56 protein-coding genes and 1 rRNA gene (1 of these 57 cut by a window edge) are annotated in these 55,111 nt (G+C 70.8%); 33 read left to right on the top strand and 24 right to left on the bottom strand.

Features of this window, described 5'->3' with window-relative positions; genetic code table 11:
• Nucleotides 1–688, bottom strand: partial view of a GNAT family N-acetyltransferase gene (locus ACZ7L4_RS19745; RefSeq protein ID WP_472104162.1) — the 5' portion only. 596 nt of this gene lie to the left of the window's left edge; the window shows 688 of its 1,284 coding nt (coding positions 1–688); the start codon lies at nucleotides 686–688; its stop codon lies beyond the left edge, outside the window.
• 127 nt (nucleotides 689–815) lie between these two features.
• Nucleotides 816–1,424 carry an RsiG family protein gene (locus ACZ7L4_RS19740; protein ID WP_472104160.1) on the bottom strand — a complete coding sequence of 203 codons (609 nt, stop codon included), beginning with the start codon at nucleotides 1,422–1,424 and terminating at the stop codon, nucleotides 816–818.
• A 200-nt stretch (nucleotides 1,425–1,624) separates the two neighbouring features.
• On the opposite strand from ACZ7L4_RS19740, the gene dtd reads away from it, so the two are divergent.
• Nucleotides 1,625–2,050, top strand: a complete 426-nt coding sequence (gene dtd, locus ACZ7L4_RS19735; protein WP_326019413.1) for a D-aminoacyl-tRNA deacylase — start codon at nucleotides 1,625–1,627, stop codon at nucleotides 2,048–2,050.
• A 12-nt stretch (nucleotides 2,051–2,062) separates the two neighbouring features.
• Here the strand turns inward: dtd and ygfZ are convergent, their stop codons facing one another.
• The 11 genes from ygfZ to ACZ7L4_RS19680 all read right to left on the bottom strand — a co-directional run bounded on the left by ygfZ (nucleotide 2,063) and on the right by ACZ7L4_RS19680 (nucleotide 9,126).
• Complete coding sequence (gene ygfZ / locus ACZ7L4_RS19730) at nucleotides 2,063–3,043, bottom strand: CAF17-like 4Fe-4S cluster assembly/insertion protein YgfZ (RefSeq protein ID WP_472104158.1); 981 nt, start codon at nucleotides 3,041–3,043, stop codon at nucleotides 2,063–2,065.
• A gap of 34 nt (nucleotides 3,044–3,077) precedes the next feature.
• Entirely contained in the window at nucleotides 3,078–3,515 is a 438-nt protein-coding gene (locus tag ACZ7L4_RS19725) for a Fur family transcriptional regulator (protein WP_472104156.1), read from the bottom strand.
• Between the two features lie 40 nt (nucleotides 3,516–3,555).
• Nucleotides 3,556–4,128, bottom strand: coding sequence for a heme-binding beta-barrel domain-containing protein (locus tag ACZ7L4_RS19720; protein WP_385766296.1), 573 nt, complete (start codon nucleotides 4,126–4,128; stop codon nucleotides 3,556–3,558).
• A 257-nt stretch (nucleotides 4,129–4,385) separates the two neighbouring features.
• Nucleotides 4,386–4,646 (bottom strand): DUF3099 domain-containing protein, encoded by a 261-nt coding sequence (locus ACZ7L4_RS19715; RefSeq protein WP_422408594.1) that lies wholly within the window; start codon nucleotides 4,644–4,646, stop codon nucleotides 4,386–4,388.
• Between the two features lie 111 nt (nucleotides 4,647–4,757).
• Nucleotides 4,758–5,045 (bottom strand): DUF1416 domain-containing protein, encoded by a 288-nt coding sequence (locus ACZ7L4_RS19710; RefSeq protein WP_266712503.1) that lies wholly within the window; start codon nucleotides 5,043–5,045, stop codon nucleotides 4,758–4,760.
• Nucleotides 5,046–5,077: 32 nt separating this feature from the next.
• The gene (locus tag ACZ7L4_RS19705) at nucleotides 5,078–5,923 is read right to left on the bottom strand and encodes a sulfurtransferase (protein WP_472104154.1); all 846 of its coding nucleotides are present in this window, start codon (nucleotides 5,921–5,923) and stop codon (nucleotides 5,078–5,080) included.
• A 154-nt stretch (nucleotides 5,924–6,077) separates the two neighbouring features.
• The gene (locus ACZ7L4_RS19700; protein WP_350962106.1) at nucleotides 6,078–6,158 is read right to left on the bottom strand and encodes a putative leader peptide; all 81 of its coding nucleotides are present in this window, start codon (nucleotides 6,156–6,158) and stop codon (nucleotides 6,078–6,080) included.
• A 174-nt stretch (nucleotides 6,159–6,332) separates the two neighbouring features.
• A complete protein-coding gene (locus ACZ7L4_RS19695; RefSeq protein ID WP_472104152.1) occupies nucleotides 6,333–7,073 on the bottom strand; it encodes an LmeA family phospholipid-binding protein in 741 nt (246 codons plus the stop codon).
• A gap of 31 nt (nucleotides 7,074–7,104) precedes the next feature.
• The gene (locus ACZ7L4_RS19690; RefSeq protein ID WP_472104150.1) at nucleotides 7,105–8,136 is read right to left on the bottom strand and encodes a hypothetical protein; all 1,032 of its coding nucleotides are present in this window, start codon (nucleotides 8,134–8,136) and stop codon (nucleotides 7,105–7,107) included.
• A complete protein-coding gene (locus ACZ7L4_RS19685; RefSeq protein ID WP_399234010.1) occupies nucleotides 8,072–8,326 on the bottom strand; it encodes a MoaD/ThiS family protein in 255 nt (84 codons plus the stop codon). The genes ACZ7L4_RS19690 and ACZ7L4_RS19685 overlap by 65 nt, the downstream gene beginning before the upstream one ends.
• 47 nt (nucleotides 8,327–8,373) lie before the next feature.
• Nucleotides 8,374–9,126 carry an alpha/beta hydrolase gene (locus tag ACZ7L4_RS19680; RefSeq protein WP_472104148.1) on the bottom strand — a complete coding sequence of 251 codons (753 nt, stop codon included), beginning with the start codon at nucleotides 9,124–9,126 and terminating at the stop codon, nucleotides 8,374–8,376.
• Between the two features lie 321 nt (nucleotides 9,127–9,447).
• Here ACZ7L4_RS19680 and ACZ7L4_RS19675 point away from each other — a divergent pair, with 321 nt between their 5' ends.
• The 5 genes from ACZ7L4_RS19675 to ACZ7L4_RS19655 all read left to right on the top strand — a co-directional run bounded on the left by ACZ7L4_RS19675 (nucleotide 9,448) and on the right by ACZ7L4_RS19655 (nucleotide 15,485).
• A complete protein-coding gene (locus tag ACZ7L4_RS19675) occupies nucleotides 9,448–10,287 on the top strand; it encodes a response regulator transcription factor (protein WP_472104146.1) in 840 nt (279 codons plus the stop codon).
• Nucleotides 10,288–10,340: 53 nt separating this feature from the next.
• The gene (locus ACZ7L4_RS19670) at nucleotides 10,341–11,363 is read left to right on the top strand and encodes a LacI family DNA-binding transcriptional regulator (RefSeq protein ID WP_450811300.1); all 1,023 of its coding nucleotides are present in this window, start codon (nucleotides 10,341–10,343) and stop codon (nucleotides 11,361–11,363) included.
• Nucleotides 11,364–11,462: 99 nt separating this feature from the next.
• Nucleotides 11,463–12,500: a S1C family serine protease gene (locus ACZ7L4_RS19665; RefSeq protein WP_472104144.1), complete on the top strand. Its 1,038-nt coding sequence runs from the start codon at nucleotides 11,463–11,465 to the stop codon at nucleotides 12,498–12,500.
• A gap of 835 nt (nucleotides 12,501–13,335) precedes the next feature.
• Entirely contained in the window at nucleotides 13,336–14,067 is a 732-nt protein-coding gene (locus ACZ7L4_RS19660; protein ID WP_472104142.1) for a response regulator transcription factor, read from the top strand.
• The gene (locus ACZ7L4_RS19655) at nucleotides 14,064–15,485 is read left to right on the top strand and encodes a HAMP domain-containing sensor histidine kinase (RefSeq protein WP_472104140.1); all 1,422 of its coding nucleotides are present in this window, start codon (nucleotides 14,064–14,066) and stop codon (nucleotides 15,483–15,485) included. The genes ACZ7L4_RS19660 and ACZ7L4_RS19655 overlap by 4 nt, the downstream gene beginning before the upstream one ends.
• Before the next feature lie 21 nt (nucleotides 15,486–15,506).
• Here ACZ7L4_RS19655 and ACZ7L4_RS19650 read toward each other — a convergent pair whose 3' ends face one another.
• Both ACZ7L4_RS19650 and ACZ7L4_RS19645 read right to left on the bottom strand, forming a co-directional pair.
• Complete coding sequence (locus tag ACZ7L4_RS19650; protein WP_472104138.1) at nucleotides 15,507–16,637, bottom strand: LmeA family phospholipid-binding protein; 1,131 nt, start codon at nucleotides 16,635–16,637, stop codon at nucleotides 15,507–15,509.
• 58 nt (nucleotides 16,638–16,695) lie between these two features.
• Nucleotides 16,696–18,498, bottom strand: coding sequence for a bifunctional metallophosphatase/5'-nucleotidase (locus ACZ7L4_RS19645; RefSeq protein WP_472104136.1), 1,803 nt, complete (start codon nucleotides 18,496–18,498; stop codon nucleotides 16,696–16,698).
• Nucleotides 18,499–18,697: 199 nt separating this feature from the next.
• On the opposite strand from ACZ7L4_RS19645, the gene mshD reads away from it, so the two are divergent.
• The 12 genes from mshD to pstB all read left to right on the top strand — a co-directional run bounded on the left by mshD (nucleotide 18,698) and on the right by pstB (nucleotide 32,610).
• On the top strand, nucleotides 18,698–19,633 hold the full coding sequence (gene mshD, locus ACZ7L4_RS19640; RefSeq protein ID WP_472104134.1) for a mycothiol synthase: 936 nt from the start codon (nucleotides 18,698–18,700) through the stop codon (nucleotides 19,631–19,633).
• Nucleotides 19,634–19,766: 133 nt separating this feature from the next.
• A complete protein-coding gene (locus tag ACZ7L4_RS19635; protein WP_472104132.1) occupies nucleotides 19,767–20,177 on the top strand; it encodes a GntR family transcriptional regulator in 411 nt (136 codons plus the stop codon).
• On the top strand, nucleotides 20,174–21,073 hold the full coding sequence (locus ACZ7L4_RS19630; protein ID WP_472104130.1) for an ABC transporter ATP-binding protein: 900 nt from the start codon (nucleotides 20,174–20,176) through the stop codon (nucleotides 21,071–21,073). Before ACZ7L4_RS19635 ends, ACZ7L4_RS19630 begins: the two co-directional genes overlap by 4 nt.
• On the top strand, nucleotides 21,070–22,068 hold the full coding sequence (locus ACZ7L4_RS19625; protein ID WP_472104128.1) for a hypothetical protein: 999 nt from the start codon (nucleotides 21,070–21,072) through the stop codon (nucleotides 22,066–22,068). Before ACZ7L4_RS19630 ends, ACZ7L4_RS19625 begins: the two co-directional genes overlap by 4 nt.
• Entirely contained in the window at nucleotides 22,065–23,009 is a 945-nt protein-coding gene (locus ACZ7L4_RS19620) for an ABC transporter permease (RefSeq protein WP_472104126.1), read from the top strand. Before ACZ7L4_RS19625 ends, ACZ7L4_RS19620 begins: the two co-directional genes overlap by 4 nt.
• 1,288 nt (nucleotides 23,010–24,297) lie before the next feature.
• Nucleotides 24,298–26,715 carry an RNA degradosome polyphosphate kinase gene (locus ACZ7L4_RS19615; RefSeq protein WP_472104125.1) on the top strand — a complete coding sequence of 806 codons (2,418 nt, stop codon included), beginning with the start codon at nucleotides 24,298–24,300 and terminating at the stop codon, nucleotides 26,713–26,715.
• Nucleotides 26,696–27,778 carry a CHAD domain-containing protein gene (locus ACZ7L4_RS19610; RefSeq protein WP_472104123.1) on the top strand — a complete coding sequence of 361 codons (1,083 nt, stop codon included), beginning with the start codon at nucleotides 26,696–26,698 and terminating at the stop codon, nucleotides 27,776–27,778. The genes ACZ7L4_RS19615 and ACZ7L4_RS19610 overlap by 20 nt, the downstream gene beginning before the upstream one ends.
• Nucleotides 27,775–28,224 carry an NUDIX hydrolase gene (locus tag ACZ7L4_RS19605; RefSeq protein WP_472104121.1) on the top strand — a complete coding sequence of 150 codons (450 nt, stop codon included), beginning with the start codon at nucleotides 27,775–27,777 and terminating at the stop codon, nucleotides 28,222–28,224. Before ACZ7L4_RS19610 ends, ACZ7L4_RS19605 begins: the two co-directional genes overlap by 4 nt.
• 228 nt (nucleotides 28,225–28,452) lie before the next feature.
• Complete coding sequence (gene pstS, locus ACZ7L4_RS19600; RefSeq protein WP_472104119.1) at nucleotides 28,453–29,580, top strand: phosphate ABC transporter substrate-binding protein PstS; 1,128 nt, start codon at nucleotides 28,453–28,455, stop codon at nucleotides 29,578–29,580.
• Between the two features lie 117 nt (nucleotides 29,581–29,697).
• Nucleotides 29,698–30,708, top strand: coding sequence for a phosphate ABC transporter permease subunit PstC (gene pstC / locus ACZ7L4_RS19595; RefSeq protein WP_472104117.1), 1,011 nt, complete (start codon nucleotides 29,698–29,700; stop codon nucleotides 30,706–30,708).
• Nucleotides 30,705–31,787, top strand: coding sequence for a phosphate ABC transporter permease PstA (gene pstA / locus ACZ7L4_RS19590; protein ID WP_472104115.1), 1,083 nt, complete (start codon nucleotides 30,705–30,707; stop codon nucleotides 31,785–31,787). The genes pstC and pstA overlap by 4 nt, the downstream gene beginning before the upstream one ends.
• Before the next feature lie 46 nt (nucleotides 31,788–31,833).
• Nucleotides 31,834–32,610, top strand: coding sequence for a phosphate ABC transporter ATP-binding protein PstB (pstB, locus tag ACZ7L4_RS19585; RefSeq protein ID WP_472104113.1), 777 nt, complete (start codon nucleotides 31,834–31,836; stop codon nucleotides 32,608–32,610).
• A gap of 200 nt (nucleotides 32,611–32,810) precedes the next feature.
• Here pstB and ACZ7L4_RS19580 read toward each other — a convergent pair whose 3' ends face one another.
• Nucleotides 32,811–33,809, bottom strand: a complete 999-nt coding sequence (locus tag ACZ7L4_RS19580) for an inorganic phosphate transporter (protein WP_450811282.1) — start codon at nucleotides 33,807–33,809, stop codon at nucleotides 32,811–32,813.
• 7 nt (nucleotides 33,810–33,816) lie between these two features.
• On the bottom strand, nucleotides 33,817–34,437 hold the full coding sequence (locus tag ACZ7L4_RS19575; protein ID WP_306321513.1) for a DUF47 domain-containing protein: 621 nt from the start codon (nucleotides 34,435–34,437) through the stop codon (nucleotides 33,817–33,819).
• A gap of 208 nt (nucleotides 34,438–34,645) precedes the next feature.
• Between ACZ7L4_RS19575 and ACZ7L4_RS19570 the strand changes: the two genes are divergently transcribed.
• Nucleotides 34,646–35,005, top strand: a complete 360-nt coding sequence (locus ACZ7L4_RS19570; RefSeq protein WP_450811281.1) for a metal-sensitive transcriptional regulator — start codon at nucleotides 34,646–34,648, stop codon at nucleotides 35,003–35,005.
• A gap of 89 nt (nucleotides 35,006–35,094) precedes the next feature.
• Here ACZ7L4_RS19570 and ACZ7L4_RS19565 read toward each other — a convergent pair whose 3' ends face one another.
• Nucleotides 35,095–35,283 carry a hypothetical protein gene (locus tag ACZ7L4_RS19565; RefSeq protein ID WP_422408569.1) on the bottom strand — a complete coding sequence of 63 codons (189 nt, stop codon included), beginning with the start codon at nucleotides 35,281–35,283 and terminating at the stop codon, nucleotides 35,095–35,097.
• A gap of 152 nt (nucleotides 35,284–35,435) precedes the next feature.
• Nucleotides 35,436–36,281: an SCO4651 family lipoprotein gene (locus tag ACZ7L4_RS19560; protein ID WP_472104110.1), complete on the bottom strand. Its 846-nt coding sequence runs from the start codon at nucleotides 36,279–36,281 to the stop codon at nucleotides 35,436–35,438.
• Between the two features lie 118 nt (nucleotides 36,282–36,399).
• On the opposite strand from ACZ7L4_RS19560, the gene ACZ7L4_RS19555 reads away from it, so the two are divergent.
• Both ACZ7L4_RS19555 and ACZ7L4_RS19550 read left to right on the top strand, forming a co-directional pair.
• A complete protein-coding gene (locus ACZ7L4_RS19555; protein ID WP_472104108.1) occupies nucleotides 36,400–36,561 on the top strand; it encodes a hypothetical protein in 162 nt (53 codons plus the stop codon).
• A gap of 70 nt (nucleotides 36,562–36,631) precedes the next feature.
• The gene (locus ACZ7L4_RS19550) at nucleotides 36,632–38,221 is read left to right on the top strand and encodes an FAD-binding oxidoreductase (RefSeq protein ID WP_472105585.1); all 1,590 of its coding nucleotides are present in this window, start codon (nucleotides 36,632–36,634) and stop codon (nucleotides 38,219–38,221) included.
• 106 nt (nucleotides 38,222–38,327) lie between these two features.
• Here ACZ7L4_RS19550 and ACZ7L4_RS19545 read toward each other — a convergent pair whose 3' ends face one another.
• Together ACZ7L4_RS19545 and ACZ7L4_RS19540 are read right to left on the bottom strand one after the other, a co-directional pair.
• Nucleotides 38,328–39,053 (bottom strand): phosphatase PAP2 family protein, encoded by a 726-nt coding sequence (locus ACZ7L4_RS19545; RefSeq protein WP_472104106.1) that lies wholly within the window; start codon nucleotides 39,051–39,053, stop codon nucleotides 38,328–38,330.
• A gap of 175 nt (nucleotides 39,054–39,228) precedes the next feature.
• Entirely contained in the window at nucleotides 39,229–40,245 is a 1,017-nt protein-coding gene (locus ACZ7L4_RS19540; RefSeq protein ID WP_472104104.1) for a C40 family peptidase, read from the bottom strand.
• Between the two features lie 340 nt (nucleotides 40,246–40,585).
• On the opposite strand from ACZ7L4_RS19540, the gene ACZ7L4_RS19535 reads away from it, so the two are divergent.
• The 6 genes from ACZ7L4_RS19535 (at nucleotide 40,586) to ACZ7L4_RS19510 (ending at nucleotide 47,702) form a co-directional block, all read left to right on the top strand.
• On the top strand, nucleotides 40,586–40,894 hold the full coding sequence (locus tag ACZ7L4_RS19535) for a hypothetical protein (protein ID WP_327662290.1): 309 nt from the start codon (nucleotides 40,586–40,588) through the stop codon (nucleotides 40,892–40,894).
• Between the two features lie 118 nt (nucleotides 40,895–41,012).
• Complete coding sequence (locus ACZ7L4_RS19530; RefSeq protein ID WP_472104102.1) at nucleotides 41,013–41,813, top strand: DUF8175 domain-containg protein; 801 nt, start codon at nucleotides 41,013–41,015, stop codon at nucleotides 41,811–41,813.
• A complete protein-coding gene (locus tag ACZ7L4_RS19525; protein WP_472104100.1) occupies nucleotides 41,803–43,155 on the top strand; it encodes a hypothetical protein in 1,353 nt (450 codons plus the stop codon). The genes ACZ7L4_RS19530 and ACZ7L4_RS19525 overlap by 11 nt, the downstream gene beginning before the upstream one ends.
• Nucleotides 43,152–44,711 (top strand): SCO6880 family protein, encoded by a 1,560-nt coding sequence (locus ACZ7L4_RS19520; RefSeq protein WP_472104098.1) that lies wholly within the window; start codon nucleotides 43,152–43,154, stop codon nucleotides 44,709–44,711. The genes ACZ7L4_RS19525 and ACZ7L4_RS19520 overlap by 4 nt, the downstream gene beginning before the upstream one ends.
• A gap of 60 nt (nucleotides 44,712–44,771) precedes the next feature.
• Nucleotides 44,772–46,184: an ATP-binding protein gene (locus ACZ7L4_RS19515; RefSeq protein WP_472104096.1), complete on the top strand. Its 1,413-nt coding sequence runs from the start codon at nucleotides 44,772–44,774 to the stop codon at nucleotides 46,182–46,184.
• A 57-nt stretch (nucleotides 46,185–46,241) separates the two neighbouring features.
• Nucleotides 46,242–47,702: a type IV secretory system conjugative DNA transfer family protein gene (locus ACZ7L4_RS19510; protein ID WP_472105583.1), complete on the top strand. Its 1,461-nt coding sequence runs from the start codon at nucleotides 46,242–46,244 to the stop codon at nucleotides 47,700–47,702.
• Nucleotides 47,703–47,705: 3 nt separating this feature from the next.
• Here ACZ7L4_RS19510 and ACZ7L4_RS19505 read toward each other — a convergent pair whose 3' ends face one another.
• Nucleotides 47,706–48,344: a TetR/AcrR family transcriptional regulator gene (locus ACZ7L4_RS19505; protein WP_472104095.1), complete on the bottom strand. Its 639-nt coding sequence runs from the start codon at nucleotides 48,342–48,344 to the stop codon at nucleotides 47,706–47,708.
• Nucleotides 48,345–48,437: 93 nt separating this feature from the next.
• Here ACZ7L4_RS19505 and ACZ7L4_RS19500 point away from each other — a divergent pair, with 93 nt between their 5' ends.
• Both ACZ7L4_RS19500 and ACZ7L4_RS19495 read left to right on the top strand, forming a co-directional pair.
• A complete protein-coding gene (locus tag ACZ7L4_RS19500) occupies nucleotides 48,438–50,030 on the top strand; it encodes an MFS transporter (RefSeq protein ID WP_472104093.1) in 1,593 nt (530 codons plus the stop codon).
• Nucleotides 50,031–50,057: 27 nt separating this feature from the next.
• Complete coding sequence (locus ACZ7L4_RS19495; protein ID WP_472104091.1) at nucleotides 50,058–50,654, top strand: NADPH-dependent FMN reductase; 597 nt, start codon at nucleotides 50,058–50,060, stop codon at nucleotides 50,652–50,654.
• On the opposite strand, the gene ACZ7L4_RS19490 is transcribed toward ACZ7L4_RS19495, so the two are convergent.
• Nucleotides 50,651–51,199, bottom strand: coding sequence for a GNAT family N-acetyltransferase (locus ACZ7L4_RS19490; protein ID WP_472104089.1), 549 nt, complete (start codon nucleotides 51,197–51,199; stop codon nucleotides 50,651–50,653). The two genes, ACZ7L4_RS19495 and ACZ7L4_RS19490, sit on opposite strands and share 4 nt — an antisense overlap.
• Nucleotides 51,200–51,303: 104 nt before the next feature.
• Between ACZ7L4_RS19490 and ACZ7L4_RS19485 the strand changes: the two genes are divergently transcribed.
• The 4 genes from ACZ7L4_RS19485 to ACZ7L4_RS19470 are packed head-to-tail and all read left to right on the top strand — an operon-like array spanning nucleotide 51,304 to nucleotide 54,962.
• Nucleotides 51,304–52,245 (top strand): ABC transporter ATP-binding protein, encoded by a 942-nt coding sequence (locus ACZ7L4_RS19485; RefSeq protein ID WP_472104088.1) that lies wholly within the window; start codon nucleotides 51,304–51,306, stop codon nucleotides 52,243–52,245.
• Complete coding sequence (locus tag ACZ7L4_RS19480; RefSeq protein ID WP_472104086.1) at nucleotides 52,242–53,030, top strand: ABC transporter permease; 789 nt, start codon at nucleotides 52,242–52,244, stop codon at nucleotides 53,028–53,030. The genes ACZ7L4_RS19485 and ACZ7L4_RS19480 overlap by 4 nt, the downstream gene beginning before the upstream one ends.
• 13 nt (nucleotides 53,031–53,043) lie before the next feature.
• Complete coding sequence (locus ACZ7L4_RS19475) at nucleotides 53,044–54,282, top strand: sensor histidine kinase (protein WP_472104084.1); 1,239 nt, start codon at nucleotides 53,044–53,046, stop codon at nucleotides 54,280–54,282.
• Nucleotides 54,279–54,962, top strand: a complete 684-nt coding sequence (locus ACZ7L4_RS19470) for a response regulator (protein WP_472104082.1) — start codon at nucleotides 54,279–54,281, stop codon at nucleotides 54,960–54,962. The genes ACZ7L4_RS19475 and ACZ7L4_RS19470 overlap by 4 nt, the downstream gene beginning before the upstream one ends.
• 61 nt (nucleotides 54,963–55,023) lie before the next feature.
• Here ACZ7L4_RS19470 and rrf read toward each other — a convergent pair.
• A 5S ribosomal RNA gene (rrf, locus tag ACZ7L4_RS19465) occupies nucleotides 55,024–55,111 on the bottom strand; the annotation flags it as partial.

Genomic DNA, 55,111 nt, shown 5'->3' with positions numbered 1-55,111 from the left:
GGTACACCGCGTGGAACGGCTCCGTCCACGGGTCCTCGGGGGTCGGCCACAGGCCGGTGCTGTGCTGCCACCACTGCTCGTCCCGCGACACCACGCCCGCGACCCGGGCGCGCAGCCGCTCGTGCAGCTCCGGGCCGACCTTGCGCACCTCCTCCGGGTCCGCCAGGTCCACCCGGCCGCCGTCGTCAGGGCCCGAGCGGCGCGGGTCGAGGGCGGCCCGCGGGACGTCGACCTCCCACACGGTGGCGGTGGCGGCGGGGCCGAAGCCGAACCGGCCGTAGATCGGGTACTCCGCCGCGATCAGCGTCGCCGCGACGTCGCCGCGCTCCTTCGCCTCGGCGAGATCCGCCGCCATCATGCGGCTCAGCAGGCCTCGGCGGCGGTGGCTGGGGCTGACGGTGACGTTGGTGATCGCGTCCGTGGGGACGGTCGCGCCGCCCGGGACGGTGAGCTCCTGTGCGAAGGAGCGGAACGTGGCGACCTGCCGGGGGCCGGGGGATCCGGCGGGGGTGAAGGCGGCGCGGGTGCGGGTGAGGTCGAAGTGGGCGCGGCGTTTGGCGACCGTCTGCGGGGAGGTGGTCGGGGGGCGGAGGAAACCGGTGTTGAGGGCGCGGGACCAGTCGGGCAACTCGTCTTCGGTCACCGTCCGTACGGTGGGCGCTGCGCTGGCGGCGGGGCGGTTGTCCATCCGGCCACGCTAGGCGGGCCGAGCGTATGTGTCGCCCCGATTCTTCCTACGTCACGGGGCTCCGCCCCGGACCCCGCGCCTCAATCGCCGGCGGGGCTTGAATTGCCCCCGCCGAGCTTGATCGGCTTCAGTTGCCTCCCAGCAAGTCGTCCACCTGGGCCTCGCCCGCGCGGTAGCGGCGGGCGATTTCGGCGCTGCAGTCGTCCGCCGTGGCCTGCAGTTGGTGGCGGCGGCGCGAGACCTGCTGCTCGTAGCGGACCAGGCGGCCCATCGCCGTGTGCAGCTCCGCGTCCGTGCGGGCGGCCAGGTCGGAGAGCTCGACCTCCGCGAGCATCTCCTGGGCGAGGCGCCGGGACTCCTCGCTGTGCGGGATGCCGACCGTGACGTGCCGGGCGGAGGAGCGCTGCCGCGTCGGCTGGTCCCGCAGGATCTCCGAGAGCCGGTCCACGACGGGTCCCTCGGGGTCCTTCCGGCGGTCCAGCTCGGCCCGCAGGATGTCGATCCGGCCCTGGAGCAGGCGTCGTACGTAGCTCAGGTCCGCCTCGTTCTGCTGGGAGTCGCGGCGCAGCGTGCGCAGCTCCGGCAGGCGCAGGACCGACAGATCCGGTGCGGGCACGGCCGGCAGCTCGGGGCTGTCGGTCCGCTGGGCCGGCGGGCGGGTCAGCGGGGCGACCCGCTCCCCGTGCGTCAGCGATACGGGCTGCCCGGGCAGCCCCGTACTCGTTGTGTGGCTCATGGCATGGGTATCCATGGTCTGCTTACCGTCCCCTCGACCGGACCGCGCCGCACGCCACCGACGCACCGCGTGTCAGCATGGTGCCACTCCCAGTGGCCGCTTCGGGCCCGAGTGCCCCATATCCGCCCCGGATGGGGGGTTGGGGAGCATACTCAAACCCCTTGTGGGGCACGAAAATCGGCGCACGGCATGATGGCCGTATGCGAGCAGTGGTGCAGCGGGTGGACGGCGCGAGCGTCGTCGTGGAGGACGAGGTCGTCGGCGAGATCAAGGGCGAGGGGCTGTGCGTCCTCGTCGGGGTCACGCACGAGGACACCAAGGAGAAGGCGGCCCAACTGGCCCGCAAGCTCTGGTCGGTGCGGATGCTCGCCGACGAGAAGTCGTGCAGCGACATCGACGCGCCGCTCCTCGTGATCAGCCAGTTCACGCTCTACGGGGACGCCCGCAAGGGTCGCCGCCCCACCTGGAACGCCGCCGCGCCAGGACCGGTCGCCGAGCCGCTGGTCGACGAGGTCGTGGCGCAGCTGCGGGCGCTCGGCGCGACCGTGGCGACGGGCCGGTTCGGGGCGAAGATGCGGGTGTCCCTGACGAACGACGGCCCGTTCACGGTGCTGCTGGAGATGTAGCCACAGGCGTGACTACGGCGCGACCACGATCTCCTGCGCCGCCGCCGTCGTCTCCGCGAGGAGCTCCGCGTCGGCCGGCACGTTCCGCTTGATGACCGCGAGCGCGATCGGGCCGAGCTCGTGGTGGCGCACGGACGTCGTCACGAAGCCGATCTTCCGGCCCTCGGGCCCGTCCGCGGCGAGCCGCACCTCGGCGCCGTGCGGCGGCAGGTGCACCTCGCTGCCGTCCAGGTGCAGGAAGACCAGGCGGCGCGGCGGCTTGCCCAGGTTCTGCACGCGGGCGACGGTCTCCTGCCCCCGGTAGCAGCCCTTCTGCAGGTGGACGGCCGAGCCGATCCAGCCCAGCTCGTGCGGGATCGTGCGATGGTCCGTCTCGAAGCCGAAGCGCGGCCGGTGCTGCTCGACGCGGAGCGCCTCGTAGGCGAGGAGCCCGACCGCCGGCCCGTTCTCCCCCACGTACGACTCCAGGTCGGCGCGCGGCAGGAACAGATCGCGGCCGTGCGGCGTCTCGCGCACCGCCACCCCGTCCGGCACCGGCGCGATCGAACCGGCCGGCAGATGCACGACGGCGAACTCGTCCGTCCGGTCGGCGGTCTCGACCCGGTAGAAGAACTTCATCGACTCCAGGTACGCGAGGAGGGCCTCCTGCGTGCCCGGCTCGACGTGCGCCCACGTCGTCGTGCCGTCGTCGACGAGGTACAGGGCGTGCTCGATGTGCCCGTTGGCGGAGAGGATCAGGGCCTCGGTGGCCCGGTCCGGCTCCAGCTGCTCCATGTGCTGGGTGAGCAGCAGGTGCAGCCAGCTCAGCCGGTCGTCACCGGTGACCGTGATCACGCCACGGTGCGAGAGGTCGACGACGCCCGTCCCGTCGGCCAGGGAGCGCTGCTCGCGGAACAGGTCGCCGTAGTGCGCGGCGACGCCTTCGTCCACGCCCTCGCCGGGGACGGCGCCGGGCAGGGTCAGCAGAGGGCTGCTCGTTGAATGTCGCTGCATGGTCACACACACTACGACGAGTGGACGGACGCGCTTATTCCTGCGCTCGCCCCTTGTTTCCCGCGCAGTTCTCGCAGCGCCCGAAGATCGCGAAGTGCTTGAGGTCGGTGTCGAAGCCGAACTTCTCGCGCAGCTTGGCGGTGAACTCCGCCGCGACGTCCACGTCCGCCTCGATCACGTTCGTACAGTCCCGGCACACCATGTGGATGTGGTGGTGCCGGTCGGCGAGGTGGTACGTGGGCGCGCCGTGCCCGAGATGGGCGTGCGAGACCAGCCCGAGCTCCTCCAGGAGCTCCAGGGTCCGGTAGACCGTCGAAATGTTGACCCCCGACGCCGTCTTGCGCACTTCGCACAGGATGTCGTCGGGGGTCGCATGCTCGAGGGCGTCCACGGCTTCCAGGACAAGCTGACGCTGCGGCGTCAGCCGGTAGCCGCGCTGCCTCAGATCGCTCTTCCAGTCGGTGCTCACCACACCGACGAGTCTAGAACCACTTGAAGGAAGCGGTTCCGGCCTACTTGAAGAACGCGATGCCGTCGTCCGGCATGTCCGGCAGGTTGCGCGCCATGTCGGCGACCTCCTCCGGCGAGACGACCTTCTTGAGCTGGGCCGACATGTAGGGGCGCAGCGGGACCTCGGGGGTCTGCTTCTCGCCGACCCACATCAGGTCGCTCTTCACGTAGCCGTAGAGGCGCTTGCCGCCGCTGTACGGGCCGGAGGCCGCCGTGCGGGCCACCGCGTCCGTGGCGATGTCGATCTGCGGCTTCTGGTCGGCGAGCTCGCCGTACCAGACCTCGACGACACCGTCGTCGCGGACCATGACGACCTCGACCTTGCGGTCGTCGTCGATCCGCCAGAAGCCGGACTCCGATTCCAGGGGGCGGACCTTCTCGCCCTTCTCGTCGAGCACCCAGGTGTGCGACTGGTACTCGAGGAAGTCCCGGCCGTCGTGGGTGAAGGAGACCTCCTGGCCGAAGTTGCACTTCTCGGAGCCGGGGAAGTCGTGGACGCCCGCGCCCTCCCAGGTGCCCAGCAGGAAGGCAAGGGGGACGAGCTTGGGGTTCAGGTCGGACGGGATCTGGATCATGAGCGGTTCAGACGTCTCTCAGTGGGGGGTCAGCGCTGGCCCTGGTACAGCTTCTTCACGGTCAGACCCGCGAAGGCGACGACGCCGACGCAGACCAGGACGAGAAGGGTGGAGAAGAAGGCCTCAAGCACGGGATTGCTCCTCGGTGAGCGGAACGTATGCGGATAACAGAGCCGGACCCCACTGTAGTCGTCCGGGCACCGGCGCTCTCGGCGAGGTCGGTCACAGCGGGTGTCAGGGCGGATGCCGGGCGGGTGTCAGGGGCGACGCTTCTTGCCGTCCAGTTCGTCCCACCACTCGTCGGACTTCGGATCGCCGGAGGGGTCGTCCCACCAGCGGTCCTCGGGGCCCCGCCGGTTGGCGACGATGGCGGCGACGGGCGGGATCACCATGGCGACGACGCACATGGCGACGGCGGCCGGCACGGACCAGAGCCGCACGACGCCCCAGGCCAGCACGAACAGGCCGATGCAGACGCCCATCATGGCGAAGTAGACGTGCTTTCGCCGCGCGTACATACCTTCAGCGTAAGCCCGCCCGGGTCCCCGAAACATGCCGAAGGACCGCACCCGTACCAGTGGCGTCCAACCCAGGCGGGGTGCGGCCCTTCAGCCGTCGTGTGTGACCGCTCAGACGGCGATCGCGACCTCGGCGAGCCCGCCGGTCTGGGCGACGACCGTGCGGTCGGCCTGGCCGCCGGGGACCAGGGCGCGCAGGGTCCACGTGCCCTCGGCCGCGTAGAAGCGGAACTGGCCCGTGGCCGAGGTGGGGACCTCGGCGGTGAACTCGCCGGTCGAGTCCAGGAGGCGCACGTAACCGGTGACGGGCTCGCCGTCCTTGGTCACCTGGCCCTGGATGGTGGTCTCACCGGGCTTGATCGTCGAGGCGTCGGGGCCGCCGGCCTTCGCTCCGCACATGTTGCTCTCCTAGGAAGTGAAAGGTCGCTGGATTACTTGTTGGCGCCGAGCTCGATCGGCACGCCGACGAGGGAGCCGTACTCGGTCCACGAGCCGTCGTAGTTCTTGACGTTCTCCTGGCCGAGCAGCTCGTGCAGCACGAACCAGGTGAGCGCGGAGCGCTCACCGATACGGCAGTAGGCGATGGAGTCCTTCGCCAGGTCGACCTGCTCGTCGGCGTAGAGCGCCTTGAGCTCGTCGTCCGACTTGAACGTGCCGTCGTCGTTGGCGTTCTTCGACCACGGGATGTTGCGGGCGGACGGGACGTGGCCCGGACGCTGCGACTGCTCCTGCGGGAGGTGGGCCGGGGCGAGCAGCTTGCCGGAGAACTCGTCGGGCGACCGCACGTCGACGAGGTTCTGGGTGCCGATCGCGTTCACGACGTCGTCGCGGAAGGCGCGGATCGACGTGTCCTGCGGCTTGGCCTTGTACTGCGTGGCCGGGCGGTTCGGGACCTGCGCGCCGTCGACCAGGTCGCGGGAGTCGAGCTCCCACTTCTTGCGGCCGCCGTCGAGGAGCTTGACGTCCTGGTGGCCGTAGAGCTTGAAGTACCAGTACGCGTAGGAGGCGAACCAGTTGTTGTTGCCGCCGTAGAGGACGACGGTCGTGTCGTTGCCGATGCCCTTCTTCGACAGCAGCTCCTCGAAGCCGGCCTGGTCGATGAAGTCACGGCGGACCGGGTCCTGGAGGTCCTTGGTCCAGTCGATCCGGATCGCGTTCTTGATGTGGTTCTTGTCGTACGCGGACGTGTCCTCGTCGACCTCGACGATCGCCACGCTGTCGTTGTCGAGGTTGGCCTCGACCCAGTCGGCGTCTACCAGGACGTCGCTGCGGCTCATGCTGATTCCTCCGGGGCAGTTGCGGGGGTATGCGAAACGGATGTGCGTCAGTGCACGGGGACCCCGAGTCGTAGGCCTCAAGGGGTCCGGGAAAAGCGGGAGTTGTTCCGCCCCCAAGCTCTCGAATTCGCTCGAGCAGGGGGTGCCCCCGCGCTCAGACGGCGCGACAGAGCATGGCGGCGACGCGGCACAGGTCTACTGCCCGCCGCTTCGTGAGATCCGCCTGTCGCTTCATGCACCCGATCGTAAGGACGTACCGGCGGCCGTGTCACCGGTGTGTCGGATGATGAGACGAGATCGTCCGGAATGTGGGAACGATCGCGCCTCCGGGTGGCACGGGCCCCGCCGCCGCACCGCCGGGCGCCCGTCGGCATCTGCTCTGCGGACGCCGTCGTCTCGCAGTTCGGACCTACTGCCCGACAAGGTCGAGATTCGAACCCTTCACGCTGATCTCGATGCCCTGATCGACGGCCTGCACACGGTCGAGCTTGATGCCCGCCGGCAGATCGTCGAGCGCCTGCTTGAAGTCGATGACATCCCGGATCGGGCCCTCCGCCGGCTTGAGCGCGCCGATGTCCGGCAGGCTGTCGGCGTGCGCGGAGACCTGGCCGCCGCTGACGTCGACCGTGCTGCGCACCGTGGGCCGCACCGTGCCGAGCGGGGTCTTCACCGCGACGGTGACCTTGACCTTGTGGTCGCCGCCGTACGCGAGCCCGTCGATCCACGCGGTGACGCCGGGGGCGACCTGGGCCGGGCCCTGCTTCTTCACGGCCTTGAGCAGCTCGGCGTAGTCGATACGGGCGGTGCCGGTGGCCGAGTCGGCGGTGGCGGAGCTGTAGCTGCTGTCGAACTTCACGCCGCGCATCTCGGCCTTGAGGTCGGCGATGCGGATGGCCTCGCCGTCGCTCTTGCCGCTCTTCGCCTCGAAGTCCTGGATGCCGAGCTCGACGTCGTCCAGGGTGCCGTCCGCGACCTGGGTCAGGAACGGGAAGCCGTTGATCGACACGTCGGGGGTCTGCCCGAGCCCCTCGCTCGTGCGGATCTTGTCGGCGGCCTTGCTCTCGGCGAAGTGGACCGCGATGCGGTCGGCCGCCACGAAGAGGCCGCCGACCACGACGACAAATATGAGCAGTATTCGCAGTGCGCGCATGGCCCGGAGGGTACGCGACCGCCGGCCCGGCCTAGCCGAGCGCGCGGCCCAGCAGCCACACGGCGGGGGCGGCAGCAGCCAGCGGCAGCGCCACGCCCGCCGTCATGTGCACGAACCGGGACGGGAAGTCGTACGACGCGACGCGGTGGCCGATGACGGCGCAGGCGCCCGCACCGAGCCCGAGGAACGCGCCACCGGTACCGAAGTCCGTGATGCCGCCCGCCGCGATGCCCGCCCCCGTCGCCGCGAGCAGCGCGACGATCACGGACGCGACCGTCGGCAGCGGCAGCGCCCGGGCCAGGATCGCGACCGCCACGGCCACCCCGCCGACCGTCACCGCGTCGGGCTCGGCCGCCAGGTGACCGGCCGCGACGATCGCGAGCGCCGCGGAGGCGACCGTCGCCATCAGGCCGTACATCCGCTCGTCCGGATCGGCGTGCGAACGCAGTTGGAGAACGAGGGTGAGCAGCACCCAGACGCCGAGCGTGCCGAGGATCGCGGCGGGGCCGTTGTCGCGGCCCGCCACGAGCAGCGCGATGTCCGCGACGACGCCGCCCATGAACGCGAGCGCGATGCCCTGGCGGGCGGGCCACATCCCGTTCAGCCGGAACCAGCCGGCGGCCGTGACGGCCTGCAGCAGCACGAGCGGCACGAGCAGCGCGTACGACCCGAGGGCGGCGCCCCCGGCGAGCAAAAGCCCGAGCACGGCGGTGAGCGCGGCGGGCTGGAGCCCGGGCTCGATGATCGGAGATCGACGTTGAGCACGGGTGGGCATTTCAAGGCCCTGAGGCGCTTGAGCACGAGTGGGCACATCAAGCCCCGCACTGGGACGAGAGCCGGCGGGGTCCGGGGCAGAGCCCCGTGAGCTCCACTCCTCCGACGCCGAGGGCGCGGACTCGTACGACCACTGCTGCTGCGGCACCGGCGGAGCCGATTGCTGCGGCTGCGCATACGCGTCGTACTGGTACGGGTACTGCTGGTTGTTGCTCATCGGGGTGTCATCCTCCTGCGAACGGCGGGAGCACCTCGACCGTGCCGCCCTCGGCAAGCCGTACCGTCTCATGACCGCGGGTCCCGACCGGATCCCCGTCGACCAGGAACGAGGAGCGCTGGAGCACCCGGACGAGATCGCCGGGGTGCCGCGTGCGCACCGCTTCCAGCGCCGCGGCCAGCGTCTCCGCCTCGTACGGCTCCTCCGCGACGCCGGCGGCGGCCTTGGCCGCGGCCCAGAAGCGGATCGTGCCCTGCGCCATTCCCGACTCCTCTCTCGGTCCCGCTGTGTGCGGCTGTCTGCGGCGTCCTATTGTGCGGCAAGCGTCGCCGCGACCCACGCCCCGATCCGTTCGATCAGCTCGTCGCTCGCCGCGTGCTCGGCGTGGCCCATCCCCGGCTCCAGCCACAGCTCCGCCGCCCCGTCGGAGGCCGCCACCAGCATCCGGGGGTGGTCGACGGGAAAGTACGGGTCGCTGTCGCCGTGCACCACGAGCAGCGGGGTCGGCGCGAGCAGCGGCACCGACTCGACCGGGGAGAGCGGGACCGGGTCCCAGTCGTACGGGTGGATCCGCGTGCGCAGCCCGAAGCGGCTGACGAGGCGCCCGGCGGGCCGGGTCACCGCCCAGTGCACCCGCCGCATCGGGGCCGTGCCGCGGTAGAACCACCGGGCGGGGGCGCTCACCGCGACGACCCCGTCAACGTGCGCTTCCGTGCGCCCCCTGTGCAGCGCGGCCTGCCGCAGCACCACGGACCCGCCCATGGAGAAGCCGACCGTCACCACGCGCGCGTGGCCGAGCGAGCGCGCCCATGCGACGGCCGCCGCGAGATCGAGCACTTCCCTGTCGCCGACCGTGGACCGCCCGCCGGAGCGCCCGTGCCCCCGGAACGAGAACGTGACCACGGCCGCACGCTGGGCGAACACCGCCGCGGCGCGCCGCACGTGGGGCCGCTCCAGATCGCCGGTGAAGCCGTGCGCGAGCACGATCGCCGGGCTGTCGGTGCCGCCGGGACCGGGCTCGTACGCGGCCTCGATGGCGACTCCGTCGCGTGCTCGGAGCATCACGCGCCGTCTCCGTTCGGTGATCGGCCACACAGAAGATCCACGCTCGTCACCTGCCGGACCCCATGTCATGTGGGCTATTCTGCTGGGAAGAGGACTCGGGCAATGCAGCCCCCGGGTCCTTTTGTGCTTTCTGGGGCGTTGTATACGACGACCCGAAAACACGCACAGAACACCAGGTCAGGACCCCGGGGCGCGGGGTTCTGGCCCCGTACGAAGCAGTGCCGCAAACGTCCTCGCAGGGACCGAGGAGGAACCAGACGTTATGGGCGAGCGAACCGTGCACGAACGTATGACGACCCCCAGGGCAGGTGGGGACCGATGAGCTCTCTTCTGCTCCTCACCAATGCCCTCCAGCCGTCGACGGAGGTGCTTCCCGCTCTCGGCCTGCTCCTGCACAACGTGCGAGTGGCTCCCGCGGAGGGACCCGCACTCGTCGACACCCCCGGCGCCGATGTCATCCTCATCGACGGCCGCCGCGACCTCCCGCAGGTCCGCAGCCTCTGTCAGCTGCTCCGCTCGACGGGGCCCGGCTGTCCGCTGGTGCTCGTCGTGACGGAGGGCGGCCTCGCGGCCGTCACCGCCGACTGGGGCATCGACGACGTACTCCTCGACACGGCGGGCCCCGCCGAGGTCGAGGCCCGTCTCCGGCTCGCCATGGGCCGGCAGCAGATCGTCACCGACGACTCCCCGATGGAGATCCGCAACGGCGATCTGTCGGTGGACGAGGCGACGTACAGCGCGAAGCTCAAGGGCCGGGTCCTCGACCTGACCTTCAAGGAGTTCGAGCTCCTGAAGTACCTGGCGCAGCACCCCGGCCGTGTGTTCACGCGCGCCCAGCTGCTCCAGGAGGTCTGGGGCTACGACTACTTCGGCGGCACCCGGACCGTGGACGTGCACGTGCGAAGGCTGCGCGCCAAGCTCGGGCCCGAGCACGAGTCGCTGATCGGCACCGTGCGCAACGTCGGCTACCGCTTCGTCACCCCGGAGAAGCCGGAGAAGAAGGCGGAGAAGAACGCCGAGGCGCGGGCCGAGAAGCGGGCGGAGCAGGAGGCCGAGCAGCGGGCCGCGGCCGCGAACAAGGCGGATAACGCGGGAAACACGGACAAGCTCCCGTCCCCCGTGGACGGAGTGGGCCGCCCGGCCCCCGTGCGCCGCTAGCGGTGCGGCTCACGCCCTGCCCAGAGGGTGGTCCATCCGCGTAGACTCCGCGCGTGGCCAAGGTGACTCGGGACGATGTGGCGCGGCTGGCGGGTACCTCGACCGCCGTCGTGTCCTACGTGATCAACAACGGACCCCGGCCGGTCGCCCCGGCCACGCGCGAGCGGGTGCTCGCCGCGATCAAGGAGCTGGGGTACCGGCCCGACCGGGTCGCCCAGGCCATGGCCTCGCGGCGGACCGACCTCATAGGCATGATCGTGCCGGACGCGCGCCAGCCGTTCTTCGCGGAGATGACGCACGCCGTCGAACAGGCGGCGTCGGAGCGCGGAAAGATGGTCCTGGTCGGCAACTCCGACTACGTGCCGGATCGTGAGGTCCACTACGTCCGCGCCTTCCTCGGCATGCGGGTCTCGGGCCTGATCCTCGTCAGCCACGGTTTCAACGACCTGGCGGCGAACGAGATCGAGGCCTGGGACGCCCGCGTCGTCCTCCTGCACGAGCGGCCCGAGGCGATCGACGACGTCGCGGTGGTGACCGACGACGTCGGCGGCGCCCAGCTCGCCACCCGGCACCTCCTGGAGCACGGGAACGAGTACGTGGCCTGCCTCGGCGGCACCGCGGACACCCCGTCCGTCGGCGACCCGGTCTCCGACCACGTCGAGGGCTGGCGCCGCGCCATGAAGGAGGCGGGGCGGTCCATCGACGGCCGGCTCTTCGAGGCCCCGTACAACCGCTACGACGCGTACAAGGTGGCGCTCGGCCTGCTGGCCGGGCCCGACCGGCCGCCCGCGATCTTCTGCTCCACGGACGACCAAGCCATCGGTGTGCTGCGGGCCGCGCGCGAGCTGCGTATCGACGTGCCGGGCGAGCTGGCGGTGGCCGGGTTCGACGACGTGAAGGAGGCGGGGCTCACGGATCCGCCGCTGACCACCGTCGCCTCGGACCGGCCGGCGATGGCGCGGGCCGCGGTGGACCTCGTCCTCGACGACTCGTTGCGGGTGGCCGGGTCGCGGCGCGAGCGGCTGAAGCTGTTCCCCTCGCGGCTGGTCGTGCGGCAGTCCTGCGGCTGCGAGTAGGCTCCGCCGACCCGTCTTTACTTCGGGCAAACAGGGTTCTGCCGGGACTCTCAGGACACCCTCAGCCTGCTCTCATGTACGCGCCACAGGCTTGGTGCCATGACCGACACCTACCGCCGAAGCGGCGACGAACCCCAGGCCTATCCTCCGCAGCCCCCGTACCTGCCGGGTGTGGTGCTGTCCGAGCAGACGCACGAGCAGTCGGCGGGCGAGCACCCGCAGCAGGAGCACCCGCAGCACGTCGGCCGGAAGAAGAAGCGGCTGCGGGGTCCCGCCGGGCTGATCACGGCGGTGGCGATCGCCGCGGCGGCCGTCGGCGGCGGTACCGCGTACGGCATCCAGGAGCTCACCGGCTCCTCCTCCACGGCCTCGTCGTCCACCAGCACCACGGTGGTGCCCAGCAGCAAGAAGGGCACCGTGTCCGGGGTCGCGGAGGCGGTCAGCCCGTCCATAGTCGAGATCAACGCGACGCTCGGCTCCGGTTCCTCGACCGGCTCCGGCGTGATCATCACGAGTGACGGCGAGATCGTCACCAATAACCACGTCGTGTCCGGCGCCTCCTCCGTCAAGGTCTCGACGAGCGACGGCAAGACGTACACGGCGGACGTCGTCGGCACCGACGCGAAGAAGGACCTCGCGCTCATCAAGCTGAAGAACGCCTCCGGCCTCAAGGCCGCGACGCTCGGCGACTCCGAGGGCGTCAAGGTCGGCGACGACGTCGTCGCGATCGGCTCGCCCGAGGGCCTCACCGGCACGGTGACCAGCGGCATCGTCTCCGCGCTCCAGCGCGACGTCACCGTCTCCACGGACGAGGGGCAGCAGCAACAGCAGGGCGGCGGCAGCGGCGAATGGCCCTTCGAGTTCGGCGGCCAGGAGTTCAACGGCGACACCGGCTCGTCCAAGACGACGTACAAGGCGATCCAGACGGACGCGTCCCTCAACCCCGGCAACTCCGGCGGCGCGCTCATCGACATGAACGGCAACATCATCGGCATCAACTCGGCGATGTACTCCTCCGCTTCGGACTCCTCCACGTCGTCCTCCAGCAACGGCAGCGTGGGGCTCGGCTTCGCCATTCCGATCAACACGGTGAAGGCGGACCTGGACACGTTGCGCTCCGGCGGCACGAGCAACTGACCGTTGTGCACCACCGCCCCCACGCCACGGGGCTCCGCCCCGACCCCGCGGGCTCTCGTACGCGAAGCGGGGCTGGTCCTGCCGAACCGGCGTCACGGCCACGGGGCTCCGCGGGCTCTCGTACGCGAAGCGGGGCTGGTCCTGCCGAACCGGCGTCACGGCCACGGGGCTCCACGGGCTCCCGTACGCAAAGCGGGGCTGGTCCTGCCGAACCGGCGTTACGGCCACGGGGCTCCGCCCCGGACCCCGCTGCTCAATCGCCGCAGGGGCTTGATGTGCCCACCCGCCCCTGGGGCTTGCTTTGCCCGGCCCCCCGCAGGCAACGGCCCTACCCCTTGCCCCCGCCTATCTCCCACCCACCCGCCCCCTCCAGGGGCGTCGGCCTCACGGGGCGCCGCCCCGGCTCCCCGCCCGTCACGGTCAGCCGCCCCCGCCTTGGGCAATCTGCCGCCTTGGGCGGCAGGGTGGGCAAGGCGGCCCCCGGTGCCGCGCAACGAGAACCACTGGCGCCGACCCCGGAAAAGCACAGCCCCGGTACCGCGCAACCGTCAGGACAGGCGCCGCCCCGGCACAGCCCCGGGCCCCGGACGGGGCGACGCCCCCGGAGGGGGCGGGTGGGTGGGAGATGAGCGGGCCCCGGCACAGCCGGAAGACACCGGTTCCACGCTCCCGTGCCGAAGGGGGCGCCGCGCAACCGTCAGGACAGGCGCCGCCCCGGCACAGCCGTAAGACCCCGGTGCCGCGTGGCAGCGTCGGCAGGGGCATACCCCCGGGGCCGTGCGACGCTGAGAGGTGCCGGTCAACCGTCCGTACTCACCGACAGGAAACGCTGAACATGAGCCCCGCCGAAGGCGAACCGCAACGCATCCTCATCGTCGACGACGAGCCCGCGGTCCTGGAGGCACTCCAGCGTTCGCTCGCCTTCGAGGGCTACGCCACCGAGGTCGCGGTCGACGGCGCGGACGCCCTCGCGAAGGTGGACACGTACCGCCCCGACCTGGTCGTCCTCGACATCCAGATGCCCCGCATGGACGGCCTGACCGCGGCCCGCCGCATGCGCGCCACCGGCTCCACCACCCCCATCCTCATGCTCACCGCCCGCGACACCGTCGGCGACCGCGTCACCGGCCTCGACGCGGGCGCGGACGACTACCTGGTCAAGCCGTTCGAGCTCGACGAACTGTTCGCCCGCGTACGGGCCCTGCTGCGCCGCAGCGCGTACGCGGCCGCGGGCGAGGACGTCGCCGCCGACTCCGACGCCCTCTCCTTCGCCGACCTGCGCATGGACCTGACCACCCGCGAGGTCACCCGCGGCGGACGCCCGGTCGAGCTGACCCGCACCGAGTACACGCTCCTGGAGATGTTCCTGGCCCACCCGCGCCAGGTCCTCACCCGCGAGCAGATCCTCAAGGCCGTCTGGGGCTTCGACTTCGAGCCCTCGTCCAACTCCCTCGACGTCTACGTGATGTACCTGCGCCGCAAGACCGAGGCCGGCGGCGAACCGCGCCTCGTGCACACCGTGCGGGGCGTGGGCTACGTGCTGCGGTCCGGAGGAGCGGCGGAGTGAACAAGCTCGTACGCCGGCTGCGCACGCTGCCGCTGCGGTCGCGGATCGCGCTGCTGGTGGCGGCCGCGGTCGCGGCGGCGGTCGCCGCGGTGGCGGTGACCTGCTGGTTCGTCACGATGAAGCAGCTGTACGCGCAGCTGGACAACGACCTGGTGCAGCAGGCCCACTCGGTCAAGGTCGAGCAGATGCAGTACGTCCTCGCGGGCTGCGAGTCGAGCGACGCGTCGAACCGGCACCCCTTCCCGGGCCCCACGATCCAGATCATCCAGTCCAACGGCACGGTCTGCACCTCGCAGGGCGACCCGAAGATCCCCGTCCAGCCCTCGGACCTGGCCGTCGCGTCAGGCGGCTCGGACAACTCGCTGCACACCACGGACGACGTGAAGGGCCAGGCCATGCGGGTCCTCACCGTCCCGATCACCCGGAACGACGTCCCGGTCCCCGGCGTCGCCGCCTCCGTCGCCACCCCTCTCGACGAGATCACCAAACCGCTGACCACCCTGGCCTGGCTGCTGCTCCTCGTCGGCGGCGTCGGCGTCCTCGGCTCCACGGCCGCAGGCCTGTGGATCGCCCGCACCGGCCTGCGCCCCGTCGACCAGCTCACCGAGACCGTCGAACACGTCGCCAGAACCGAGGACCTCACGGTCCGCATCCCGGTCGAGGGCGACGACGAGATCGCGCGCCTGGCGGAGTCCTTCAACGCGATGACCGCCTCGCTCGCCTCCTCCCGCGAGCTCCAGCAGCAGCTCATCGCCGACGCGGGCCACGAGCTGCGGACGCCGCTGACCTCGATGCGCACCAACATCGAGCTGCTCAACCGGATCGAGGAGACCGGCCGCTCCATCCCCGCGGAGGACCGCAAGGCGCTGATGGCCTCGGTGAAGGCGCAGATGACGGAGCTGGCCGCGCTCATCGGCGACCTTCAGGAACTGTCGCGCACGGGACTGACCGGGGCCGAGGGGCCGCTGAAGGTGGTCTCGCTGCACGACACCGTGCGCAGCGCCATCGAGCGCGCCCGGCTGCGCGGCCCCGAGCTCACCTTCGACGCGGAGCTGGCCCCCTGGTACGTACGGGCGGAGCCGGCCGCGCTCGAGCGGGCGGTCGTGAACCTGCTGGACAACGCCGTGAAGTTCAGCCCGGAGAAGGGCCGCGTCGAGGTCCGGCTGATGCGCGGCACGCTCACCGTGCGGGACCACGGGCCCGGCATCCCGGACGATGAACTCCCGTACGTCTTCGACCGGTTCTGGCGGTCGCCGACCGCGCGCTCCCTGCCGGGCTCCGGCCTCGGCCTGTCGATCGTGGCGCGCACGGTCGAGGCCAGCGGCGGGCAGGTCGCGCTGTCAGCGGCGGACGGCGGCGGCACCGTCGCCACGCTGGTCCTGCCGGGTGCGCCGACGCCGCCGCCGGAGATCTCGTAGGCCCCGGAACCCGTAGGCCGGTCAGCTGCCCACGGAGAGTCCGCCGCCGGACAGGTCCACCCGGATGCCGTCCTTCTCCACGGTCACGCCCTGCAGCCGCACGTACCCCTCGTCACCAGGCAGCTTCGGCAGCCGGAAGGCGAGGGAGAGCCGGTCGGCGAGTTCGGGCCGGGTGAGGCGGGTGAGGCCGTCGAGGAGGGCCGGGTCGAGGCCGATGCGCTTCAGGAGCGCGGGGTGGGCGAGCGCGATGTCGATCAGGTTCGTGCCCATCAGCTGCTTCACGAAGCGCGGTGTCCCGGTCAGCTCGCGCAGCTTCGCGTCGCTGTTCAGCGCCTGCCGCACCGCGCTGTCCGGCACCCCGAGGCGCTTGACCACGGCGGGGACGGCGAGCAGCTGCCGCGCCTTGTCGGCCTGCTTGGTGAGCTTGTCCACGGAGGCGCGCGTGAGGTGCAGGCCCTCGGAGGCGCGGGTGCCGGGCCGGTACGTGGCGAGGTCGCCGATGGCCAGGCTCATGTTGTCGATGTCGGTGGAGATCCCGGAGGCGCCGAGCCGCTGGATGTTCGCGTCCGCCCGCACCTTCACGTCGTGCCCGGCGACGGGCAGGGTGCCGCGCGCGAGCACCTTGTTCTGCCCGTATCCGGTGAACGTGACCTGGGAGGCTCCCAGTTCCCTGTTCATGTCGGCGAAGCTGAGCAGCACCTCTCCGCGCATCGCGTCGGCGTACGCGCCGCTGATGTCGGTGAGGCCCGAGCCCTTGATCCGTACGTTCTGCGCGGTCGCGGAGACCTTGGCGAGGGTGACGCGGTCCGCGGCGACATCGGGAACGGTCACCTTCAGCTCGTGGATGCGGCGGTCGGCGAGCTGGGTGAGGAACGGGAAGCCCTTGATCTCCACCTCGGGGGCCGCCGTCAACTTGAGCTGTTTCTTGATCTGTTGCGCGGCCTTGTTCTCGGCGTAGAGCACCGCCCAGCGGTCGCCGAGGGCGAGGAATCCGCACACGACGAGGACCGCGATCAGGCCCTTCAGGAGGGCCGGGACGAAGGAGCGCCGCCTGCGCCGCCGCGACCTCGGCGGGGGCGGCGGTGGAACGGATTCCTCCGGCCAATCGTCGTACAGGGTGCGGTCATTGGATATGCGGTGGGGGGTGCGCATCGGCCGATTCCATCACACACCCCCACCGATCACACAAACATCCTTCACACGCTGTTTGCTACTTGAGGATAGTGATCCGGTTCGCGGCGGGCGGCTCGATCGGGTCCGCGGCCGAGGAGTTGGCGGTCAGATAGTCGTTGAGCGCCTTGAGGTCATCGCTTCCGACCAGCGGGTTCTTGCCCGCCCCCAGCGCCGCGAAGCCGTCGCCGCCGCCCGCGAGGAACGAGTTCATCGCGACGCGGTAGGTGGCGGCCGGGTCGATGGCGGCCCCGTTCAGCCTGATCGAGTCGGTGACGACGCGGTCGGCGCCCGACTTGGTCATGTCGAGCGTGTACGAGAGTCCGGCCGAGGGCTGAAGGATCTTCGGCGAGGCCTCGTTCGACCCGCTGACCTGCTGCTTCAGCGCGGTGACGAACTGCTCGCCGGTGAGGTCGGCCAGATTGACGGTGTTGCTGAACGGCTGCACGGCGAAGGCCTCCCCGTACGTCACCACGCCGTCACCCTCGCTCCCGCTCGCCTTGAACACCAGGTCGGAGCGGACGCCGCCCGGGTTCATCAGGGCCACGCTCGCCTTCGGGTCGAGCGACTTGGCGTGCGCGAGCTGCGCGTCCGCGATCAGGTCGCCGAGCGGGGACTCGGGCGAGGTGGCGCCGCGGCCGGGCAGGTCGGCGGAGATGTAGCCGACGGGCTGACTCGAGATCGGCGCGGCCAGCTTGTTCCACCGCCCGATCAGCGCGGTCATGTCGGCGGCCTTCGGCTGCGTGCGCGTGACGACGTGGTTCGCGGAGGTCGGCGACTTCACCGACGTACGGACGATGTCCTTGGTGGCACGGTCGTACGTCAGCGTCGTGTCCGTGTAGAGCTTCCCGTACGAGGACGCGGACGTGACCATGCGCGGCTTGCCCGAGGGGTCCGGGATCGTGCACGCGTACGCGTTGTGGGTGTGCCCGGTGACCAGGGCGTCGACCTTCGGTGTGATGCCCTTGGCGATGTCGACGATGGGGCCGGAGACGCCCTTGCCCGCGCTCGGCGAATCGCAGTCGTAGTTGTACGAGCCCGAGGCCGGGGCGCCGCCCTCGTGGATCAGCGCGACGATCGACTTCACGCCCTGCTTGTCGAGGATCTTCGCGTACTTGTCGACGGTCTCGATCTCGTCGTGGAACTTCAGCCCCTTGACGCCGTCCGCCGACACGATGTCCGGGGTGCCTTCGAGCGTGACGCCGATGAAGCCGACCTTCACGCCCTTGTGCTTCCACACCCAGTACGGGGCGAGGACCGGCTTCCCGGTCTTCTCGTCGGTGACGTTCGCGGCGAGGTACGGATAGTCGGCGCCCTCGAAGGTGCGCCCGTCCTCGTAACACCCGTCCTTGGGGTGGCAGCCGCCCTTCTGCAGCCTCGCCAACTCCCCCGCGCCCTCGTCGAATTCATGGTTCCCGACCGAGGTCACGTCCAGGTCCAGCTTGTTCATGGCCTCGACGGTCGGCTCGTCGTGGAACAGGCCGGACAGCAGCGGACTCGCGCCGATCAGGTCGCCCGCGGCGGCGGTGACGCTGTACGGGTGCCCCTTGCGGGCCGTGCGAAGGGAGTTCGCCAGGTACTCGACCCCGCCCGCGTCGATCTTCTTCGTGGTGCCGTCGGCCTGGTCCTCGGTGACCTGGCCGGAGGACCCGGCCGGCGGCTCCAGGTTCCCGTGGAAGTCATTGAAGGACAGCAACTGCACGTCCTGGTACCGACCGGCGTCCTTCTGCGGCGCGGCGCCGGCGGGCAACGCGGCCACCAGCGCCCCGGCGGTGGCGAGGGTGGCGACAGCCGCGAGCCCGGCCCGCAGCCGACGCCCCGGTCTCTTGCTCTTCACGTTCATGTGGTCCCCCCTGAGGGTGCGGTGCGACGACCGTTGATGTGAGGCCGCCAGACTAGGGTCAACGCGCGTAGTGCGTAAGCCGAATGAAGCCCCTGCGGCGGTTGAGCAGCGGGGTCCGGGGCGGAGCCCCGAGGCGTCGACCACGGCACCGCGCAACAGGCACCCGCTCCGGGCGGAGCCCAGCCGTACCCTCGTAGCCATGACCACGGACCCCGCCCCCGCCCCCGATCCCGCTCTCCCGAACCGCCGGATCGACACCCTCACCGCCCTGTCCGCCGCCCAGGCCACCACCGTGCTCGACCTGCTCTCCGAGGCCGCCCGCACCGACGGCCAGCAGGCCGTCTCCGAGCAGGGCCGACTGCAACTGCGGGGCGGCGAGCGGGAGGGCGTACGGCACCTGCTGCTCAGCGTCGGCGACGAACTGGCCGGTTACGCGCAGCTCGAGGACACCGACCCCGTGGAGGCCCCGGCCGCCGAACTGGTCGTCCACCCGGCGCACCGCGGCCACGGCCACGGGCGGGCCCTCGGCAGCGCCCTGCTCGCCGCCTCCGGCAAGCGACTGCGGGTGTGGGCGCACGGCGGACACAGCGCGGCACGCCATCTCGCCCAGGTGCTCGGCCTGACCCTGTTCCGCGAACTGCGCCAGATGCGGCGCCCGTTGGAGAACCTCGACCTCGCGGAGCCCGTCCTGCCCGAGGGCGTCCGGATCCGTACGTTCGTGCCCGGCCAGGACGACGCGGCATGGCTCGCGGTGAACGCGGCGGCATTCACCCACCACCCCGAACAGGGCTCCCTCACCCAGCGCGACCTGGACGACCGCAAGGCCGAGCCGTGGTTCGACCCGGCGGGCTTCTTCCTGGCCTTCCGCGGCGACGAGCTGGTCGGCTTCCACTGGACGAAGGTGCACGCGCAGGAGCGGCTCGGCGAGGTGTACGTCGTCGGGGTGGCGCCCTCCGGCCAGGGCGGCGGCCTCGGCAAGGCGCTGACGGCGAAGGGCCTGCGCCACCTGGCGGCGGCCGGCCTCCCGACCGCGATGCTCTACGTCGACGCGGACAACAAGGCGGCGGTGAGCGTGTACGAGCGGCTGGGTTTCACTACGTACGAGACCGACCTGATGTACCGCACCGAATCCTGACTTTCACCGCTTCAAAACGCCTCTGACCTGGTCTTTCCCGGGTAGCGGCGGAGACGAGGGGGCGGCGTCGCTTGACGCCGCCCCCTCTCTTGCATCACCCTTTCACTACTTGATTAGTGAAAGGGGGTACGCCGTGGCACACGAACCGGTCATCGAATTCCGCATCGACCGTCACACGGGCGTCGCCACCTACCTCCAGATCGTCCACCAGACCGAGCACGCGCTGCGGCTCGGTCTGCTCGAGCCCGGGGACAAGCTGCCCACGGCGCGCGAGGTCGTCGAGGCGACGGCGATCAATCCGAACACCGTGCTGAAGGCATACCGGGAGCTGGAGCGCTCCGGACTCGTCGAGGCCCGCCGCGGCCTCGGCACGTTCGTCCGCGCGACGCTCGGCTCCGGCACCGCCGACTCACCACTGCGGGCCGAGCTCGTCGAGTGGACCGGCCGCGCGAAGGAGGCGGGCCTCGACCGCGAGGACGTCGAGGCCCTGTTCGGCAGCGCCATCGAGGCGCACTTCGGCACCACGACCAAGGGGACTTCATGACCACGGCCACGGCCATCGAGGCGAACGGCCTCGTCAAGCGCTACGGACGGCGCGCTGCGGCGGCCCTGGACGACTGCTCGTTCCGGCTGCCCGCCGGCCGGATCAGCGCGCTCGTCGGGCCCAACGGAGCGGGCAAGTCGACGCTGCTGACCATCGCGGCCGGCCTGGCGCGCCCCACCTCGGGCAGCATCTCCGTACTCGGCGCGGCCCCCGGCACGCACCGCGCGAAGGTCTCCCACCTCGCCCAGAGCAAGCCCCTCTACCCGCAGCTGTCCGTCGCGGACACCCTCCAGGTGGGCGCCGCGCTCAACCCCGGGCGCTGGGACGCCGCGTACGCGGCGAAGATCGTCGCGCAGGGCGAGCTCGACCCGAAGGCGAAGATCCGCTCGCTCTCCGGCGGCCAGCGCACCCGCGTCGCGCTCGCGCTCGCCCTCGGCAAGCGCCCCGAGCTGATGCTGCTCGACGAGCCGATGGCCGACCTCGACCCGCTCGCGCGGCACGAGATGATGGGCACGCTGATGGCGGACGCGGCCGAGCACGGCACGACCGTCCTGATGTCCTCGCACATCGTGACCGAACTGGCCGACGCCTGCGACCACCTGCTGCTGCTCGGCGGCGGCCGGATCCGGCTCGGCGGCGGCATCGACGACCTGATCGGCGCGCACAGCCTGGTCACGGGCCGCGGCGACCTCGCCCCGCACACGGTGGTCGAGTCCCGCGCCTCCGGCCGCGGCGTCACCGCCCTGATCCGCAGGGACGGACCGGTCGGCGAGGGCTGGCAGGTCCAGGAGCCCTCCCTGGAGGAGCTGCTCCTCGCCCACCTCCGCTCCCCCGAAGCCCCGCCCCTGCTCACGCCGGGCACCACCGCCCCGCGCCGCACGGAGGTGACCGCATGAGCACCCCGACGCTCGACAAGCCCTCCGCCGTGCGCCGCACCAAGGCAGGACCCGACGGCCTGGTGTGGACGGTCCTGCGGCTGCACCGCGGCGCGATGTGGGTCTGGATCGGCTACGTGGCCGTCAGCCTCGGCCTGCTCCTGTGGCTGTGGGGCCCCGGCTCCGCGGACGCCCAGGCCGCGTTCGACAAGCTCGGCTACGGCGGGGCGCAGGACCAGGCGTTCCAGGACGCGATCTCCGCGTTCCTCCCCTTCATCGGCACGGGCTTCGACACCCTCTTCTACGACCCGCTGTCGCTGGCCCGGCTCGCCGCGTGCGTCATCGCCGTCTTCGCGGCGGGCCCGCTGATCGCCCGCGAACTGGAGCAGGGCACCGCACAGTTGGCGTGGACCCAGGCCGTCTCCCCCGCCCGCTGGCTCGCGGCGAAGCTCACCGTGCCTGCGGCGCTCATCACGGCCGGTACGACACTCGTCGTCATCCTGTACCGCCTCGTCTGGGACGACCGGAACCATCTGCTGGTCGCCGGCATCGGCCCGCGCGACTTCGACTTCTCCGTGGGCCCGGCGACGGTGGCAAACGCGCTCTTGGGCCTGGCCATCGGTGTACTGGCCGCCCTGGTGCTGCGCCGCACCCTGGCCGCGGCCGCCGTCGCCGGTGTCGTGACGTACCTGGTGGGCGCGTTCCGCGGCAACTCCTGGCCGCTCCAGGGCAGTTACCAGCAGCCCGAGATCCCCGTGCACAGCAAGGCGATCACGTCGACGGGGGCGGAGATCCGCGACCCCGGCTGCATGACCCAGCACTGCCTCGACAAGCACGACATCACCGGCTTCACCCGCAGCTACCTTCCCTCGCCCGACTACTGGCCGCGCCAACTCGCCGAGACCGGTGTCCTGCTGGGGCTCACCGCGCTGGCCGTCGTCGCCGCGTTCCTCGTGCTGCGCCGGTTCCAGCCGGAGCCGCCGGTCGCCCCGCTCACCAAGGAGTCCGCCGCATGAGCGCCGCCACCACGTTCCCCCTGGGCCTGCCCCGGACGGTCCTGCGACTGCACCGCGTCGCCGCCTGGCTGTGGATCGCCTTCGTCGTCGTGACGAGCGCGCTGCTGCTGTGGCTGTGGGGCCCCGGCACGGCCGGGCTCGACATCACGGGACACTGCGACGCCGCGGTGGCGAACTCCTGCACCGCGAAGGGCGCGACGGCCGACACGTACCACTACGTGGTCACCCTGGCCGACATGCTGATCTCGCTGGTGCCGGTCGCGGTGTCGGTGTTCGCGGGCGGCCTGCTCATCGGGCGCGAACTGGGCACGGGCACAGCCCAGTTGGCGTGGACGCAGTCCGTGTCCCCGGCCCGCTGGCTCGCCATGAAGCTGGCCGTGCCCGCGGCCTTCCTGGTCCTCGGCACGACCCTCCTGGTCCTGCTCCGCCGGCTCGTCGCCTCGGCGGCCCCCGGCCTCTCGGAGAACCGCTGGCACGTTCTGACGGCGACGTTCGACGCGCTCGGCCCGACGGCGGTGGCGCTGCCGCTGCTCGGCCTGGCCATCGGTGCGGTGGTCGCGCTCCTGACGCGGCGGACGCTGCCGGGGGCGGGCTACTCCCTGATCGCCACGGTCGCGGTGGTGGGTGTGATCGACGCGGTCCGCGACCGGCTGTGGCCCACGGTCACGGCGACCGGGGACCTGCGGGAGGGCTACCCCTACTTCGCGGGGTCCCTGACCTCCGAGGGCGCGCTGACCGGCTCCGGGGCGCGGGTCGCGGACCCGATGTGCGTCGACGACACAGGCTGCCTGGCCTCGAACAACATCACGGGCTTCTACCGGGAGGGCCACCCGCCGTCCCACTTCTGGCCCCTCCAGCTCATGGAAACGTGCGTGGCCCTCTTCCTCACCGGCGCGGCGACGGCCACGGCCTTCTACCTGCTGCGCCGCCGGGCACGGTAACGGTTTCCCTCCGGGGGGCAAGTGGGGTCGGCCCGGTCGCCGGTGGGCTCCGGGGGGGCCGGCTCGGTCGCCGGTGGACGTCTGGGGGGCGGGCGGATGCGGTGGGGCGTCTGCCGGGGCGGCATCGGCCGTTCCGGCCCCGGATCCCGGTCATCTCCCGCCCACCCGCCCCCTCCGGGGGCGTCGGCCCGTCCGGGGCCCGGGGCTCTGGCCGGATGCGTCCCCGGGACTGGGCCCTTGCGGTCCCGGGGACGTAGCTGCGTCTGGGGCTACGTCCCGATCGCCCTTCCCGGCTCCGTCCCTGCTGCGGACTGGGGCGGAGGCCGCAGGGCCCGACGACCATGGACAGCTTGGCTCCTTCGGGAATCTGCGCTCCGGTCGCCGTCGCCCTCGGCCGGGGGGGCCGTGCAGCCCGCACGATGGCTGAGCAATGGCGGCTGCGCCCCCGTTCGCCCTGCGGGCTCGTCCTCAATCGCCGGACGGGCTTGATTCGGGTCGACGTCCGGGCTCCCCGCCTTCTGCCGGGTGTACCGCGACGGGACGGCACCGCGCACTGCGGATCTGAACGCCACCCCGGCCCGGAGGGAGCCGGAGGGAGCCGGAGGGAGCCGGAGAGAGCCGGAGAGAGCCGGAGAGAGCCGGAGAGAGCCCGCCGAGCATCGGCCCGGCCGGCAGGGGATCGGCGCCGCGCACCCGTCACCCCAGGGATCACCCCCGGCACAGCCGTGAACTACGGCACCGCGTACACAACGCCACGCTCGCCACCCCCGGCACAGCCCGGGCCCCGGACGGGCCGAAGCCCCCGGAGGGGGCGGGTGGGTGGGAGGTGACCAGGCGGCGGAGGAACGGCGCCGCGCGCCGGCGCTCCGGGCCCCCACCGCCGCCCCAGGACACCCGCAACCATCACCACAGACGCCAACCCCCACCCAGCCGCAGAACCCCGGCCCGCATACACACCACCACACGCACCACTCCGGCCCAGCCGCACACCCCGCCACCGCGGCAACAACACCACCCACCGCACCCCGGCCACCACCCCGACGGACCGAAGCCCCCGAAGGGGGCGGGCGGGCGGGAGACAACCAAAGCCCGGCGCAGCCGAAAAGGCACGGCGCCGCGAACCGGCACGCAGACGCCGCCCCCGACACAGCCCCACACCCCGGCCCCCGCAACAACACCCCCACCCCAACCCCGCCCACCCGCCAACCCCCCGGCGGGCCGCACGGCCATAGCCCGTACGTCATGTCGCCGTAACCGTCGATTCAGACGGACTTGCGACGCTCACGGAATGCAGCCCCCCGCCCCCGAACCCGCCGAGCCCGCCCGTCGCGGCAGCCTCACGCTCGCCCCCGCGCCCTCCGACGCGGTCGGCGCGCCCCGGACGGCGTCCACGCGGAAGAATGGGGCCATGAGTCAGCCGAACGCCGCACAGGACCAGACGACCGACGCTGCTCCGGCCCCCTCGGCCACGCAGCCCCAGCCGTCCGTGGGCTCGCTCGCCGCGCACCGGCCGCACCCCGTGGCCGGCGGCGATTACGACCGTACGGCCGCCAAGCTCGCCGGAATCGTCGCCGACATCGACGCGGATCCGGACGACTACGAGGAGGACTACGCGAACCAGGAGGGCGCGGAGCTCCCGCAGGGCCGTTTCCTGGACCGCGAGCGCAGCTGGCTCGCGTTCAACGAGCGCGTACTCGAACTGGCCGAGGATCCGAACACGCCCCTCCTGGAGCGGGCGAACTTCCTCGCCATCTTCGCCTCGAACCTCGACGAGTTCTTCATGGTCCGGGTCGCGGGCCTGAAGCGCCGCATCGCGACCGGCGTCGCCACCCGTTCGGCCTCGGGCCTGCAGCCCCGCGAGGTGCTGGAACTCATCTGGAACCGGTCCCGCGAGCTCATGGCCCGGCACGCCGCCTGCTACCAGGACGAGGTCGCCCCGGCCCTCGCCGACGAGGGCATCCACGTCGTGCGCTGGAACGAGCTCACGGAGAAGGAGCAGGCCCGGCTCTACACGCTGTTCATGCAGCAGATTTTCCCGGTCCTCACGCCCCTCGCGGTCGACCCGGCGCACCCCTTCCCGTACATCTCGGGGCTCTCCCTCAACCTGGCCGTCGTCGTCTCGAACCCGGTCTCCGGTCACCGCCACTTCGCCCGGGTAAAGGTTCCGCCACTGCTCTCCCGCTTTCTTGAGGCCTCGCCGCAGCGCTACGTCCCCATCGAGGACGTCATCGCCGCGCCCAGGCACCTCGGCGAGCTGTTCCCCGGCATGAAGGTCGAGGAGCACCACATGTTCCGCCTGACCCGGAACGAGGACCTGGAGGTCGAGGAGGACGACGCCGAGAACCTCCTCCAGGCCCTGGAGAAGGAGCTGATGCGGCGCCGCTTCGGCCCGCCGGTGCGCCTCGAGGTCGAGGAGACCATCGACTCGGACATACTCAGCCTCCTCGTGAAGGAGCTGAAGATCAGCGAGGCCGAGGTGTACCCGCTGCCGGGCCCCCTGGACCTCACCGGCCTCTTCTCCATCGCGGGCATCGACCGCCCCGAGCTGAAGTACCCGAAGTTCGTGGCCGGCACCCACCGCGACCTCGCCGAGGTGGAATCGGCCTCGGCGCCCGACGTCTTCGCCGCGCTGCGCAGCCACGACGTGCTGCTCCACCACCCGTACGACTCGTTCTCCACCTCCGTACAGGCCTTCCTCGAACAGGCCGCCGCGGACCCGGACGTGCTCGCCATCAAGCAGACGCTGTACCGGACCTCGGGCGACTCGCCGATCGTGGACGCGCTGATAGAGGCTGCGGAGGCGGGCAAGCAGGTGCTCGTCCTGGTGGAGATCAAGGCCCGTTTCGACGAGCAGGCCAACATCAAGTGGGCCCGCAAGCTGGAGGAGTCCGGCTGCCATGTCGTCTACGGTCTCGTCGGCCTGAAGACGCACTGCAAGCTGTCGCTCGTCGTACGCCAGGAGGGCGACCAGCTCGTCAGGTACAGCCACGTCGGCACGGGCAACTACCACCCCAAGACCGCCCGACTGTACGAGGACCTGGGCCTACTGACGGCCAATCAGGAAGTCGGGGCCGACCTCTCCGACCTCTTCAACCGGCTGTCCGGCTACTCGCGGCGCGAGACCTACCGCCGCCTCCTCGTCGCCCCCAAGTCCCTTCGTACGGGCCTGATCACGCGGATCGAGAAGGAGGTCCAGCACCACCGTGCGGGCCGCCCCGCCTACGTCCGCATCAAGGTCAACTCGATGGTCGACGAGGCCGTCATCGACGCGCTCTACCGGGCATCGCAGGCAGGGGTCCCGGTCGATGTGTGGGTGCGCGGCATCTGCGCGGTGCGCCCCGGCGTCGCGGGCCTGTCCGAGAACATCCGGGTCCGCTCGGTCCTCGGCCGCTTCCTGGAGCACTCCCGCGTCTTCGCCTTCGGCAACGGCGGCGAGCCGGAGGTCTGGATCGGCAGCGCCGACATGATGCACCGCAATCTCGACCGCCGTATCGAGGCCCTGGTCCGCGTGGAGGACCCGGCCCATCGCGCGGCGCTCAACCGACTGCTCGAAACGGGGATGTCCGACGCCACTGCCTCCTGGCACCTGGGCCCGGACGGCAATTGGACCCGGCACGCGCAGGACGCGGACGGGCGGCCCCTGCGCAACGTACAGGAGATGCTCATAGACGCCCGGAGGCGCCGGCGTGGCACAGCGACACCTTGAGTCCAGCGAGCCGCTGAACGGAACCGATGTCGACGTCCTGGGGCGCTATCTCCGCTCCCAGGCCACCGAGTTCCTGCGCTCGCTGCGGCAGCACCGCGAGAGCGGGGCGGCGGGCGACACGGCGGACGCGGCCCGTGCGCTGCGGCGTGCCGCGCGCCGGATCAGCGGTACGTTGCACACCTTTCGGCCGCTTCTCGACACGGAGTGGTCGGATGCGCTCAGGCCCGAACTGGCGTGGTTGTCGGGGACGTTGGCCCGCGAACACGCGTACGCGTCCCGCCTGGACCGGTTGACCTCGGCCCTCCACACCTTGACGTCACCGTCCCCCACGCCACGGGGCTCCGCCCCGGACCCCGCTGCTCAATCGCCGCAGGGGCTTAATACGGCCGGTTCCGACTTGGGCAATCTGCCGCCTGGGGCGGCAGGGTGGGCAAGGCGGCCCCCGGCGCCGCGCGCCGACACGTCGGCCCCCGCCCCGGAGCGGCAGCCCGAGTCGCGGGAAACCCTCACCCTCGGCGCCGCCAAGGCATCCGCGCTGCTCGACCGCCAGCTCACCCTCGCCCGCACGCGGGCCCACAGCACCGCCCTCCAGGCCCTCGGCTCCGCCCGCTTCCACGCGGTCGCGGACAACGTCGCCGTGCTCGCCAGCGACGTCCCCCTCACCACCGCCGACACCGAGCTGAAGAAACTCGCCGCGGAGGCCGAGTCCCGCCTCACGGAGGCCGCCACCGCCCTCCACCACACCAGCCACCCGTACAACGCGGACGCCGACGCCACCTGGCACCACGTACGCCTCCTCCTGCGCCTGCACCGCTACGCCCGCGAAGTGCTCCCGGACGCCCCCATGGACGTACGACTCCTCGACGCGGCCGACGCCCTGAACGCCCACAGGGACGCCGCCGAGGCCGCCGCCGCGGCGGCCCACGCGGCCCGCACCCCTCGCATCGCGCCCACGACCGCGTACGCCCTCGGCGTGCTCCACGCCGACCAGCGCCACGAGGTCGCGGCCGCCAGGCTCGCATTCGGACAGGCATGGCAACGACAGGCGGTGGGCACCCCATGACGCACCCCATGACCGTGCGGCAGGACGACCCCGGAACGGTCCTCGCGGCAGGCTGCGTCCTGTGGCGCCGCTCCGCAACTCCCCACGACGGGTGGGGAGTCGAGATCTGCCTCGTGCACCGGCCCAAGTACGACGACTGGTCGCACCCAAAAGGCAAGCTCAAACGCGGCGAGGACGCCGCGGCCGGCGCCCTGCGCGAGGTGCGCGAGGAAACCGGCCACGACTGCGCGCTCGGCGCCGAACTCCCCACGGCCCGCTACCTCGCGAACGGCCGCCCCAAGCAGGTGAGTTACTGGGCGGCAGAGGCGGCCTCCGGCACGTTCACGCCGAACCGCGAGGTCGACCGCATCACCTGGCTCACGCCTCCCGAGGCCCGCACCCGCCTCACCCAGCCCAGGGACCGCGTACTCGTCGACGCCCTCCTCGACGCCCTCCACACCACCTGACGATCACGTTCCGTAGCCGTACCGTGACCTAACCGCACCGCCCGCTTAGGTTCACCCGGCGTTCACTCTTGGCCATCGGCCGCTTCACCTGATCTGCCTAATTTCAGCCTTACGCGGTGAGCCCCCGGCATCCGGGGACGCCCCGCCGCTCGACTGAAACCAACCGCAGACATCGCACGCCGCCACAGAGACAGAGAAGGCCGGCGGCTCCCGGAAGGAACATCCAAGGTGAAGCTTCAGCGCAAGAACCGGCTCCGCGCCCTTTCCCTCGGCGCTCTCGCCGTCTCCGGCGCCCTGGCCCTCACGGCGTGCGGCTCCGACGACACCAGCGGCGGCTCGGGCGGCAACAGCGCCTCGGCCAAGGCGGGCAACATCAAGTGCGACGACGCCAAGGGCCAGCTCCTCGGCATCGGCTCGTCCGCCCAGGCCAACGCCATAGACGCCTGGCGCCAGGCCTACGCGCAGGCCTGCTCCGACGTGCAGCTCAACTACAAGCCCGACGGCTCCGGCGCCGGCGTGACCGCCTTCAACCAGGGCCAGGTCGCCTTCGCCGGCTCCGACTCGGCGCTCAAGCCCGAGGAGATCGCCGCCTCGAAGAAGGTCTGCAAGGGCGGCCAGGGCATCGACCTGCCGATGGTCGGCGGCCCGATCGCCGTCGCGTTCAACGTCCAGGGCGTCGACAACCTGACCCTGGACGCCAAGACGCTGGCCCAGATCTTCGACTCGAAGATCACCAAGTGGAACGACCCTGCGATCAAGAAGCTGAACCCGGACGCCAAGCTGCCGTCCACCAAGATCCAGGCCTTCCACCGCTCCGACGAGTCCGGCACCACGGACAACTTCACCAAGTACCTGAAGGCCGCCGCCCCGAGCGACTGGAAGTACGAGGGCGGCAAGGCCTGGCAGGCCAAGGGCGGCCAGTCCGCGCAGGGCTCCTCCGGCCTCGCCCAGCAGGTGAAGCAGACCGACGGCGCCATCACCTACGTCGAGCTCTCCTACGCCAAGGACGGCGTGAAGACCGTCGACATCGACACGGGCGCCGACCAGCCGGTCAAGGCCACCACGGAGAACGCCTCGAAGGCGATCGCCGACGCCAAGGTCGTGGGCACCGGCAAGGACCTCGCCCTGGACCTCAACTACAAGACCCAGGCCGCGGGCGCGTACCCGATCACCCTGGTCACGTACGAGATCGTCTGCGACAAGGGCAACAAGGCGGAGAGCCTGGCCGCCACCAAGTCCTTCCTGAACTACACCGCGTCCGAGGACGGCCAGGCGGCCCTCTCGGACCTGGGCTACGCCCCGATCCCCACCGAGATCAACAAGAAGGTCCGCGAGACCGTCGCGAGCATCAGCTGACCCAGTGTGCGGGCCACCCACCGGCTGAACCCGGGTGGCCCGCACCGTCCGGTGCACCGCCGCCAGAAGTCCCGTCATTCCCGTAGCACCGCGGGACTTCGCAGACCGGAGAACCCCATGGACATAACCACGCAATCACCGGCGCCCCCACCGGCGCCCGCCGATCGCCCCTCACCCGCCCAGCAGAAGCGCGCCGCCCGCGGCGCCACCCGCCCCGGAGACCGGGTCTTCCTCGGCCTCTCGCGCGGCTCGGGCATCCTGCTCCTGGTGATCATGGCCGCGATCGCGGTCTTCCTGACCTACCGCGCCTCGCTGGTCCTCTCGAAGAACGAGGGCAACTTCCTCACCACCTTCGAGTGGAACGCGACCGCGAGCCCGCCCGTCTTCGGCATCGCCGTGCTCGCCTTCGGCACGATCGTCACCTCGATCATCGCCATGGTGATCGCCGTGCCCATCGCCGTCGGCATCGCGCTCTTCCTGACGCACTACGCGCCGAAGAAGCTGAGCGGCATCATCGCCTACGTCATCGACCTGCTGGCGGCCGTGCCGTCCATCGTCTACGGCCTGTGGGGCGCGCTCTTCCTCGTGCCGCACATGACCGGCCTGTTCCACTGGCTCGACGACTACTTCGGCTGGACCGGCATCTTCGAGTACCAGGGCGGCGCCCCGCGCACCCTGCTCACCGTGGGCATCCTGCTGGCGATCATGATCCTGCCGATCATCACCAACGTCTCCCGCGAGGTCTTCCGGCAGGCGCCCCAGATGCACCAGGAGGCGGCCCTCGCGCTCGGCGCGACCCGCTGGGAGGTCATCCGGATGTCGGTGATCCCCTTCGGCCGCTCCGGCGTCATCTCCGCCTCGATGCTGGGCCTCGGCCGCGCGCTCGGCGAGACGATGGCCGTCGCCACGGTCCTCTCCCCCGACTTCCTGATCCACACCAGCCTGCTCGACCCGGGCGGCGGCACCTTCGCGCAGAACATCGCCGCGAAGTTCTCCGAGGCCAACGACCAGGGCCGCGACGCCCTGATCGCCTCGGGCCTGGTCCTCTTCGTCATCACCCTGTTGGTCAACGGCGCGGCCCGCCTGATCATCGCCCGCCGCAAGGAGTACTCGGGGGCCAACGCATGAGCAACGCAACCGTTCCCGTCCAGAAGCCGGACGCGCCGAAGCCGCCGAGCTCGCTCAGCGCCGCGCGCCTGCCCCGCTGGGCCCCCTGGGCCATCGCCGTCGGCTCGATCGCCGCGGGCTGCGCCATCGGCCTCGGCGCGGGCCTCACCAGCCGCGTCCAGTGGGGGCTGCTCGCGGCCCTGCTGTTCGTCCTCGTCTCGTACGGCCTCGCCGCCAAGGTCGAGGGCCGCCGGCAGGCCAAGGACCGCCTCGCGACCAGCGTCGTGTGGGTCGCCTTCATCCTCGCCGTGGTGCCCCTCGCGTCCCTCGTCTACGAGACGATCGCGCGCGGCATCAAGGTCCTGGACCCGTACTTCCTGTCCCACTCGATGGGCTTCATCACCTCGTACCAGGAGGGCGGCGGTATCTACCACGCCATCCTCGGCACGCTGGAACAGGTCGGCATCGCCACCGTGATCTCGGTGCCGATCGGCATCCTCACGGCGATCTACCTGGTCGAGTACGGGCGCGGGAAGCTGGCGAAGGCGGTCACGTTCTTCGTGGACGTCATGACCGGCATCCCGTCGATCGTCGCCGGCCTGTTCATCCTGTCCTTCTGGATCCTGATCCTCGGCTTCGGCTTCTCCGGTTTCGCCGGCTCGATGGCCCTGGCCATCCTGATGATCCCGGTCGTGGTCCGCTCCACCGAGGAGATGCTCAAGCTCGTCCCGAACGAGCTGCGCGAGGCCTCCCTCGCCCTCGGCGTCCCGAAGTGGCGCACGATCCTCAAGGTCGTCCTGCCGACGTCGATCGGCGGCATCACGACCGGTGTGATGCTGGCCATCGCCCGTATCGCCGGTGAGACGGCCCCGGTCCTGCTGCTGGTCTTCGGCAACCCGCTGATCAACGGCAACCCGTTCGAGGGCCCGCAGGCCTCGCTGCCGCTGTACATCTACCAGCAGTACGCGAGCAGCGGCGGCAGCCAGGCGGCGTACGACCGCGCCTGGGCCGCGGCCCTGGTGCTCATCGCCTTCATCATGATCCTCAACCTCGCGGCCCGCGGCGTAGCCCGCTGGAAGGCCCCGAAGGCCGGTCGCTGACGCGACCCTCCCCGCTCAGCGACGTATCGGAAGTGAAGTAACAGTCATGGCCAAGCGAATCGACGTAAGCGGACTCACCGCCTACTACAGCGCCCACAAGGCGATCGAAGACATCTCGATGACCGTCGAGCCCCGCTCGGTGACGGCCTTCATCGGCCCGTCCGGCTGCGGCAAGTCGACGTTCCTGCGCACCCTCAACCGGATGCACGAGGTCACCCCCGGCGGCCGCGTCGAGGGCAAGGTGCTCCTGGACGACGAGGACCTGTACGGCTCCCACGTCGACCCGGTGGCGGTGCGCCGCACGGTCGGCATGGTGTTCCAGCGCCCCAACCCCTTCCCCACGATGTCGATCTTCGACAACGTGGCGGCGGGTCTGAAGCTCAACGGCAAGTACAAGAAGTCGGAGCTGGCCGACGTCGTCGAGAAGTCCCTCAAGGGCGCCAACCTCTGGAACGAGGTCAAGGACCGCCTGAACAAGCCCGGCTCGGGCCTCTCCGGCGGTCAGCAGCAGCGTCTGTGCATCGCCCGCGCGATCGCGGTCCAGCCGGATGTGCTCCTCATGGACGAGCCCTGCTCGGCCCTCGACCCGATCTCGACCCTCGCCATCGAGGATCTGATCGGGGAGCTGAAGGAGCAGTTCACGATCGTCATCGTGACGCACAACATGCAGCAGGCGGCCCGTGTCTCGGACCGCACCGCGTTCTTCAACCTGGCGGCGGTCGGCCAGCCCGGCAAGCTCGTCGAGATCGACGAGACGGAGCGGATCTTCTCCAACCCGTCGGTCCAGGCCACGGAGGACTACATCTCGGGCCGCTTCGGCTGACCCGACTCCCCCGACACCCCGTGGTGCTGCATGGCGGTGCCACCACGGGGACCAGAAGAGGCCCGCCCCGGAAAGGGGCGGGCCTCTTCATGTCTTTTGGGGGCGCGGGGAACTGCGCAAACTTTTGGGGGTCCGGGGGCGCAGCCCCCGGGGACGGGACGGGAAGGGGCGGAGGGGGCGACTTCCACCCCCGCCGCCGCCTAACCGAACGCCAGCCAGACCACCCCGTACGCCGCGGCAGCGACAAGCGCCGCGGCCGGCATCGTGATGAACCAGCCCAGGATGATGTTCTTGGCGACACCCCACCGAACCGCGTTCACACGCTTCGTGGCGCCCACACCCATGATCGCCGAGGTGATCACGTGCGTCGTCGAGATCGGCGCGTGGAACAGGAACGCCGAACCGAACATGATCGACGCACCCGTGGTCTCGGCCGCGAAGCCCTGCGGCGGATCCAGCTCGATGATCTTGCGCCCGAGCGTCCGCATGATCCGCCAGCCACCGGCGTACGTACCGGCCGACAGCATCACGGCACACACGATCTTGACCCAGACCGGAATCGGGTCCTCGAAGGACTCGTGGCCGCCGATGACGAGCGCCATGACCACGATGCCCATGGTCTTCTGCGCGTCCTGCAGACCGTGCCCGAGCGCCATGCCGGCGGCGGAGACGGTCTGCGCGATCCGGAAGCCGCGCTTGGCCTTGTGCGGGTTGGAGCGCCGGAACAGCCACATGATGAGGGTCATCACCAGGTAGCCGACGACGAGCCCGATGACGGGCGAGGTGAACATCGGGATGACGATCTTCTCCCACACCCCGGACCAGTAGACGGTGGTGCCGCCCGCGAGGGCGGCACCCACCATTCCACCGAACAGGGCGTGCGAGGAGGACGAGGGAAGCCCGAAGTACCAGGTGATGAGGTTCCAGACGATCGCGCCCGCGAGCGCGGCGAAGAGGATTCCCATCCCCTTGTCGCCCACCGGGGTCGCGATGATCCCCTCGCTCACCGTCTTGGCGACGCCGCTGCCGAGGAAGGCACCGGCGAGGTTCATCACCGCGGCCATGGCGAGCGCCGCACGGGGCGTCAGCGCGCGCGTGGAGACGGAAGTGGCGATGGCGTTGGCGGAGTCGTGGAAACCGTTCGTGTACGTGAATCCAAGCGCGACGCCGATCGTCACGATCAGGGAGAAGGTGTCCATGAGCCGGTCAGGACTCCTTCACGGCGATGGTCTCCACCGTGTTGGCCACGTGCTCGAAGGCGTCGGCCGCCTCTTCCAGCACATCGACGATCTGCTTGAGCTTCAGCACCTCGATGGCGTCGTACTTGCCGTTGAAGAGCTGTGCGAGCAGCTTGCGGTGGATCTGGTCGGCCTGGTTCTCCAGGCGGTTGACCTCGATCCAGTACTCGGTGAGGTTGTCCATGGTGCGCAGGTTCGGCATGGCCTCGGCGGTGAGCTCGGCGGCTCGGCTGAGGACCTCGATCTGCTGCTCCACACCCTTGGGAAGCTCCTCGACCTGGTACAGCACGACCAGGTCGACGGCCTCCTCCATGAAGTCCATGATGTCGTCGAGGGACGACGCGAGGTTGTAGATGTCCTCGCGGTCGAACGGCGTGATGAACGAGGAGTTGAGCTGGTGGAAGATCGCGTGGGTGGCGTCGTCACCGGCGTGTTCGGCTGCCCGCATCCGCTCCGCGATCTCGGCCCGGGCGGAGGAATCCGCCCCGAGCAGTTCCATCAGGAGCTTCGAGCCCGTGACGATGTTGTCCGCGGACGCGGCGAACATGTCGTAGAAGCTCGTCTCCCTGGGGGTCAGACGAAAGCGCACGTGGGGTCCTCGGGGTGCTTTGGATTCGGTCAGGCTGATGCTAGGCGCATCATCCGGCCACGGCTAACCGGCGTTACACCAGTGTCGCCCATCGGGCACAGTGATCAGCACTGGGCCCGGTCGAGCCGGGACGAACCGGAACGATCCCAGGGAAATCCGGTACCATATACCCACAGGGGGTATAGGACACCACGGGAGGACGGACGCGATGACGACTGACGCGACACAGACGGACAAGCCTGCTGTGCCGGACAAGGCCGAGATCGTGACCGACCACGACCGCGGCATCCACGGGTACCACCACCAGAAGGAAGAACACCTCAAGCGGCTGCGCCGGATCGAGGGCCAGATCCGCGGCCTGCAGCGCATGGTGGACGAGGACGTCTACTGCATCGACATACTCACGCAGGTGTCGGCCTCCACGAAGGGGCTGCAGTCCTTCGCGCTCCAGCTCCTGGAGGAGCACCTGCGGCACTGCGTCGCCGACGCCGCGCTCAAGGGCGGGGACGAGATCGACGAGAAGGTCGAAGAGGCCACGAAGGCGATCGCGCGCCTGCTGCGCACCTGAGATTTCGCGCACGTGCCGCCCGCGCACGTGCCGTACGTGAGGGTGGGGACGCCGGATCCGGCGTCCCCACCCTCTTCGTTCTTCGCCGTTCAGTCCCGGTCGCCCTCCGGTCCACCGGGCAACACCTCGGCGACCCGCAGCACCTCGTCGATCCGGTCCACACTGAGCCGCCCCTCGGAGACGGCGGACGCCGCGATGATCAATTCACCGCACAGCTCGATCTCGGCGAGGGCGACGTGGTCCTGAACCGCCGTACCACCCACGGGAGCCACGTTCATCACCTCTTCCTGCCGCGTGACCCACAGCCCCATGGCCGCAATGGCCGACTTCCTAGAGTAGGGACCGGCTCACGCCCCGCGCATGGCACGGAAGAACCATTTCCGGCCCCCGACAGGCCTACGGGCACCGGGCTCCGCGATCCGGGCAGGCCCTACGGGCCGGGCTCGGCGACCTTCCCCGCGTAGATGTCCGCCTTGGCCGGAAGCCGCACCTTCACCGGCTTCCCGAAGCCCCGGTACAGGGTCGTCGACGTCACGGCCACGTCCTTCGACGGCCGCCCGTTCGCGAAGCTGAACCGGTGCACGACCTTGCGGACGAGACCCTCGTCGTCGACGTAGACGTCGAACGGCACCCGCTCCTTGCGGAACCCTTTCGCCGCCGCCGCGAGCGCCCCCTTCTGCCCCGCGGACGCTGCCTTCGCGGCGTCGCTCAGCCGCACGTCCCCCTTGTAGTGCCGGGTGCGCACGCCCGCGATATCCCTCTCGCCCTGCTCCGTCACATTCCGTGCGCCGCGCAGCAGTTCGGCCGCGACGAGCGGGTCGGTGGCGCCGCCGGTGACCAGGTTCCCGTCCGTCAACGCCGTGACGTCGACGCGGACCCACTTGTCGGCGGGGACGCCTGCACCCCGGTTCTTCATGTACAGGGAGCCGGGCGCGAGCAGTTCGGTGATCGGCCGGTGCTCCTCGTCGCCCGCCGCGTCCTGCGGGAGCCGCACCCGCAGCTCGCCGAGGCCCTTGCGGTAGTCGTAGACGCCCTCGCCGTGGATGGTGACGCGGGTCCCGCCGCTGGCCATCTCCATCGACGTACGCGCCTGTGAACTGCCCTCACGGACCAGCCGGTCGGCGGCCCCGCGCACCGTCTGCGTCGGATCCGTGTTCCGCTCGCCGCCCGCGGCGCCGCCACCGCACCCGCCGGCCCCCGCCACCACCGACGCGACCGCGACAGCCGCCACCGCCGCCCGCGCCGAAACGGCCGCGCTCCCGTGCTGCACCACCATCGCTGGTCCGCCCCCAAGCCTCTCCGTGCGTGTGCGGCCCCTGTCGTCGGGGTTAACGACGAGTAGGGTCGACCGTCACGCGAACGGGGGGTTTACATGGAGTCGCTACCGTGGCCGCGTGGCACAACAGCAGCACTCGCATACGACCACCGTCGTGGAACAGGGACGTTTCTGTCTGGCCCGCTGCAGCTGCGGCTGGCGCGGCCCGGCCAGGAGAGCGCGGAGCAAGGCCCGTTCGGACGCGGACGACCATCTCGGCTCGGCGGACCAGGACACCTGACGGAACCCACGACTCCCCGATGACGTCTCGTATCTCGGGAAGCGAACAGGTGGCCGAAGGGGACAACCACATGGAACGCCGCACGTTCATCACGGCATCGGCCGCGGCAGTCGTGGCGGGCGGCGCGGTGAGCGCCTGCTCCGGGTCCGGCGCGGGCTCGAGCTCCACGGGCGGGCACTCCGCGTCCTCCGGTTCCTCCGCCCCTGTCCGCTCCACGAGCGCGAGCGCGTCCAGCACGGTGCGGGCCGCGGCGAACCTCGCCGGGCTCGCCAAGGACCTCGACGGCTCCCTCGTGCGCCCCGGGGAGTCCTCCTGGGCGGCGGCCCGCCAGCTCTACAACACCCGCTACGACGCGTTGAAGCCGCGCGCCGTCGCGTACGTCGCGGGGCCCGACGACATCCGCACGACCCTCGCGTACGCCCGCGCGCACAAGGTCCCGCTCTCCATACGCAACGGCGGCCACTCCTACGGAGGTTGGTCCTCCGGAAACGGCCACCTGATACTCGACGTCTCCCGGATGAAGTCCGTCCGCGCGTCGGGGTCCGAGGCGGTCGTCGGCGCGGGCGCGAAGCTCATCGACGTCTACCGGTCGCTCGCGGCCAAGGGCGTCACGATACCGGCGGGCTCCTGCCCCACGGTCGGTGTCTCGGGCCTCACGCTCGGCGGCGGCCACGGCGTCGTCTCGCGGGCCTACGGCCTCACCTGCGACAGCCTCACCCAGGCCACGGTCGTCACGGCCGAAGGCAAACAGCTGACCGCGAACGCGACCTCGCACAAGGACCTCTTCTGGGCGCTGCGGGGCGCGGGCAACGGCCAGTTCGGCGTCGTGACGGAGCTGCGCTTCAAGACCCACCCCGCGCCGCAGGGCGTCTCCGCGTACATGAGCTGGCCCTGGTCGAAGGCGGCGACGGTGCTCAAGGCCTGGCAGAAGTGGGGCCCCGACCAGGCCGACGAGATCTGGTCCTCGCTGCACATCGCGGGCGTGCCCGGCGGCAACCCGACGGTCTCGGTCGCGGCGTTCTCCCTCGGCACGTACACCGAGCTGCAGAACGCGGTCGACCGCCTCGCCGACGGCCCCGGCGGCCCGGGCCCGGCCACCTCGGTCTCCCTCAAGCGCCGCTCGTACGAGGAGTCGATGGAGGTGTACGCGGGCTGCTCGGCGTTCGCGGAGGACGCCCAGTGCCATCTGCCGGGCGCCGTGCCGGGCCGCTCCGAGCAGGGCGCGCTGCCGCGCGAGACGTACGCGGCGGCCTCCGACTTCTTCGACCGGAACCTCTCGGACGCGGGCGCGCGCACGCTCCTGAAGCAGCTGGAGAACGTCACGTCCGGCGCAGGCTCGGTCGCGCTCACGGCGCTCGGCGGCGCGATCAACCGCGTGGACCCGACGGCGACGGCGTTCGTGCACCGCCGCTCCCGGATGCTCGCGCAGTACATCGTGTCGTGGCAGCCGAATGCCTCCGGCGGTGCAGCGCGCAGTTGGCTGTCCTCGGCCCACGCGGCGATGCGGCCCTACGCCTCCGGGGCGGCGTACCAGAACTACGCGGACCCGACCCTGAAGAACTGGAAGCAGGCGTACTACGGGCCTGCGGCGCCTCGGCTGGCCAAGGTGAAGCGCCAGTACGACCCGTCAGGCTTCTTCGACTTCCCGCAGTCTCTGTAGACGGAGCTTCCCGGCGAGGCTTGACATTTCAAGCCCCTGCGGCGATTGAGCAGCGGGGTCCGGGGCAGAGCCCCGCGACGTGGGAACGGTCAGCCGCAACGGAACGCTAAGCCGCGAGATCCCGCTCCTCCGCCGGCTCCGCCGAATCGCTCGACTCGGCGAAATCCACCGCCGCCGGCACCGCCGTGGGCGCCCACACGAGTCGGGAGACCCAGCCGGACGCCCGGCCGATCGCCCGCGTCAGCGGCGTCAGCAGCGCAGAGGCGAGCGGCGACAGGAGCAGCGCGACGGCCGTGCCGAGCGCGAACCCGCCGACGACGTCCGTCGGGTAGTGCACGCCCATGAAGACCCGGCAGAACCCTTCGAGCACGGCGAGCCCTATGGCGGCGAGCCCGAGCTTGCGGTGGGCGATGAAGAGCGCCGCTCCGATGGCCATCGCGAGCGTCGCGTGGTCGCTGACGAACGAGAAGTCGGTCTTGCCCTTGACCAGGACCTCGAGCCCGTCGTGGTCCATGAAGGGCCGCGGCCGCTCGACGAAGGACCGGATCGGCACGTTCACGAGGACGGCGACACCGGCGGCGAGCGGCGCCCACACCACGGCGGCCACGGCGGACGCCGCGTCGTCGAGCGACCCGCGCTTCCTCGCGCCCCACCAGCACCACAGCACGAGGAGCACGAGCGCGAGCAGGATCCCGTACTCGCCGACGAACTCCATGGTCCGGTCGAACCAGCGCGGAGCGTCATCGGCCAGGCCGTTGATGTCGTAGAGCAGCGTGACGTCGGGGTTGGATCCGGATGTCCCGGGCGCTTCGAGTGCCACGAGTCCAGCCATAGTTCAGCGGCCCCTTCGTCTTCAGCCACCCCCGTGGTTGTTTTCGATTCAGGTAGAGGAACGCACGGTCCCACCCTCTACGTTCCGCAATCCACCGAACGATCACCCAGACGTTATCGAAGAGAGACACAAACCCGCAGCTCAGGGCCATGACCTAACAGAGAGTTCCAGCCACTCAGACCTCCGGCGAGCCACTCGGCAGCGCCTTCGCGCCGTCCTCCGTGACCCGGGTCGCGCCGAAGTAGTCGGGGGTGTCGATGGGGTCGAAGCGGATGACGGCGCCGGTCCGCGGCGCGTCGATCATGTACCCGCCGCCCACGTAAAGGCCCACGTGGTGAATGGCCCGGCTGTTGCCGAGGTCGTGGGAGAAGAACACGAGGTCCCCGGGAAGCAGCTCGTCCCGCTTCGGATGCGGTCCCGCGTTGTACTGGTCGTTGGCCACGCGCGGCAGCTCGATGTCCACCGTCTCGTACGCGGCCTTGGTCAGTCCCGAGCAATCAAATCGGCCATCTTGGTCCGCCGTGCCGTTCCCGCCCCACAGGTAAGGGGTGCCGAGCTTCTTCTGCGCGAAGTAGATGGCGGCCGCCGCCTGCTGCGAGGGCTGCACGCGCCCGACGGGCCTCGCGAAGGACTTCTCGAGCGTCGTGATGACCTTCACGTAGTTCTGCGTCTCGCGGTACGGCGGCACTCCCCCGTACTTGATGACCGCGTACGAACCCGCGTTGTAGGCGGCGAGCATGTTCTTCGTCTTGTCGCCCGGTGCGTCCTTCACGTACGAGGCGAGTTTGCAGTCGTACGAAGCGGCGGACGGGATCGCGTCGTTCGGGTCCCAGATGTCCTTGTCCCCGTCACCGTCCCCGTCCACGCCGTGCGCGGCCCAGGTCCCGCTGATGAACTGCGCGATGCCGTACGCCTTCGCCGGCGACGTCGCCTTCGGATTGAACCCGCTCTCCTGGTACAGCTGCGCCGCGAGCAGCGCCGGGTTGATCGCGGGGCAGAGGTTCCCCCACTTCTGCACGAGTGGCTGATACGCGGCGGGCACGGCCCCCTTCGCGAGCCCCACGGCCCCCTTGCCGACCCCGCTGCTCAGGCTCCCCGCCGCCATGTACGTCCCGAAGACGAGCAGCGCCACGAACGCCGTCCCCCCGGCGACCGCAGAGCCCGCAAGCATCCACGCCTTACGCACCGTCAACCGCCCTTCGCCACGGGGGAGTCCGGGCACGACCCGCGGCCGGACACACGAGCGCTCAGTTTACGGTCGGGTGGGCCACCCCGTCGGCGACTGTGCCGAACTATCCGCGACCAGCCTTCATTGCCCGGCGTGACCAGGCATGATACACAGAGTAACCGTACGTTCCTTCGCATCCGGAACCGTCCCTCCGGGGCGGTCCCTCAGGCATGGGACCGTAGGAACTCGGCCAAGGAATGGCGCCAAGTGTGCAGGCATCGGAGCCAATCTGGGCAAGAATGGGTCTGACCTCTGCGCTGCGGCAGAGGCGACAGAACTACCCACATGGGGCGGTGAGTTACACATGCTGCTGGCAGCCGAAAAGGGCGATATCTCCACCATCATCGGCGGGATCGCCCCGGACTGGGGCCCGTTCGGGAGCCTGGGCAACGAGGCACGCGTGATGATCGAGGTCGTGATGGCGGTCGCCATCCTGCTGTGCCTCGGCATCGCGATCTGGGGCGCAGCCAAGCAACGGATCGGGGCGACGGCCCTGCGTGACACCTTCAGCGCCGAACAAGGCAAGGGCCTCATCATCGCGGGCCTGACCGGGGTGTTCATCATCGGCTCACTAGGCACGCTGTTCACCATTGTGTACGGCATGGCCGTCTAGCTCCCCGCTGAGGTTGCGTCTCCCTGATGTCGAGTCACCACACCGCGCCCGCGCGGAAACCAGCACGGCTACCGTCGTATGCGGTGGTTCGGCGAAAGGTTGAGGGGGCGTGCGCGCAATGAGTCCTGAGGGTCCACAGGACGACGAGCTCTACGGGGGTTCCGGTCAGACCCGGACGCGGCTCCCGGAGGGTTCCGGCGGCGCCCGCAGACCGGGACGGTCGCCGTCCCGGTCCCTGGTGACCGTGGTCGGCGTCGTGGTGCTGCTCATCGCGGCGATCGCGTTCGCGAACCGCGGCGGGGACGCCTCCGGCGGGTCCGGGTCCGATTCCGCCGGCACGAAGCCGGCGGCGGCCCCCACGGCGCCGACCGGTTCGAAGCCGGTGGCCTCCGGCTTCGGCCACGACGAGCAGGGCGCGCAGTCGGCTGCCGCGAACTATGCGGTGCGGCTCGGTGGTGACGGCATGTTCAACGCCGACCGGCGGCACGGGATCGTGGACGAGCTCTACACGTCCGCGGCGGCCGCCAAGCTCAAGGGCCCGATGGACGATGCGTACTCCACCGAGTTCCTGACCAAGCTGGGCCTCGACGCGGACGGGAACGCGCCCAAGGGCAGCACGTTCGTCTCCCGCACCATTCCGATCGGCACCAAGACGCTCCGGTACGAGGACGACACCGCCAAGGTGTCGGTCTGGTACATGGGGCTCCTCGGCATCTCCGGCACGCGCTCGACCAACCCGGTCGCCACGTCGTGGCAGACCTGGACCTTCCAGCTGCAGTGGACCGACGGCGACTGGAAGATCACCTCCGACTCGCAGAAGAACGGTCCCACCCCTGTCCCCGGCGACGACCGCGCCTCCAACTCCGACGACATCAGCAAGGCCATCGAGGAGTACGGAGGGTTCTCGTATGCCCGGTAACCCACGCCGTGCGCTCAAGCTCGCCGGTCTCGTCACCGCCGTACAGGCCGCGGCCGTCCTGACGGCCACCCGTGCGTTCGCCGCACCCGAGCCGTCCAGCAACCCCTGCGACCTGATCGTCGGTCGCGCCAAGGACTACTGCGAACGCGGCGACGAGAAGTCCGGCACCACCGGAGGTGGTGGCGGGACGCCCGACGTCTCCAACCCGCTCGACCCCCTCTCCAGCCTCGCCAAGGGGTGCGCGGAGGCGGCATCGTGGACCGTCGACCAGCTCAGCAACGCCGTGCAGAAGACGGCCAACGTCGACTTCACCAACCCGAAGTTCCTGCAGCAGTACGCCGTGGTGTTCGCCGCCTCGACGATCCTCACGCTCGTGCTGTGGCTGCTCGCCGTCGCCAAGCGCGCCGTCCGCGGCGTCCCGCTGATGACCGCGATCACGGAGGCCGTCGGCTTCCTCTGGCTCACCGTCCTCGCGTCGGCCTTCACCCCGCTGATCCTCTACACGGTGGTGTCGGCCGCCGACGGGGTCAGTGACGTACTGGCGAAGGCGACGGGCAATCAGACGGACGCGTTCTTCGGGACGTTCTCCGAGGCCCTGAAGAAGGGCGACGGCATCGGCGGCGGACCGATCATGCTGATCGTCGTCTCGCTGGTGTCGATCGTCGCCGCGGGCGTGCTCTACCTGGAGCTGTACCTGCGCGCCGTCCTGCTCTACGTGGGCGCGCTGCTCGGCGTCGTCGTCTACGCGGGGCTCGTCGACAAGAACCTGTGGGGCCACGTCCGCCGCTGGGTCGGAATCATGATCGCGGTCATCCTCGTGAAGCCGGTCATCGTGATCGTCCTTGGGCTCGCCGGCGCGCTGTCCAGCGGAGACAAGGGCCCGGACTCGCTCGCCGCGGTCGTCTCCGGCCTCGCCATCGTGCTGCTCGCCATCTTCGCGAGCGGCATGATCTACCGCTTCGTGCCCGGCTTCGGCGACGAGATGGCCAACGTACGGAAGAACCGGCTCATGCAGGGCGCCGAGGGCAAGGCGGCCGCCGTCATGTCCTCGCCCGCCGCGCTCGTCTCGCAAGGCATCAAGACCCACAGCAGCCGTCAGGACGGCGGGGGTTCGGGCGGTGGCGGAGCCTCCCAGGCCCGTCCCGCCAACCCCGCGTCCGGCGGTGTGGCCGCGCACAGTTCGCGCCCGGCCGCGTCAGGGGGAGGCGGCGGAACTGTCCCCTCCGCCGCACCCCCGCCCCGTACGAGCCCGTCGAAGACCCCGCACGCGAGCAACGACCGCGGGAGCAACAGCGGCAACACCGGCAAGAACGGCAACTGGCAAGGAGGTGCAGGGCGTTGACGACCCAGTCCCACGTGTCCCCTCCGGTCACGCCCCGCCGTACATATCTGATCGGCCGCGCCCGGCCGAACGCGATCGTCGGCAAGAACCGCGAGTCCGGCGAGATCGCGATGATCGTCGTGGGCGCGTTCCTCGGCATGATGTGCGGACTGCTCGTCCCCGTGCTCTCGCTGCGCATCGTGCTGCTCACCGGCTTCCCGATGCTGGCGCTGGCCGCGGTCTACGTCCCGTACAAGGGCCGCACCTTCTACAAATGGTTTGAGATCAACCGCAGTTACAAGCGCTCCCTCAAGCGCGGCACCGCCTACCGTTCCTCCACCATGGAGGCCGGCACCCGGCTCGACGGGCGCGAGGTCGAGATCGGCCCGCCGCCCGGCATCGGCAGGCTCACGTGGCTGGCCGCGCCGTTCGGACCCGACGAGATCGCGGTGCTGCTGCACGCGGACCGCCGCACCGTCACCGCCGCCATCGAGATCGAGGGCCCCGGCGTCGGCCTGCGCGACTCGGAGGACCAGGAGGCGCTGGTCGACCGGTTCGGCACGCTCCTCAAGCACGTGGCGAACGGCGACGGGTTCGTGACCCGGCTCCAGATGCTGGCCCGCACGCTGCCCGCCGACCCGGACGCGCACGCCAAGGACGTCGCCGTGCGCGGCGACGACCGCTCGCTCGGCTGGCTGCAGAAGTCGTACGACCAGCTCCAGTCGATGGTCTCCACGAGCAGCGAGCAGCACCGCGCGTACCTCGTGGCCTGCATGCACTACACCCGCGACCTGGCCGCCGAGGCCAACGCGATGGCCCGCGCCACCCGCCCCAAGGGCGGCAGGAAGGTCGACAAGGACGCCGGGCTCGCCGTCGTCATGGCGCGCGAACTGACCGACATCTGCTCCCGGTTGCAGGAGGCCGACATCCGTGTGCGGCAGCCGCTCGGGCAGGGCCGGCTCGCGTCGCTGATCCACTCCATGTACGACCCGGACCACCCCATCGACCACATCCAGGCGATGTCGAAGCGGAACGCCTGGCCGGCCGAGCTCGACGCCATGGAGCCGACGTTCCTGCAGGCCAAGACGCGCGAGTCGGCGACGCGTGCGCCCTGGTGCCACGCCACGGCGTGGGTCAAGGAGTGGCCGATGACGCCGGTCGGCGTGAACTTCCTGGCCCCTCTGCTGGTCCACACCCCGGACGTCATCAGGACCGTCGCGGTGACGATGGACCTCGAACCCACCGAGGTCGCCATCGAGCGGATGCTGACCGAGAAGACCAACGACGAGGCGGAGGCGTCCCGCGCCGCCAAGATGAACCGGACCGTCGACCCCCGCGACATCGCCGCCCACGGCCGCCTCGACCAGCGCGGCGAGGACCTGGCGAGCGGCGCGGCCGGAGTCAACCTCGTCGGGTACATCACGGTCTCCTCCCGCAATCCGGACTCGCTGGCCCGCGACAAGCGCACCATCCGCGCCTCGGCGGGCAAGTCGTACCTGAAGCTGGAGTGGTGCGACCGCGAGCACCACCGGGCGTTCGTGAACACCCTGCCGTTCGCCACCGGCATCCGCCGATGACCCCGATGGTCCCGATGTTCCTGATGTCCGCCGACACGGCCGGAAGGTAGGCGCTGCACTATGCGGGATCCGCTGTCCGCTCTCACCGATGCCTTCACCGCGTTCCTGTTCGGGAAGGTGGAGACGACCCGGCTTCCGGTGCGTACGTCGACGGGGCAGGCGCAGGCCGTCTATCTGCCGACGGCCGCGCCCGGCCTCGGCGACTCCGGCGTGATCATCGGACGCGAGGTGTACTCCGGCAAGGGCTACATCTACGACCCCTTCCAGCTCTACGGTCAGCAGCTCCCGGCCCCCCACTGGCTGGTCCTCGGCGAGTCCGGGAACGGCAAGTCGGCGCTCGAGAAGACGTACGTGCTGCGGCAGTTGAGGTTCAAGGACCGCCAGGTCGTCGTCCTCGACGCGCAGGGCGAGGACGGCGTCGGCGAGTGGAACCTCATCGCCGAGGAGCTGGGCATAACTCCCATCCGGCTCGACCCGACGGCCGCCCTGGACATGGGGATCCGGCTCAACCCGCTGGACCCCGCGATCACCACGACGGGCCAGCTGGCGCTGCTGCGCACCATCATCGAGGTCGCGCTCGGGCACGGCCTCGACGAGCGCTCCGGCTTCGCTCTGAAGGTCGCGCACGCGTACGTGAACGAGACGATCGTCGAGCGCCAGCCGGTGCTCACCGACATCGTCGAGCAACTGCGCCACCCCGAACCGGAGTCGGCCGAGGCCATGAACGTGGCCCTGGAGGACGTCCGCGCCTGGGGTCTCGACGTGGCGCTGGTCATCGACCGGCTCGTCGACGGCGACCTGCGCGGCATGTTCGACGGCCCGACGACGGTCGGCATCGACCTGGACGCCCCGCTGATCGTCTTCGACCTCTCCCACATCGACCGCAACTCGATCGCGATGCCGATCCTGATGGCGATCGTCGGCGTGTGGCTGGAGCACACCTGGATCCGCCCCGACCGGAAGAAGCGCATCTTCCTGGTCGAGGAGGCCTGGCACATCATCAACAGCCCCTTCGTGGCCCAGCTCTTCCAGCGCCTGCTGAAGTTCGGCCGGCGGCTCGGCCTGTCCTTCGTGGCGGTCGTCCACCACCTGAGCGACGTGGTCGACGGCGCGGCCGCCAAGGAAGCGGCGGCGATCCTGAAGATGGCCTCCACGAGGACGATCTACGCCCAGAAGGCGGACGAGGCGAGAGCCACGGGCCGGGTGCTCGGGCTGCCACGGTGGGCGGTCGAGATCATCCCGACGCTCTCCCCCGGCATCGCCGTCTGGGACGTCAACGGCAACGTTCAGGTGGTCAAACACCTGGTCACCGAGACCGAACGCCCACTGGTGTTCACCGACCGCGCCATGACGGAGGCGTCCGCCGAGCCGCTCCTGGACGACGCGCTGCACGCGGCCGAGCTGGAGGCCGAGGAGCGGGCGGCCGCGTTCGTGGAGCAGCGGCTGGGCGGCTCCGAGTCCACAGTGGCGTGAGAACGGCGGCATGAGAACGGTGGCATGACAGGAATGCGGGACGAGCGGGGGCGCCGGATGGAGCGCGACGACCGGGAGGGGCGCGGCCGGGGCGGCGTGCCCGACGGGCTGCTGATCGGGATCCTGGCGTTTCTGCTGGGCATGACGATCCTGGTGTGGACGGCGACGGGCCTCGCGGGGCTCTTCGCGAAGGGCGCGTGGCCGACGGGCGTGACGTTCGGCCATACGCCGCTGGCCCTGCGCTCGCTGATCACCCGCCCCCACGACATCCCCGGCGCCTGGCCGAGCACCCCCGCGACGGAACTCTCCGGCTACGGCCTGGTCTGGGGCCTGGTCATCGGCCAGCTGATGGTCCTGGTGGTCCTCACGGTCTTCGTGGCGGGAACGTTCGCTCGGTGGCGGGCGCTCCGTAAGCAGCGTGTCGAACCGGAGGCGTCGGCAAAACAAGCCCCTCCGGCTGTCGAGCGCGAAGTGCCGGTATTTCAAGCCCCTCCGGCGATTGAGGAGCGGGGTCCGGGGCAGAGCCCCGAGGCCGCAACCCCGGTACCCGCAACGGAACCGGTACCCGCAACCACACCCGTTCCCGCCCAACGCGGACCCGTCCACCTCGGCCCCCCGTCCGACCGCCACCCCCTCGCCGTAGAGGCCATCCAGGACGCCGAGGGCCCGGTCCTCGTCATCACGTCGGCACCGGAGGTCTGGTCGGAGACCAAGGACGCCCGCGCCAAACTCGGCCCCGTCCTCCTCTACGACCCCACCCACCGCTGCGACACCCCCGCCCGCATGCACTGGAACCCGGCCTCCGGCTGCACCGACAAGGAGACCGCCGCCCAGCGCGCCACCGCCCTGCTCGCCCCCATAAGGCCCACGGCCAAACTGGACTCGGCCCTCGCCGAAACCGCCGACACCCTGCTGCGCAGCTACCTGCACGCCGCCGCCGTCGACGGCAAACCGTTCCGCCACGTCCACCGCTGGGCCCAGGGCACCCAGGTCCAGGACGCCGTACGCATCCTCCGTACGAACCAGAAGGCGGCCGCCGGCACCGCGGGCGAACTCGAAGCGGCCCTGACCTCGCACCCCGAACGCCGCGACATGGCTCAGGAGTTGACCGCTCGCGCCCTGTCCTCACTGTTCTCGGTGCACATCCGTGAGGCCTGCACACCCAACCGAACGGATGCGCTCACTCTGGATTCCTTCGTGAACGAAGGGGGCACGCTTTATGTGGTCGGTGAACCCATCGAGGACCCGAAGGGGCAGCCGGGCGCGATGCCCCTGCTCACGGCCCTCGCCTCGAGCGTGGTCGAGCACGGCCGCCGCGTGGCCGAACGGTCACCTGCCGGCCGGCTCGACCCACCAATGACGTTCGTCCTCGACGACGTCGCGGCGGTGGCTCCGCTTCCCCAGCTGCCGGAGCTGCTGGCCACCGGAGCGGACCGGGGTCTGGTCACCCTGGCCCTGCTCCGGTCCAGGGAACAGGGCCGCACCCGCTGGCCGGACGCCGAACTCCCGCTGGGCTAGGGCCTAACGCCCGTACAGCTTCAGGAACACCGCGAGCCCGCTGCGCACCCGGGCGTCGACCTCGTCGGCGGAGATCGGCACCACCCCGAAGAACGTGTCCACCGTGACCGACCCGGGGATCAGCAGCAGGAAGTGCCGCGCGGCCTCCGCCGAGTTGTCCTCGTCGACCGCCAGGTGCCCCTGCTCGCCGAGCATGAGAAGCGCCTTGCGCACCGCTTCCCCGGTCCCCCGGGGGCCGATCCGCTGCCACTCCTCGATGACGTCGGTGGGCAGGTGCGAGCCCTCGGAGATGATGTGCCGCACGAGCAGCATGTGCGGCTCGTGGTCGCCGCGCCGCCCCATCCACTCGCGGGCGAGCGCGAGGAGGTCCGCCCCCACGTCCGTCACTTTGCCCAAGTGCCGCTCGATGAGCGCGACATGAGCGGCCGTCACATTGGCGGCGCTGTCGAGCAGCACCTCCCGGAAGAGGTTCTCCTTGCCGCCGAAGTGGTTGTAGAGCGTGCGCGTCGAGACCCCGGCCTCGGCCGCGATCTCGTCGATCCCGGCGCGCGTGTACCCCTCGCGCCCGAAGACGGTCCGCGCCCCGCGCAGCAGCGCCTGCCGCTTCTCGACCGTGCCCTTGCGTTCCCGTTCCTGCACCATGCCCGCTCTCCTCCGCTCACGCCCAGCCTAGGCACAGAGACCTAGGTACAACGACGGTTGCACTTCTTACAACCACCGTTGTACTTTACCGGCATGGCAACCGAACCCCAGGCTTCGGCGGCCCGCGAAGTCGGCGGCAGCCGCTCCACGTTCACTCTCCTCGTCGTCCTCCTCGGCATGCTCACGCTGCCGATGGCCATGTCCGGCACCACGGTCGCCCTCCCGCGCATCGGCGCCGACCTCGACGCCACGGGCGCCGCGCTCCAGTGGGTGGTCGTCGGCTACTTCCTCGCCGCGTCCTCGTTCATGCTGGTCGCGGGCTCGCTCGGCGACCTCTACGGGCGCCGCCGGATCCTCACGGCGGGCGCAGCCCTCTACACGGCCGGCACCCTCGCCTCGGCCCTCGCGCAGAACATCCTGCTCCTGGACGCGGCCCGGATCCTGTCCGGCATCGGCGCCGCGGGCGTGATGGCCAGCGGCAGCTCGCTGCTCGCCGCGACCTTCACGGGCCCCGCCCGCACCCGCGTCTTCGCCTCCCTCGGCACCACGGCGGGCCTCGGCCTCGCCTTCGGCCCGACGTTCTCCGGCTGGCTCGTGGACGCGGTCGGCTGGCGCGCCACCTTCCTGTCGTACGTGGCCGTGGGCGCCGTCATCGTCATCGGCACCCGCCTCATGCCCGAGTCCCGGGCGGACACCGGCCCGCGCGTCGACAAGGCAGGCGCAGCCACCTTCATCGCAGGCCTCGCCCTGGCCCTCTACGCGATCACGCAGGGCTCCAAGTCCGGCTGGACGGCGGCCCCGACCCTCGTCCCGGCCGCCGCCTCCCTCGCCCTCCTGATCACGTTCGTACGCGTCGAACGCCGACTCGTCCGCACCGGCGAGGGCCGCCCGATCCTCGACCTGCGCCTGGCCCGCAACCCGGCGTTCCTCGGCTGGGCGGTCGGCTCCTTCGGGCTCGGCGCGGGCACCACCGGCGTCCTCACCTTCCTGCCGACCTACCTCCAGGGCGCGAACGGCACGTCGGCCCGCGCGGCCGGCCTCACGCTCCTGCTGATGACGGTGCCGGTCCTGGCCCTGCCCCCGCTCGGCGCCCGTCTCGTGAACCGGGGCGTGCGGGCCCGCCATCTCCTGGTGCTGTCCCTGCTCCTGCTGGCCGCCGGCAACGCGTGGCTGACGACGCTCCACCCGGGCATCGGCGTCCTGGAACTCGCGGGCCCCCTGCTCACCATCGGCGCGGGCCAGGGCCTGTCCATCGGCATCATCGACGCCCAGGCCATGTCGATGGTCGCCCCGTCCGAGGTCGGCATGGCCTCCGGCTTCCTCAACACGGTCCGCGGCGGCACCGGCGCCATCATGCTCACGATCTTCGGCGCCCTCCTCCTGGCGGCCCTGCAACCCCGGGTGGGCTCACCGGACCTGGCGGCAGCCATCACGGCAGGCACCCCCGGCCACGCCCAGCAATTCACGGAGGCGTGGCAGGTGACGCTGTGGACGATCACGGCCCTGATGACAGCACTCGCACTCCTGGTGAACCGACTTCTGTCCACAGCTGTGGGCAGCCATTCCGCCCCCGCTGTGGGCAACGAGTCCACCCCCGCTGTGGGCAGGCGTTCCGCACGGCGGAACGGGTGGGCACAGCCCCCGTCGCCGCGCAACGAAACAACCACGCAAACCAAGTCGACCTGATCACCCCAACCACGGAGGACCGAAACAATGACCAGCACCGCGACCACCACCCCGCTCCGAGTGGGCGTCATCGTCGGATCAACCCGAGACGGCCGCCTCGCCCCCACGGTGAGCACCTGGTTCACGACCCAGGCCGAACGCCACACCCCCGACACCCACTACGACGTCATCGACCTGACCGACCTGGACCTCCCCGACGCCCACCCCGCCTGGGGCCACACCCCCACCCCGGCCCAAGCGGAGCTCTCCGCCCGCGTGGACGCCGCAGACGCCTACGTGGTGATCACCCCCGAGTACAACCACAGCTTCCCGGCCCACCTGAAGCACTTCATCGACCTGCACCGCGACGAGTGGAAGGCCAAGCCCGTCGGCTTCGTCTCGTACGGCGGCGTCGGCGGCGGCCTGCGCGCCGTGGAACAACTCCGCCTGGTCTTCGCCGAACTGCACTGCGCGACGATCCGCGACGGCGTCAGCTTCCACCAGGCCCACGGCGGCCTCTTCACCGAGGACGGCCCGGCCCACGACGAGCAGGGCGCGGCCGGCGCCGCCAAGGTCATGCTCGACCAACTGGCCTGGTGGGCCCACGCCCTCCGGACGGCGCGCACCCAACACCCGTACAGCTAGGGCTGCTTGAGCTCCATCTCGCGGTCCACCTTCGAGGGGTCGCCCGGATTCGGGGCGACCCCTCCCGTGCGGACGAAGCCGAACTTCCGGTAGAAGCCCTCGGCCCGCCCGTTGTCCTCATGGACGTACAGCCGCACCCGCGTCACGCCCTCAAGACCGAACGCCCACTCCACGGCCGCGGAGAACAGCGCCCCCGCAAGCCCGCTCCCCCGCGCCCCGGGCCGTACGTAGACCGCGACGAGCTGCGCCTGGCGCCGCTCGACGGGCTGCCCGAAGAAGTCCAGGGAGCCCGCCTCCTCCACGAGCACCACCACGTTGCCGTCCCAGCGCCCGCCCTCGGCGTTCTCCGCCACGAACTGCAGCGCCGTCGTCCCGTGCGCGGCCCGCTCGGCCCGCCCCCGCCAGAACTCGTCCGGCTGCGCCGCCGCCTCCTCGTACGTCTCCAGGAACGCGAGCGGCGCCCCCGGATCCCGCAGCGCCGCGAGCCGCAGCTCCTTCGCAGCACGCCACTCGTCGGCCCGCACGGGTCTGATCACGTAGTCCATGCGCCGCACCCTAAGGGCCCGTAGTACCCCGGTACTACGGCATTGCCGCAGCTCGATGCCCCGGTCCGACGCCCGCGGGGCCCCGCCCGCGGCACCGTACTCCCATGACGATCCGATCCCACGGCCTCACCAAACGCTACGGCGACAAGACCGTCGTCGAGGACCTCACCTTCACGGTCGAGCCCGGCACGGTCACCGGCTTCCTCGGCCCCAACGGCGCGGGCAAGTCCACGACCATGCGCATGCTGCTCGGCCTCGACACCCCGACCGCGGGCCGCGCCACCATCGGCGGCCGCGCCTACGCCACCCACCCCGCGCCGCTCACCGAGGTCGGCGCCCTCCTGGAGGCCAAGGCCGTCCACCCGGGACGCACCGCCTTCCACCACCTCATGGCGCTCGCCCTGACGCACGGCATCCCGCGCTCCCGCGTCGAGCACGTGCTCGACCTCGCGGGCCTCACAGAGGTGGCCCACAAGCGGGTCAAGGGCTTCTCCCTCGGCATGGGCCAGCGCCTCGGCATCGCGGCGGCGCTCCTCGGCGACCCGGCCACGATCATCCTCGACGAGCCGGTCAACGGCCTCGACCCCGAGGGCGTTCTGTGGATCCGCACCCTCCTCAAGTCCCTCGCCCAGCAAGGCCGCACCGTCCTGGTCTCCTCCCACCTCATGTCCGAGATGGCGCTGACGGCCGAGCACCTGGTCGTGATCGGCCGTGGCCGCCTCCTCGCGGACACGACGGTCACCGATCTCGTACGCGAATCAGGAGCGGCCTACGTGAAGGTGGTGACGCCCGAGGCGGACCGCCTGCGCGCCCTCCTGGCCGCCGCCGACATCAGCATCGACCGCCCGGACGGCGAGGCGCCCGACACCCTCCACGTCCGCGGACTCGACGCCCCCGACATCGGCAGGCTCGCCGCCGCGAGCGGCCTCCCGCTCTTCGAACTCACCCCGCGGACAGCCTCGTTGGAGCAGGCCTTCATGGACCTCACCCACGACGCCGTCGAGTACCAGGCGACCACGAAGCCCTCGGCAGGAGTAGCAGCATGACCACGACCACAACCCTCCCGGCTACGTCCTACGCGGTGACCCCGGCCCGGATCCTGCACGCCGAATGGCACAAGCTCCGCACCCTGCGCTCCACTTGGTGGACGCTGGGGGTCTCCGTCGCCCTCGTCGTCTCCGTCGGCCTGATGATGGGTTCGACGTACGACGGCGACGACGCGAACATCGACACCGTCGTCTTCACACTCTTCGGCAGCCAGATGTCCCAGATCTGCATCGCGGTGCTCGGCATCCTGATCACGGCGAGCGAGTACTCGACGGGCCTGGTCCGCGCCACGATGGCGGCGGTACCGCGCAGACTGCCGGTCCTGTGGGCCAAGGCCGGCGTCTTCACGGCCCTCGCCTTCACGGTCACCTTCACCACGAACCTCGTCACGTTCCTGCTCGCCCAGATCTGGCTCTCCGACAGCGACAAGGCCCTGTCCCTCACGGACTCCGGCGTCCTGCGCGCCCTCGCGGGCAACGCCGCGGGCATCACGCTGCTCAGCCTCATCGCCCTCGGCCTGGGCGCGCTGTGCCGCTCCGTACCGGCCGCGATCGGCGCGTTCGTCGGCGGCGTCATGATCCTGCCCGAGGTGCTCCAGATGATCAGCAACGACGCCGTGCAGAGCGCCGTGAAGTACTTCCCGTCCAAGTCGGCGGAGTCCCTCGGCTCGATCATCCCGGTGGCCGACCACAACGCCCCCGGCACCGGGCTTCTCTCCCTCATGGTGTGGGCCGCCGTCGTCCTCACGGCGGCCGGGCTGCTTCTCAAGCGCCGCGACGTGTGACCAGGATGTCCACGTGACCCCGCCACAGCCCCGTACCAGCCAGTTCCTGCACCGCAGCACACAGCGGGTGCGCGCCTACGACGGGCGCCACCCGCTGGTCTGGGACGTCGTGGTGACGGTGGCCTTCGTGACGGCCGCCCTCACCGACGGCGCGGGCGGCTGGCGCACCACGGCCGCGGACCCACACGTCGCGGAGTGGCTGGTGCTGCTCATGAGCCTCGGCCTGTCCGTCCCACTGCTGTGGCGCCGCCGCCACCCGCTCCCCGCCCTCGCGGTGATGGTGGCGACAGCCCTGGTCAGCAACTGGACGGGGGCCTGGCTGCAGATCGCCTTCGCCCAGTACGTCGTCGTCTTCAACATCGCGCTACGGCAGTCCCTGCGGACACTCGGCGCGACGGCGGCCCTGACCGTGCTGCCCATGCTGGTGAGCTTCTTCCGCTTCCCGGGCGCCAGTTGGGACGAGCTGATCGTGCCGCAGCTGTGGTCCCTCGCGATGGTCTGCCTCGCCGGCCTCGCCGTCCGCTCCCGCCAGGACTACACCCGGGCCCTCGTCGACCGGGCCCGCCGGCTCGAGGTCGAGAGCGACCAGCAGGCCCGCCTCGCGGCCGCCGCCGAACGCGCCCGCATCGCCCGCGAGATGCACGACATCATCGGCCACAACCTCTCCGTCATCACCGGCCTCGCCGACGGCGGCTCGTACGCGGCCACCCGCAACCCGGAACGCGCGGGCCAGGCCCTCACCGCCATCGCCACCACCAGCCGCCAGGCCCTCACGGAACTCCGCCGACTCCTGGACGTCCTGGGCGACGAGCCTTCTTCTACGCCGGCGGAGCTGACCCCGGCGCCGGCGCTCGCCGACCTCGACTCCCTGATCGACGGCGTACGTTCGGCAGGTCTCCCGGTCCTCAGGAAGGTCGAGGGCGAACCGGCGCCGCTGCCCGCGGGCCTGGAACTCACGGTGTACCGCGTGGTCCAGGAGGCCCTCACCAACACCCTGAAGCACGGCGGCCCTTCGGCCACCTCCGAGCTGCTCGTCTCGTACACGGCCGACGCGGTGACGGTGACCGTCACGGACACCGGCCGCGGCGGCGCCGCCGTCGCCGACAACCACGGGACCGGCCGCGGCCTCGCGGGCATGCGCGAGCGAACCGCCCTGTACCGAGGCACACTTGAGGCCGGCCCACGACCGGCCGGCGGCTGGCGGGTGCGCCTCCGCGTCCCGATCCCCATCCCGGAAGGGCCCACTCCGTGACGACCGTGCTCATCGTCGACGACCAGCCGATGCAGCGCTTCGGCTTCCGCATGCTCCTGGAGAGCCAGGACGACCTGAGCATCGTGGGCGAGGCCGGTACGGGCACGGAGGCGGTCCGCCTCGCGGCCGAGCTCGCCCCCGACGTGGTCCTGATGGACATCCGCATGCCCGGCATGGACGGCATCGAGGCGACGCGCCGCATCATCGCGAAGTCGGCGGAGAACGGCTCGGCGGGCGGCCCGCGCATCCTCATCCTCACGACGTTCGACATGGACGAGTACGCGTACGCGGGCCTGCGCGCGGGCGCCTCCGGCTTCCTCATCAAGGACGCGCTCCCGGAGGAACTCCTCGCGGGCATCCGCGCGGTGGCGGCCGGCGACGCGATCGTCGCCCCCAGCCTCACCCGCCGCCTCCTCGACGCGTACGTCCAGCATCTCCCGGCGGCCGCGGGCGCTCCGCCGGTGCCCGATCCGCGCATCGCCTCCCTGACGGACCGCGAACGCGAGATCCTCACGGTGATCGCCCAGGGCTGGAGCAACGCCGAGGTCGCCGAACGCCTGCACCTCGCCGAATCGACGGTGAAGACCCATGTCTCCCGCATCCTCGCGAAGACGGGAGCGCGGGACAGAGTGCAGGCGGTGATCGTGGCGTACGACGCGAAACTGGTGGAGCCGGCCTGAGAAAGGCCCCTAAACGCAGAAAAGCCCCGTGCCAATGGCACGGGGCTTTTCTTTAAAAATAGTTCGGCGGCGTCCTACTCTCCCACAGGGTCCCCCCTGCAGTACCATCGGCGCTGTGAGGCTTAGCTTCCGGGTTCGGAATGTAACCG

The sequence above is a fragment of the Streptomyces sp. NPDC107575 genome (assembly GCF_055657265.1).
The sequence above is the reverse complement of the archived record's forward strand: the minus strand, read 5'-3'. Positions and strand labels throughout refer to the sequence as shown.

Coding starts and splice junctions, on each gene's coding strand:
- pstA (WP_472104115.1), top strand. CDS start 30,705: ATGAGCAACGCAACCGTTCCCGTCCAGAAGCCGGACGCGCCGAAGCCG.
- ACZ7L4_RS19510 (WP_472105583.1), top strand. CDS start 46,242: ATGGAGCGCGACGACCGGGAGGGGCGCGGCCGGGGCGGCGTGCCCGAC.
- ACZ7L4_RS19710 (WP_266712503.1), bottom strand. CDS start 5,045: ATGTGCGGAGCGAAGGCCGGCGGCCCCGACGCCTCGACGATCAAGCCC.
- ACZ7L4_RS19630 (WP_472104130.1), top strand. CDS start 20,174: ATGACCACGGCCACGGCCATCGAGGCGAACGGCCTCGTCAAGCGCTAC.
- ACZ7L4_RS19505 (WP_472104095.1), bottom strand. CDS start 48,344: ATGGTGCAGGAACGGGAACGCAAGGGCACGGTCGAGAAGCGGCAGGCG.
- ACZ7L4_RS19570 (WP_450811281.1), top strand. CDS start 34,646: ATGACGACTGACGCGACACAGACGGACAAGCCTGCTGTGCCGGACAAG.
- ACZ7L4_RS19650 (WP_472104138.1), bottom strand. CDS start 16,637: ATGCGCACCCCCCACCGCATATCCAATGACCGCACCCTGTACGACGAT.
- ACZ7L4_RS19500 (WP_472104093.1), top strand. CDS start 48,438: ATGGCAACCGAACCCCAGGCTTCGGCGGCCCGCGAAGTCGGCGGCAGC.
- ACZ7L4_RS19515 (WP_472104096.1), top strand. CDS start 44,772: ATGCGGGATCCGCTGTCCGCTCTCACCGATGCCTTCACCGCGTTCCTG.
- ACZ7L4_RS19495 (WP_472104091.1), top strand. CDS start 50,058: ATGACCAGCACCGCGACCACCACCCCGCTCCGAGTGGGCGTCATCGTC.
- ACZ7L4_RS19705 (WP_472104154.1), bottom strand. CDS start 5,923: ATGAGCCGCAGCGACGTCCTGGTAGACGCCGACTGGGTCGAGGCCAAC.
- ACZ7L4_RS19485 (WP_472104088.1), top strand. CDS start 51,304: ATGACGATCCGATCCCACGGCCTCACCAAACGCTACGGCGACAAGACC.
- ACZ7L4_RS19665 (WP_472104144.1), top strand. CDS start 11,463: ATGACCGACACCTACCGCCGAAGCGGCGACGAACCCCAGGCCTATCCT.
- ACZ7L4_RS19690 (WP_472104150.1), bottom strand. CDS start 8,136: ATGAGACGGTACGGCTTGCCGAGGGCGGCACGGTCGAGGTGCTCCCGC.
- pstC (WP_472104117.1), top strand. CDS start 29,698: ATGGACATAACCACGCAATCACCGGCGCCCCCACCGGCGCCCGCCGAT.
- ACZ7L4_RS19525 (WP_472104100.1), top strand. CDS start 41,803: ATGCCCGGTAACCCACGCCGTGCGCTCAAGCTCGCCGGTCTCGTCACC.
- ACZ7L4_RS19545 (WP_472104106.1), bottom strand. CDS start 39,053: ATGGCTGGACTCGTGGCACTCGAAGCGCCCGGGACATCCGGATCCAAC.
- pstB (WP_472104113.1), top strand. CDS start 31,834: ATGGCCAAGCGAATCGACGTAAGCGGACTCACCGCCTACTACAGCGCC.
- dtd (WP_326019413.1), top strand. CDS start 1,625: ATGCGAGCAGTGGTGCAGCGGGTGGACGGCGCGAGCGTCGTCGTGGAG.
- ACZ7L4_RS19645 (WP_472104136.1), bottom strand. CDS start 18,498: ATGAACGTGAAGAGCAAGAGACCGGGGCGTCGGCTGCGGGCCGGGCTC.
- ACZ7L4_RS19615 (WP_472104125.1), top strand. CDS start 24,298: ATGCAGCCCCCCGCCCCCGAACCCGCCGAGCCCGCCCGTCGCGGCAGC.
- ACZ7L4_RS19580 (WP_450811282.1), bottom strand. CDS start 33,809: ATGGACACCTTCTCCCTGATCGTGACGATCGGCGTCGCGCTTGGATTC.
- ACZ7L4_RS19550 (WP_472105585.1), top strand. CDS start 36,632: ATGGAACGCCGCACGTTCATCACGGCATCGGCCGCGGCAGTCGTGGCG.
- ACZ7L4_RS19700 (WP_350962106.1), bottom strand. CDS start 6,158: ATGAAGCGACAGGCGGATCTCACGAAGCGGCGGGCAGTAGACCTGTGC.
- ACZ7L4_RS19490 (WP_472104089.1), bottom strand. CDS start 51,199: ATGGACTACGTGATCAGACCCGTGCGGGCCGACGAGTGGCGTGCTGCG.
- ACZ7L4_RS19720 (WP_385766296.1), bottom strand. CDS start 4,128: ATGATCCAGATCCCGTCCGACCTGAACCCCAAGCTCGTCCCCCTTGCC.
- ACZ7L4_RS19625 (WP_472104128.1), top strand. CDS start 21,070: ATGAGCACCCCGACGCTCGACAAGCCCTCCGCCGTGCGCCGCACCAAG.
- ACZ7L4_RS19480 (WP_472104086.1), top strand. CDS start 52,242: ATGACCACGACCACAACCCTCCCGGCTACGTCCTACGCGGTGACCCCG.
- ygfZ (WP_472104158.1), bottom strand. CDS start 3,043: ATGCAGCGACATTCAACGAGCAGCCCTCTGCTGACCCTGCCCGGCGCC.
- ACZ7L4_RS19695 (WP_472104152.1), bottom strand. CDS start 7,073: ATGCGCGCACTGCGAATACTGCTCATATTTGTCGTCGTGGTCGGCGGC.
- ACZ7L4_RS19680 (WP_472104148.1), bottom strand. CDS start 9,126: ATGCTCCGAGCACGCGACGGAGTCGCCATCGAGGCCGCGTACGAGCCC.
- ACZ7L4_RS19620 (WP_472104126.1), top strand. CDS start 22,065: ATGAGCGCCGCCACCACGTTCCCCCTGGGCCTGCCCCGGACGGTCCTG.
- ACZ7L4_RS19660 (WP_472104142.1), top strand. CDS start 13,336: ATGAGCCCCGCCGAAGGCGAACCGCAACGCATCCTCATCGTCGACGAC.
- ACZ7L4_RS19715 (WP_422408594.1), bottom strand. CDS start 4,646: ATGTACGCGCGGCGAAAGCACGTCTACTTCGCCATGATGGGCGTCTGC.
- mshD (WP_472104134.1), top strand. CDS start 18,698: ATGACCACGGACCCCGCCCCCGCCCCCGATCCCGCTCTCCCGAACCGC.
- ACZ7L4_RS19685 (WP_399234010.1), bottom strand. CDS start 8,326: ATGGCGCAGGGCACGATCCGCTTCTGGGCCGCGGCCAAGGCCGCCGCC.
- ACZ7L4_RS19740 (WP_472104160.1), bottom strand. CDS start 1,424: ATGAGCCACACAACGAGTACGGGGCTGCCCGGGCAGCCCGTATCGCTG.
- ACZ7L4_RS19565 (WP_422408569.1), bottom strand. CDS start 35,283: ATGAACGTGGCTCCCGTGGGTGGTACGGCGGTTCAGGACCACGTCGCC.
- ACZ7L4_RS19605 (WP_472104121.1), top strand. CDS start 27,775: ATGACGCACCCCATGACCGTGCGGCAGGACGACCCCGGAACGGTCCTC.
- ACZ7L4_RS19560 (WP_472104110.1), bottom strand. CDS start 36,281: ATGGTGGTGCAGCACGGGAGCGCGGCCGTTTCGGCGCGGGCGGCGGTG.
- ACZ7L4_RS19535 (WP_327662290.1), top strand. CDS start 40,586: ATGCTGCTGGCAGCCGAAAAGGGCGATATCTCCACCATCATCGGCGGG.
- ACZ7L4_RS19530 (WP_472104102.1), top strand. CDS start 41,013: ATGAGTCCTGAGGGTCCACAGGACGACGAGCTCTACGGGGGTTCCGGT.
- ACZ7L4_RS19675 (WP_472104146.1), top strand. CDS start 9,448: ATGAGCTCTCTTCTGCTCCTCACCAATGCCCTCCAGCCGTCGACGGAG.